The organism is Streptomyces sp. NPDC001406 (genome assembly GCF_042895285.1).
GTDB lineage: Bacteria > Actinomycetota > Actinomycetes > Streptomycetales > Streptomycetaceae > Streptomyces.
Genome location: NZ_JBIAWG010000017.1, coordinates 78,978 through 133,960, shown reverse-complemented (window position 1 = coordinate 133,960; position 54,983 = coordinate 78,978). Strand labels below are relative to the sequence as shown.

Genomic DNA, 54,983 nt, shown 5'->3' with positions numbered 1-54,983 from the left:
CGAAGTCCGTCGTCTTCTCCGCATAGTTGGTGTCCATGTGGAGCGGGTGGTGGTTCATGGTGAGGAGACAGAACAGGTGGTCGTCGTACTCCGTGACCGTCTTGCCCGGCCAGTGCTTGTACGTCGCCCCGACCTCGAACTCCTCGTAGGTGCGTCCGAACTGCATGGCGCTCAGGCCTCCGGGATCTCGAACTTCGACGTGCGCTGCATGCCGGCGGCGCGGCCCTTGCCGGAGATGACCAGGGCCATCTTGCGGCTGGCCTCGTCGATCATCTCGTCGCCGAGCATCGCGGAGCCCTTCTTGCCGCCCGCCTCGGACGTGTAGTAGTCGTACGCGTCCAGGATCAGCTCGGCGTGGTCGTAGTCCTCCTGGGAGGGCGAGAAGATCTCGTTGGACGCCTCGACCTGGCCCGGGTGCAGCACCCACTTGCCGTCGAAGCCGAGGGCGGCGGCGCGCTGGGCGACCTCGCGGTAGCCGTCGATGTTGCGGATCTGCAGGTAGGGGCCGTCGATCGCCTGCAGGTTGTTGGCGCGGGCGGCCATCAGGATCTTCATCAGGATGTAGTGGTAGGCGTCCGCCGGGTAGCCGGGCGGCTGCTCGCCCACGACCAGCGACTTCATGTTGATGGACGCCATGAAGTCGGCCGGGCCGAAGATGATCGTCTCGACGCGCTGGGAGGCCGTCGCGATCTCGTTGACGTTGTTCAGACCCTGCGCGTTCTCGATCTGCGCCTCGATGCCGATCTTGCCGACCTCGAAGCCCATCGTCTTCTCGATCTGCGTCAGCAGCAGGTCCAGGGCGACCACCTGCTGGGCCGTCTGCACCTTCGGCAGCATGATGCAGTCGAGGTTCTGACCCGCGCCCTCGACCACGGTCACGACGTCGCGGTACGTCCACTCGGTCGTCCAGTCGTTGACGCGCACGACCCGGGTCTTGCCGGTCCAGTCGCCCTCGTTGAGGAACTTGACGATGGTGTGCCGCGCCTCGGGCTTGGCGAGCGGTGCGCACGCGTCCTCCAGGTCCAGGAAGACCTGGTCGGCCGGGAGGCCCTGCGCCTTCTCCAGGAAGCGGGGGTTGCTTCCCGGAACCGCGAGGCACGAGCGCCGCGGACGCAGACGGTTGACGGGCGTGGTCATGCGGGGACCTCCAGGGGGTCGAGCTTGTTCGCTTTCCGGATCTCGTCGACGATGCGGCCGATGATGCCGGTGATGTCGAAGTCCTTCGGGGTGAAGACCGCGGCGACTCCGGCGGCCCGCAGCTCTTCGGCGTCGCCATTCGGGATGATGCCACCGGCGATCACCGGTATATCTGTGGCACCGGCCACACGGAGGCGTTCCAGCACGTCCGGAACGAGCTGGGCGTGCGACCCGGAGAGGATGGACAGGCCGACCGCGTGCACGTCCTCGGCGAGGGCCGCGTCCACGATCTGCTCGGGCGTCAGCCGGATGCCCTGGTAGACCACTTCGAAACCGGCGTCACGGGCCCGTACGGCGATCTGCTCGGCGCCGTTGGAGTGGCCGTCCAGGCCGGGCTTGCCGACCAGGAAGCGCAACTTGCCGGCGCCCAGGTCGCGGGCGGTGGCGTCCACCTTCGCGCGGACCTCGGCCAGTGCCGAGCCCTGCTCGACGGGGACGGCCACCGGCGCGGACGAGACGCCCGTGGGGGCGCGGAACTCGCCGAAGATCTCCCGCAGCGCGCCCGCCCACTCGCCGGTCGTGACCCCGGCGCGGGCGCACTCCAGCGTGGCCTCCATGAGGTTCTCGGTGCCCTTGGCGGCCTCCTTCAGCCGCTCCAGCGCCTTGCACGGGCGCGGGTGGTTGAAGGGCGCCTGGTAGCGCGTGTCGCGCCAGTGTCCGATGGCCTCGACGACCCGGGCCTCGACCGCCGGGTCGACCGTCTGGATCGCGGTGTCCAGGTCGGCGGTCAGCGGGTTCGGCTCGGTCGTCTCGAAGATGTTGACGCCGACGATCTTCTCCTGCCCGGATTCGATCCGGGCCCGGCGCTCGGCGTGCGAGGCGACCAGCTGCGACTTGAGGTAGCCGGACTCGACGGCGGCCATCGCGCCGCCCATCTCCTGGATCCGGTCGATCTCCGCGAGGGAGTCCTCGACCAGCTGGGCCACCTTCGCCTCGATGACGTGCGAGCCCTCGAAGATGTCCTCGTACTCCAGCAGATCGCTCTCGTGCGCCAGCACCTGCTGGATGCGCAGCGACCACTGCTGGTCCCAGGGGCGGGGCAGGCCCAGGGCCTCGTTCCAGGCCGGGAGCTGGACGGCACGCGCGCGTGCGTCCTTGGAGAGGGTCACGGCCAGCATTTCGAGCACGATCCGCTGGACGTTGTTCTCCGGCTGCGCCTCGGTCAGCCCGAGCGAGTTGACCTGGACGCCGTACCGGAACCGGCGCTGCTTGGGGTTCTCGATGCCGTACCGCTCGTGCGTGACCTTGTCCCAGATGCGGCCGAAGGCGCGCATCTTGCACATCTCCTCGACGAAGCGGACGCCCGCGTTCACGAAGAAGGAGATGCGCGCGACCACGTCGCCCATGCGCTCCTGCGGCACTTGGCCGGAGTCGCGCACGGCGTCGAGGACGGCGATCGCGGTGGACATCGCGTACGCGATCTCCTGCACCGGCGTGGCCCCGGCCTCCTGCAGGTGGTAGCTGCAGATGTTGATCGGGTTCCACTTCGGGATGTGGGAGACCGTGTACGCGATCATGTCCGTCGTCAGCCGGAGCGAGGGCCCCGGCGGGAACACGTGCGTGCCCCGGGACAGGTACTCCTTGACGATGTCGTTCTGGGTCGTCCCCTGGAGCTTGGTGATGTCCGCGCCCTGCTCCTCCGCGACGACCTGGTAGAGCGCCAGCAGCCACATGGCGGTGGCGTTGATGGTCATCGAGGTGTTCATCTGCTCCAGGGGGATGTCCTGGAACAGCCGGCGCATGTCACCGAGGTGCGAGACCGGGACCCCGACCCGGCCGACCTCGCCGCGGGCGAGGATGTGGTCGGGGTCGTAGCCGGTCTGCGTCGGCAGGTCGAACGCCACCGACAGGCCGGTCTGGCCCTTGGCGAGGTTGCGCCGGTACAGCTCGTTGGACGCCTCGGCGGTGGAGTGGCCGGCATACGTGCGCATGAGCCACGGCCGGTCCTTCTCCCGCTTCGCCTCGGCAGGCTGACGCTCAGTCATCTGTGACCTCGGGTTGCTCGGGGGGCGCTCAGATGTTGCGGAAGCGGTTGATGGCGTCGATGTGCTTGGCACGCATCTCCTCGTCGCGCACGCCCTGGCCCTCCTCGGGGGCCAGGCACAGCACGCCGACCTTGCCCTGGTGGAGGTTGCGGTGCACGTCGTACGCGGCCTGGCCGGTGTCCTCCAGGGAGTACACCTTCGACAGCGTCGGGTGGATCTTGCCCTTCGCGATGAGCCGGTTGGCCTCCCAGGCCTCGCGGTAGTTGGCGAAGTGCGAGCCGATGATCCGCTTCAGGGACATCCACAGGTAGCGGTTGTCGTACTCGTGGTTGTAGCCCGAGGTGGAGGCGCAGGTGACGATCGTGCCGCCCTTGCGGGTGACGTAGACCGAGGCGCCGAAGGTCTCGCGGCCCGGGTGCTCGAAGACGATGTCGACGTCCTCGCCGCCGGTCAGCTCGCGGATGCGCTTGCCGAGGCGCTTCCACTCCTTCGGGTCCTGGGTGTTCTCGTCCTTCCAGAACCTGTAGCCCTCGGCGTTGCGGTCGATGATCGCCTCGGCGCCCATCGAGCGGCAGATGTCCGCCTTCTGGTCGCTGGAGACGACACAGATCGGGTTGGCGCCGCCGGCCAGCGCGAACTGGGTGGCGTACGAGCCGAGGCCGCCGCTCGCGCCCCAGATCAGGACGTTGTCGCCCTGCTTCATGCCGGCGCCGTTGCGGGAGACCAGCTGGCGGTAGGCGGTCGAGTTGACCAGGCCCGGGGCCGCGGCCTCCTCCCAGCTGAGGTGGCCGGGCTTCGGCATCAGCTGGTTGGACTTGACCAGGGCGATCTCGGCGAGGCCGCCGAAGTTGGTCTCGAAGCCCCAGATGCGCTGCTCGGGGTCGAGCATCGTGTCGTTGTGGCCGTCGCTGGACTCCAGCTCGACGGACAGACAGTGGGCGACGACCTCGTCACCGGGCTTCCAGGCGTTGACGCCCGGGCCGGTGCGCAGGACGACGCCCGCGAGGTCGGAGCCGATGATGTGGTACGGCAGGTCGTGGCGCTTGGTGAGCTCGCTGAGCTTGCCGTAGCGCTCCAGGAAGCCGAAGGTCGGCAGCGGCTCGAAGATCGAGGTCCACACCGAGTTGTAGTTGACCGAGGAGGCCATGACGGCCACCAGGGCCTCGCCCGGGCCGAGCTCGGGCACGGCGACCTCGTCGAGGTGGAGCGACTTGCGCGGGTCCTTGTCGCGGGTCTGAAGACCCGCGAACATCTCCGTCTCGTCCTTGTGCACGGTGATCGCACGGTACGACTCGGGGAGTTGCAGAGCGGCGAAGTCGGCCGGTGTGGATTCCGGCGACTGGATCGCGTCCAGGATGTCCTTCATGGTCACGGTGTTGCCTCCGGCGGTGAGCGCCCTGAGGGAGGGGCGCTGAGGGTTCGTCGGTGCTGCTGAGGGTTTTGGTGGTGAAGTGCCGTCGGTTCGGCGGGGTGGTGCTTCGGCAGCGCTTTGTGGCGCGGGAGGTTGCCTGTGACGCAGGCGTCCGGGCGCGCAGGCCATTGGCTTGCTGGGACAGCCGGCGCACGAATGGTCTCTGCGCGCCGGCCGCCCGGACTCCTTCAACGTATGACACCGCGTGTCATCCGGCAAGGCACTGAGTGCCAGAACTTGACCTCAGATGAAATCTTTACGTAACAAATGAGCGATGATCGATCGAACGGCTCTTGAAATCCGCTCGAAAAGCTCCCCTGACATGCCAAAACGGCCACCCCGAGGGGTGGCCGTCATCACAGCGGCGAGGAGGCCTCAGCGGTCCCTGAGCGCCTCCTCGATGGTCCGCATGACCTCGTCGAGGGGCGCGTCGGTACGGGCGACGGTGACCAGGACCTCGCCCTGGGCGGCGACCGCCGCCGGGACGGCCGCAGGCCTGGGCACCGAGGTGCGCCCGGCTTCGATCCCGGTGCCGAACGTCTTCCGTACGATCGCGAAGGCGTGGTCGAGCTGTGCCTCGACGTCCCCCTGGCCGCCCGCCCGCAGCCAGCGCCGCAGGACGTGGTTGTGGGCGGTGACGACGGCGGACGCGGCGACCTCGGCGAGCAGCGGGTCGTCGTTGGCGTCGTCGTCGTGCGCGTGCTCGTCGAAGTGGCCGAGGAGGTAGCGGGTGAAGAGGCGCTCGTAGCGGGCCACCGACGCGATCTCGGCCTCGCGCAGGGTGGGCACCTCGCGCGTGAGCTTGTAGCGGGCGACCGAGATCTCCGGCCGGCCCGCGTACATCTTCATGACTTCCTTGATCCCGCGGCACACCGTGTCGAGCGGATGCTCGTGCGCGGGGGCGGCGTTGAGCACCGCCTCGGCGCGGATCAAGGTGTCGTCGTGGTCCGGGAAGATCGCCTCTTCCTTGGAGCGGAAGTGGCGGAAGAACGTGCGGCGCGCGACCCCGGCCGCGGCCGCGATCTCGTCGACGGTGGTCGCCTCGTACCCCTTGGTCGCGAACAGCTCCATCGCCGCGGCCGCCAGTTCTCGGCGCATCTTGAGCCGCTGGGCGGCCGCGCGACTGCCTGCGGCACTTTCCGGCGCGTCGGGCGTAGCTGGTGTACGTGAGGACTTGGCGGGCTGGGACATGACCCGAACGTACTGCATGTGCGCAGCTCGATGCGCATGCCCCGGGTTTCCCCCGCCCGCGAGGGGCGGGGGGCCGCCAGTGGGGCCGAGCAGCCCGCCCCACTCCCTCTCGTCGTCGAACCAGTCGCCTGGGCGCCTAGGGGGCGTCCCGTGGATCCCGCCGGGGTCGCGGGGCCTGGCACTCACTCCCCCAGAGGGGGCACCCCCAGCGGCGTTGTCGTCACTCGCAGGCTCCCCCAAGTTCTCGACTGCGCTCGAACAAGGGGGACCCCCATCGCGTCGACTCCCTCCTCCGCCTTGCAGCTGCACGCTCCCCCGAGCTCTCGACTGCGCTCGAGCAGAGGGGACCCCCATGGCCCCGCTCGGGTCCGCTGAGAGAGACTGCTCCTCGGAGTCAGCCGGATCCACGGGACGTCCCCTAGCGGCGGGCATATTCGCGGAAGCCGCGGCCGGTCTTGCGGCCGAGGCAGCCCGCGGCCACCAGGTGCTCCAGGAGCGGCGCCGGAGCGAGGCCCGGCTCGCGGAACTCGCGGTGCAGGACCTTCTCGATCGCCAGGGAGACATCGAGCCCGACCACGTCCAGGAGCTCGAACGGGCCCATCGGGTAGCCGCCGCCCAGCTTCATCGCCGCGTCGATGTCGTCAAGCGACGCATAGTGCTCCTGCACCATCTTGATCGCGTTGTTGAGGTACGGGAAGAGCAGCGCGTTGACGATGAATCCGGCCCGGTCACCACAGTCGACGGCGTGCTTCTTGATCCTGCCGCAGACCTCGCGGACCGTTGCGTGGACGTCGTCGGTCGTCAGCACCGTACGGACGACCTCGACGAGCTTCATGGCCGGTGCCGGGTTGAAGAAGTGCATGCCGATCACGTCCTGCGGACGCGAGGTGGCGCGCGCGCAGGCCACGACGGGCAGCGAGGACGTGGTGGTCGCCAGGACCGCGCCCGGCTTGCAGACCTTGTCCAGCGTCGCGAACAGCTGCTGCTTGATCTCCAGGTCCTCGGCGACGGCCTCGACGGCCAGGTCGACCTCGGCGAAGGCCTCGTAGGAACCCGCCGGCGTGATCAGGTCCAGGGTCTTCGCGGCGGCCTCGGCGGTCATACGCCCCTTGTCGACGCTGCGCGCCAGAGACTTGCCGATGCGGGCCTTCGCGGCCTGCGCCTTCTCGTCGCTGCGCGCGGCGAGGACCACCTGGTAGCCGGCCTTGGCGAAGACCTCGGCGATGCCGGAGGCCATGGTGCCGGAACCCGCGACACCGACCGAGTGGACGGAACGGCCCTGCGTGAGGGTGCCGCCCTCCAGCGGGGTCAGCGCGTCCCGCACGACCGTGGCGCTGCCCGGCGCCTCGTAGGTGTAGAAGCCGCGGCCGGACTTGCGGCCGGTCAGGCCCGCCTCGCTGAGCTGCTTGAGGATCGGGGCGGGGGCGTGCAGCCGGTCGCGGGACTCGGCGTACATGGCCTCCAGGACGGTTCGGGCGGTGTCGATGCCGATCAGGTCGAGCAGGGCCAGCGGGCCCATCGGCAGACCGCAGCCGAGCCGCATCGCGGCGTCGATGTCCTCGCGGGAGGCGTACTTCGCCTCGTACATCGCGGCGGCCTGGTTGAGGTAGCCGAACAGCAGCCCGTCCGCGACGAACCCGGGGCGGTCACCGACGGCGACCGGCTCCTTGCCGAGCTCGATGGCGAGGTCCGTGACCGCGGCGACGGCCTGCGGCGCGGTCAGCACGCAGGAGACGACCTCGACCAGGCGCATCGCCGGGGCCGGGTTGAAGAAGTGCAGGCCGAGCACGCGCTCGGGGCGCGCGGAGTCGGCGGCGAGCCGGGTCACCGAGAGGGCGTTGGTGCCGGTCGCGAGGATGGTCTCCGGGCGGACGATGCCGTCCAGTTCACGGAAGATCTGGTGCTTGGTCTCGTACGACTCCGGGGCCACCTCGATGACGAGGTCGGCGTCGGCGGCGGCGCGCAGGTCGGTGGAGGTGCGGACGCGGGCGAGCAGTTCCGTGCGCTCCTGCTCGGTCAGCCGCTCGCGCTCCACGGCGCGGGTGGTGGAGGACTCCAGGGCGGCGAGCGACTGGGCGGCTGCGGCCTCGCTGATGTCGATGCCGATGACCTGGCGGCCGGCCTTCGCGAGGACTTCGGTGATGCCGGTGCCCATGGTGCCGAGGCCGACGACGGCAATGGTGTTGAGCGGGGACAGAGGGGTGTCGGACAGGGGAGTGGCCATCGCGGGACTCCTGGAGATGAGGGTGACGACTGATGAACGCGCCCAGGTGCGCCGAAGGGGCGCACCGGGTGCGGAGAGGAGTGCGGGTGTAACCGGGCTGCAAGCGCACACGCCCGGTGCCGTCCGCCACGGGCGCGCACACGCCCGGGGAGCGGCTGAGAACCGACCGGCTCTGTCCCGAAGCCGAGTCGTACTGGTGGTACGTGAGGTACCGAACCGACCTGCACTCACGACGGCTGCGTCACCAAACCGTCGTAAGCAGATGTGCGAGTGGGTGTCTCGCTCGTATGAGCTTAACCGGTGGGTAACGAGCGCGCCAGCCCCCGAGTTTGTGATGTAGGTCCCCACCGCCGCACGACCCGCCTAATGTGGGCTTCGTGGACGAAGAGTTGCGATCGCTCACGGAGCGTCTACGGCAGGAGTCGCGCGGCACGGCGGCGTACGAGCGTCTGCTGGCGACGGGGGACCACGACGAACTGGCCGATGTGCTCACCGCGCCCGGACAGCCGCTGTGGGCGCGGGAGCTGGCCGCGTTCCGGCTGGGGGTGGTGGGCGACCGGCGCGCCTTCGAGTCCCTCGTGCTGCTGCTCAACCACCGCGATCCGCCGCGCTGCGCCTCCGCCGCCTACGCCCTCGCCCGGCTCGACGACCCCCGCACGGCCCGCGCGGCCGCCGCCCTGGCCACCAACGAACTGCGCGTCGCCTACGCCCTGCATCCCGTACGGCTCCTGGTCGAGCTGCGCGCCCCCGAGGCCGTGCCCGCGCTGATCACCACCCTGGAGCGCCGGCTGCGTCCGCACGACCCCTATCGCCGGGTGGCCCTCGCCTGCGTGGAGGGCCTCGGCACGCTCGGCGACGCCCGCGCGAGACGCGTCCTCAGCGAGGCACTGGCCCACCCGACCCTCGCCGAGGCAGCCGTACACGCACTGGCCCGAATCCCGAAGCCGAGGTGACCTGCGGTCAGCGGGGCAGCTCCGTCCCATACCGCACCTCGGGCACGGCGACGCCGTCCACCTCGAAGGGCTCCTCGGTGCCGTCGGCGCGGAATCCCGCTCGCTCGTAGAAGCGCCGGGCGCGCTTGTTCTCCTTGAGGACCCACAGATACATACGGGTGTGCACGGGCGCGCACCGCCGCACCGAGCTCTCCAGCAGCGCCCGTCCGACACCGCTCCCCAGGTGCGCGGAGTCGACGTAGATCGCGTACAACTCACCGTCCCCGGTACGCCTTTCACCGTCCCGGTACGGCCCGTACGCCGCCCAGCCGACGACCTCGCCGCCCCGCTCGGCGACCAGGTTCACCACCCCGTCCCCCGTGTGCCGGGAGAAGCGGGCGCGCCGCCGCTCGGCGTCCTCCGCCACGCTGAGCCCGTCGAGGTAGGACTGCGGCATGAGCCCTTGGTAGGCGCTCTGCCAGCCACGGATGCGTATCTCGGAGACGCGGTCGCAGTCGGCGAGGGTCATGACGCGGATGAGAGGAGGCGTGCCGTCCATGGCCGCACTCTAAGGAGCCGTTGGCGCGGTGGCCCGTGATTATTCGTCCACGATCGCGAACGCCTCGATCTCCATCAGGAACTGTGGCCCCACCAGCGCGGCCACCTGTACGGCCGACGCCGCCGGGAGTCGGTGGTCGGGTATGTGTGCGGCGCGAGCGGTGCGGATCGCCGGCATGTAGGCCATGTCCGTGACGAAGTAGGTGAGTTTGACGACGTTCTCGAAGGTCGCCCCGGCGGCGGCCAGGCAGCGGCTCAGGTTCTCGAACACCTGGTGTGCCTGGGCCACCGGATCGCCCTCGCCGACGAGCCCGCCCTCCTCGTCCAGGGCGAGCTGGCCGGAGACGGCGACGAAACGGCCGGTGCCCAGCACGACATGGCTGTACTGGGCCGCGGGCGCGACGCCTTCGGGGGCGGGAATCCTGGTCGGCTCACTCATGGATCCATGGTGGACCAGGGGTCTGACAACGCCCCCGGCGGGCCTTCCGTTCGAGTTGATCACCTGTGTTGCAACGGTCCCTGGAATCAGTGCCGGACGCCGAGCAGGCCGTGCAAGGTCGAGCCGCCGGAGGAGATGGAGGCCGTCTTGGTGGTCAGCGGCATCGGGTCCGGTGTCCTGCGGCACACCGCGTCGGCCTCGCCGGTGCCGCGTGGGACCTTGCCGTTGGTCAGATATGTGGCCAGGTGCTTGTCCAGGCAGTTGTTCCCGCTCAGGGTGACGCCGTGGTTCCCGCCGCCGTCCTCGACCACCAGACTTGAGCCGACCAGCAGACGGTGGGTCGTGACACCGCCCTCGTACGGGGTGGCCGCGTCGTTCGTCGCCTGGAAGAGCAGCGCCGGCGGGAGCTGGGCGTTGGCGATGTTCACCGGCTTCAACGAGGCGGTCGGCCAGAACGCGCACGGTGCGTTGTACCAGGCGTTGTTCCAGGTCATGAAGGGCGCCTTCGCGTACGCCGCCCAGCCGTCCCCGCGCCACCGGTCCCAGGTGCGCGGCCAGGAGGCGTCACGGCACTGGACCGCGGCGTAGACGCTGTAGTTGTTCTCGCCCACGGAGTCGACGGCGGCGAGCTTGCCGTACAACGCGACCAGCAGGTCCGGGTTCTTGTGGTTCACGTACGCCGCGAACGCGTCGGCCAGATAGGGCCAGTAGCCGTTGTAGTAGCCGCCGGGCATGAACGTGTCCTCCAGCTCGGAGGCCCCGACCTTGCCGCCGGCCGGCTTCTTGGCGAGCGCCGCCCGCATCGCGTACCACTTGGCCTCGACCTTCGCCGGATCGGTGCCGAGCCGGTACGTCGAGTCGTACTTGGCGATCCAGGCCATGAGAGCGCGGTGACGGTCGTTGAAGGCGTGGTCCTGGGCGAGGTTGTCGTCGTACCAGACGCCCTTCGGGTTCACGATCGAGTCCAGCACCAGGCGGCGCACCCGCTCCGGGAACAACTTGGCGTAGACGGCGCCGAGGTAGGTGCCGTACGAGTAGCCGAGGTAGTTGATCTTCTTTGCGCCGAGCGCCTGCCGGATCGAGTCCAGGTCCCGCGCGGAGCTGACGGTGTCGATGAAGGGCAGGACGCTCGCGTACTTCTTGGCGCAGGCGGCGGCGAACCCCGTCGCGCGCGTGAGGGCCGCCCGTTCGAGGGCGGCCGTGCCGGGGACGGAGTCCGGGCGCACCGGTTTGAAGTACCCCGGCTCGCAGTTCAGGGCGGGGGTGCTCGCTCCGACGCCGCGCGGGTCGAAGCCGATGACGTCGTACTGCGCGGCCACCGTCTTGGGCAGTGCGGACGCCACGAACCCGGCGAGCATCAGCCCGCTGGCCCCCGGGCCGCCGGGGTTGACCAGCAGCGGACCCTGGTAGGTCTTGGCGGTGTGCGGGATGCGCGAGACGGCGAGCGTGATCTGCCGTCCGGACGGGTGCGTGTGGTCGAGCGGCACCTTCACGGAGGCGCACTGGAGCGTCGGATAGTCGGCGGTGCCGCATTTCTTCCAGGTGAGTTTCGCGGCCGGGGCCGCCTGCGCGGGGACGGCCGTGAACGAACCGGCCAGCACGACCGCGGCAGCGCACAGCACGGCTGCGCGTGTTCCCATGGGTCCTCCCGGGACGCAGGGTGTGCGGACCGCGAGGGCCACGGTCCTCGCCGCATCGTCCCGGAGTGGGAGCCCGGAAGAACATGTTATGGCAATAATTGACCCAATTGGGTTGGATGTTGCCCTCGAACGCTCTCAGATCAGAGTGAGTTGGGTCGGTTCGGACATTCCGGCCCCGGGGGGTGTGGGTTGTGCGGGCTCCGCGGGTCCGGCCGGCTCGGGCGGGCGGATCCGGTGTGGCATCCCCGCGCGCGTGGGGCCGATGCCGTACTCCTGTGCCAGTTCATGGACCTGACGGGTGATCCGGCGCTGGTACCACTTCGGCGCGTAGGCGCCCTCCGCGTACAGCCGCTCGTAGCGGCGCACCAGGTGCGGATGGTGCGCCGACAGCCAGGACATGAACCACTCACGGGCCCCCGGCCGCAGATGCAGCACCAGCGGGGTCACGGAGGTGGCCCCGCCGGCCGCGATCGCCCGCACCGTGGCGCGCAGTTGGGCCGGGTCGTCGCTCAGGAACGGAACCACCGGCGCCATCAGCACACCGCAGCCGAGGCCGTGCTCGCCGAGCGTCCGCACGACCTCCAGACGCCGCTCGGGCGCGGGCGTGCCCGGTTCGACCGTGCGCCACAGGGCGGGGTCGGTGAAGCCGACGGAGACCGAGATGCCGACGTCCGTGACCTCGGCCGCCTGCTTCAGCAGGTCGAGGTCGCGCAGGATCAGGGTGCCCTTCGTCAGGATGGAGAAGGGGTTCGCGTGGTCGCGCAGGGCGGAGATGATGCCCGGCATCAGGCGGTAGCGGCCCTCCGCGCGCTGGTAGCAGTCGACGTTCGTGCCCATCGCGATGTGCTCGCCCTGCCAGCGGCGCGAGCCGAGCTGGCGGCGCAGCAGCTCCGGCGCGTTCACCTTGACCACGATCTGGGTGTCGAAGCCGATCCCGGTGTCGAGGTCCAGATAGCTGTGCGTCTTGCGCGCGAAGCAGTACACGCACGCGTGCGTGCAGCCCCGGTACGGATTGACCGTCCACTCGAACGGCATGCGCGAGGCGCCCGGCACCCGGTTGAGGATCGAGCGGGCCCGGATCTCATGGAAGGTGATCCCGCGGAACTCGGGCGTGTCGAAGGTGCGGGTGGTCACCGCGTCCGCGCCGAACAGCGCGGCGTCGGCGGCCCGGCCGTGTTCGGACTCCACTGTGAGGTTCTCCCAGCGCATGACACCTCCTCGGTAGTGCTGCGCACAGAATAGAACACCTGTTCGCATGATCGTGCAAGGGTGTTTTCCGATCGCTTCGGACAGCCGGAGGCACCCCGATTTGGGCGGCCGGGGACCGGGGTGGTTGGCTTTGCCCAACCCCGAGAACTCAGGTCCTGGAGGAAGTCAATGGCGCAGGTCGAGGCCACTACGGAGCGGGTCGTCGCGGCGAACGCGGAGAAGGTGTTCGACGCCCTCGCCGATTACAGCGGCACGCGCGAGCGGCTGCTGCCCGAGCACTTCAGCGAGTACGAGGTGCGCGAGGGCGGCGACGGCGAGGGCACCGTCGTCCACTGGAAGCTCCAGGCCACCAGCAAGCGCGTCCGCGACTGCCTCCTGGAGGTCAGCGAGCCGACCGACGGCGAGCTGGTCGAGAAGGACCGCAACTCCTCCATGGTCACCACCTGGCGCGTCACCCCCGCCGGTGAGGACAGGTGCAGGGTCGTCGTGACCAGCACCTGGAAGGGTGCCGGCGGCATCGGCGGCTTCTTCGAGCGGACGTTCGCGCCCAAGGGTCTCGGCCGGATCTACGACGCGGTCCTCGCCAAGCTCGCCACCGAGGTCGAGAAGTAGCCCAAAAGGCAGACAGGGAAGGCGGGTTGATCCCTCACCGGTTCGAGTGGATCTCCGATTCGCCGCCCTGAGTGGCCGTAACTCGTCGTGCTTGCTCGCAGTTGTCGATTTACGCGTGGATTTACGCGGAATTCGTGCGGCAGCGCGACGAGGGGAGCGGTACGTGGGCGGGACGCTGGTGCAGGACGAACCGGCCGTGGCACCTTCGGACGACCCCGTCCCGCTCCCCGGACCGGCGGCCAAACTCGGCCATCGCCGCGTCCGGTTGGTGTTCTGCGGGCTGATGCTCGCCCTTCTCCTGGCGGCGCTCGACCAGATGATCGTCGCCACCGCGCTGCCCAGGATCGTCGGTGAACTGCACGGCCTGGACCGGATGTCCTGGGCGATCACCGCGTATCTGCTCACCGCGACCGTGGGCCTGCCCGTCTACGGCAAGCTGGGCGACCTCCTCGGCCGCAAGGGCGTCTTCCAGTTCGCGATCGCCGTGTTCGTGATCGGCTCGGCGCTCGCCGGCCGGGCCCGGAGCATGGACCAGCTGATCGCCTTCCGCGCGGTCCAGGGCATCGGTGCGGGCGGCCTGCTGATCGGCGTGCAGGCGATCATCGCGGACATCGTGCCGCCCCGGCAGCGCGGCCGCTACATGGGCCTCATCGGCGCGGCCTTCGGCCTCGCCTCCGTCGCCGGCCCGCTGCTCGGCGGCTACTTCACCGACCATCTCTCCTGGCGCTGGTGCTTCTACGTCAACGTGCCCTTCGGCCTGCTCACCCTGGCCGTCGTCACCGTGGTGCTCAAGCTTCCCAAGCCGCAGGTCCGGGCGCGCCTCGACGTCGTCGGCGCGCTGCTGCTCGCCGCGGTCTCCACCTGCCTGGTCCTGCTGACCAGTTGGGGCGGCACCGAGTACGCCTGGGACTCGCGGCAGATCCTCGGCCTCGGCGCGGGCGCGCTGGCCGCCGCCGTCCTCTTCCTCGTGGCCGAGCTGCGCGCCGCCGAACCCCTCATCCCCCTCAGGCTGTTCAAGGACTCCGTCTTCAACGTCACCGGTCTGGCCGGCCTGGTGACCGGCGTCGCGCTGTTCGGGGCCGCCAGCTATCTGCCCACCTTCCTGCAGATGGTCGACGGCGCCTCGGCCACCGAGTCGGGCCTGCTGATGCTGCCCATGATGGCCGGTATCGTCGGCGCCTCGATCCTCGCCGGACAGCTCATCAGCCACACCGGCCGCTACAAGCTCTTCCCGGTCCTCGGCGGCCTGCTCTCGGTCGCCGGCATGTGGCTCCTGTCCCGGCTCGGCGTCGACACGCCCCGGCTGCACTACAGCATCTGGATGGCCGTCCTCGGCGCCGGCATCGGCATGGTGATGCCCGTGCTGGTCCTCGCCGTGCAGAACTCCGTGCGCCCCGCCGACCTCGGCACCGCCACCAGCGCCAACAACTACTTCCGGCAGATCGGCGGCAGCGTCGGCGCCGCCCTCTTCGGGACCCTCTTCGCCGACCGGCTCGCCGCCGCCCTGCACCGGCGTCTGCCCGCACACGCGGGCGCCCGGCTCCCCGACCCGGAGTCCCTCACCCCGCAGCTCGTGCACGCGCTGCCCCCGGAGCTGCGCGACGCCTACGTCCGCGCCTACGCCGACGCCATGCCCCGGATCTTCCTCTACCTCGTCCCGGTGCTCGGCCTCGGCCTGCTCATCGCCTTCTTCCTCAAGGAGAAACCGCTGGTGTCCCACAACGCCCCCGCCACCCACCAGCAGGCCGCACCGGTGAACGCCCCGATCCCGCAGGCACGTTCGCCCTACGCCGCCGGAGTCCCCGTCTGCGGCACGGTGCAGCACTCCGACGGGACCGTGGTGCCCCGGGCCGCGCTCACCCTCATCGACGTGGCGGGACAGCAGATCGGGCGCGGCGCGAGCGGGGAGGACGGACGGTATGCGCTGTCCACGCCCGGCTCGGGGGCGTACGTCCTGATCGCCGCGGCGGGCGGCCACCAGCCGCAGGCGGTGTCCGTGACCGTCGGCGAGCGGCCCGTCGAACTCGACGTCGTCCTCGGCGGCGCCGGACGCCTCGCGGGCACCGTGCTGACCGCGGACGGCACTCCGGTGCGGGACGCCGCCGTCACGCTCACCAACGTCCACGGCGAGGTCGTCGCGAGCACCCGCACCGGGCGCGAGGGCGGATACGTCATCGGCGAGCTGGTGGCCGGGGAGTACACCCTCGCCGCCAGCGCGCCCGCCTTCCGTCCCGCCGCGCTCCCCGTCAGCGTGCAGGCCTCCCGGGAGACCCGGCAGGACGTGGAGCTCGCGGGCGGTGCCCTGCTGCGCGGCACCGTGCGGGCCGGCGACGGACGGCCCGTCGAGGACGCGCGCGTGACCCTGCTGGACGCGGCCGGGAACGTCGTGGACACGCTCACCACCGGTGCCGACGGAACGTTCCGGTTCGTCGACCTCTCCTCCGGCGAATACACCGTCATCGCGGCCGGTTACCCGCCGGTTGCCACCGTGCTCCAGGTGGCCGGCGGTGGCCGCACGGAGCGAGATCTCCAGCTGGGACACGAGGACTGACGCACCATCGGGCGCGCCCCGGGCGATCAAGTGAAACCAATTCCAGGATTGCCACACATCGCGACGAGCCGTCCCCGTACGGTAGTGGCGGGCGGCACAGATCTATGCGGAGCCGTGGGGAGAGAGGGCCTTGGCCATGGACCGTGGCACCGAGAGGGACACACCTCCCAGCCGCGGAGCTGGGGACGGCGCGGCGGGCACCGTCGCGGCCGGGCGCATCCCGCTGGCCGTGGTCGTCGTCGACCGCGACGGGCTGGTCTCCCACTGGAGCAGCGGCGCCCGGCGGCTGTTCGGCGTGACCAGGGAGGACGCCGTGGGGCGTCCCGCCGGCGATCTCCTGCCGGTCTCCGGCGCACTGCCCGACGGCATTCAGGCCGAACCGCTGCTGGACTCCTCCGGACCCTACGAGGCCTACGACGGGTTGGGACCCGATCTGGAGGCCTCGCTCGGCGGCCGTACCGGCTACGCGACGGCGGGCCGGGCCCGGATCTCCCAGCGGGACGGCGAACGGTCCGCGCGGGACGACCCCGGTTCCGGGCACGACGACCGGCGGCTCGACGTGCTGTGGTGGGCCTACCCGCTGGTCGGGCCGGGGCCCGCACGGCTCCTGGTGCTCGCCGCCGACGCGGCGCGCCTGCGTGCCGAGCGCGGCTACGACGCGGAGACCGCCGAACGGATCTCACCCGGTTTCGCCCGTTACACCGAGCTCCCCGCGTTCGACGAACTCGCCCGGCGGCTGCCCGAGATCCTGCCCAACATGGGCCCCGGTCTGAGCGGCCGCATCGTCTCCCAGGTGCTCGAACTCGGCTACCCGGTCATGGAGTTCAGCCAGTGCGACCGGGTGCCGGTGACACCCGACTGGGGCGTGCCCCGACGCGCCGGACGCAGCCGTGCCGAGTCCGTGCCGCGCGAGGGGACGACGGTCGTCGTCCCGGCCGGCGCCGAGCACGAGCTGGAGTACGCCGCCGTGCGCGAGCGGCTGGAGTTCCTCAACGAGGTGAGCTCCGGCATCGGCTCCTCCCTCGACCTGGGCGAGACCATTCGCGAGGTCACCAGCGCCGCCGTGCCCCGCTTCGCCGACTTCGCCGGCACCCATCTGCGCTCGGCGGTCCTGGCGGGCGAGGGCTTCCCGGACGGCCCGCCCGACGTGACCACCGTGATGCACCGGGTCTGGGTCGAGCACAACGACGAGCCCGGCCGCTGGGACGACACCGTGCCGGTCGGCGAGACCTTCGCCTTCCCCGAGCACACCCCGTTCTACAAGTGCATGGTCACCGGCGAACCGGTCCTCATCGAGAGGGTCACCGAGGAGCTGGGCAACCGCATTTCCGGCGAGTTCGAGAAGCGCGACCTCAGGCCGCTGATCAACGGACGCTCCCTCCTGATCGTCCCGCTCAAGGCGCGCAACGTCGTCCTCGGCTTCATGGTGCTGATGCGCCGGCCCGACCGTGCGGCCTTCGACGACATGGACCGGACCACCGGCGCCGAACTCGCCGCCCGGGCAGGCCTCGTGCTCGACAACGCCCGCATGTACACGTACCAGGAGAACGTCGCCGACATCCTCCAGGACAGCATGCTGCCGCAGGTCACCCCGCGCATGGCCGGCTGCGACGTGGCCACCCGCTATCTGCCCGGCACCCGGCTCGGCAGGATCGGCGGCGACTGGTTCGACACCATCAAACTGCCCGCCTCGCGCACCGCTCTCGTGGTCGGTGACGTCATGGGGCACGGCCTCAACTCGGCCGCGATGATGGGCCAGTTGCGGACGGCCGTACAGACCATGGCCGCCATGGAGACCCCGCCCGCCCAACTGCTGCGCAATCTCGACGACCTGGCCCGACGGCTCGGCGAGAACTACCTCGCCACCTGTCTGTACGCCGTGTACGACCCGATCCGCGGTGAGCTGCAGCTCTCCAATGCCGGGCACATCCCGCCCGTCCTGGTACGCGCCGTGGACGGCAGCAGCGAACTGCTGGACCTGCCCACCGGCGCCCCCATAGGAGTGGGCGGCGTCCCCTTCGAGGCCGTCGTCGTGCCGGTCTCGCCCGGGGACCGGCTGGTGCTGTGCACCGACGGCCTGGTGGAGGTGCGCGGAGCCGACATCGGCGAGGGTCTCGCCGCTCTCTGCGAGTCGGCCGCACACCCTGCGGCCTCGATGGACGACGCCTGCGACACGATCATCCGGGCACTGAACACGCACGGCGGCCGCAAGGACGACGTCGCGTTGCTCATGGCCCGGCTCAACGGCATCCCGGCCGAAGACGTCGCCGAGTGGCACCTGTCCGGCGACCCGCGCGAGGTGGCACGTGCCCGGCGGCTGGTCCGCGCCCACCTGCTGGAGTGGGGCCTCGACGACGCGGTGGACACGGCGGAGTTGCTGGTCAGCGAGGTCGTCAGCAATGCCGTACGGCATGCGGGCGGTGCCCGGATCGGGCTGCGGCTGGTCCGCACCGACGCCTTGCTGTTCGAGGTCACGGACGACGAACCGGAGCTGCCCACCCTGCTCGGCACGGGCGTGTACGACGAGTCGGGCCGCGGTCTGCGCGTGGTCAGCCGCCTGGCCCGCGAGTGGGGCGCCAGTGCTGCCGGGCACCGCAAGACCGTGTGGTTCGAGCAGGCCCTGACACCGCCTCGGCGCAGGACCTGAGGGCGCGCGCCCAAACAGAGTGCGCCCCTGGGCGTGCGCGGGCCGGAAGTTCCGGTGGAGGTTGACGCTTCCCTCTTGCCGTGCGCCCGCTCGCCGCGATACTCCGATCACGGAACCGACCGGTGGGGAGCGGACATGAATATTTCGGCGGACTACCGCAATTCCTGGGAGAGTTACTGGCGGGAGACTTCCGACAGGCCGGGTGAGGCGATCTGGGACTCCGACCCCTCACTGACGGCGGTGCCGCACAGTGAACTGCTCCTGCAATATGCGGACGACGCGCGCGCCATCGTCGACCTCGGCTGCGGCAACGGCACCCAGACGCGGTATCTGGCCACCCGGTTCGCGAAGGCCGTCGGCGTCGATCTCTCGCACGCCGCCATCGACCACGCCCGGCGTGCGGCGGGCGACGAGACCGTCGAGTTCGAGCAACTCGACCTGACCGAGACCGAGGCGGTGCGCGCGCTGCACGCCCGTCTCGGCGACAGCAACGTGTACATGCGCGCCGTCATCCATCAGAGCGAGCCGTCGGCCCGGCCCCTGGTGGCCGACGCGGTCGCCGAGATCATCGGTGCCCGGGGGCGGGCGTTCGTCGTCGAACTCACGTCGGCCTCCCGGCAGGTGCTGCAGCGCGCGGCGGCCGATCCCGCGGGGCCGCCGCCCAAGCTGCGCCGGGTGTTCCAGCACGGGCTCAAGCCCGCCGACGCGTCGGACGAGGAGATTCCGAAGCTGCTGGGGGAAGCGGGACTCGACATCCTCGCGAGCGGCGAAACGGCCCTGCCCCAGACCGAGTACATGGCGGACGGCACCCGGATCGACCTGCCCGCACGCTGGTTCGTCCTGGCCGGCCGCGGCAGCGTGGCGTAGCGGCGCACGACCCTGTGGTGCGGGGCACTCCGCGACGGCGGTCCCGGGGGCGCCGCCGCGAACGTGCCTGGGGGTGTCGTTTGGATCAGGCCGGCCGTGACCAAGGGTGCGGTCTGGCCGACCCCGAGCGGGGTCATGGGGTGCCCCCTGGTCGAGCGAAGCCGAGAGCTTGGGGGAGTGCGTGCCAGGGCCCGCGACGCCGGGATGATCCAAACGACACCCGCTGGTCCCCGGCCCTGCCGTGGGAGCGGGTCCCGCCTGCTGGTCTGCCCCGCCCTTCGCGCGTAACGTGACGGAGCATGAAGATCCTCATCAGTGCGGACATGGAGGGCGCCACGGGTGTCACCTGGCCGGCGGACGTACTGCCGGGGACACCGCAGTGGGAGCGGTGCCGGGCGATGTTCACCTCGGACGTCGACGCCGCGGTGCGCGGGTTCTACGACGGCGGCGCGGACGAGGTGATCGTCAACGAGGCGCACTGGTCCATGCGCAACCTGCTCCTGGAGCGGCTGGACGAGCGGGTGCGGATGCTCACCGGGCGGCACAAGTCGCTGTCCATGGTGGAGGGCGTGCAGCACGGGGACGTGGACGGCATCGCGTTCGTCGGCTACCACGCGGGCGCCGGCACGGAGGGCGTCCTCGCGCACACCTACCTGGCGAACTCCATCACCGGGGTGTGGCTCAATGACGTACGGGCCAGTGAGGGGCTCCTGAACGCGCATGTCGTCGCCGAGTACGGGGTGCCCGTCGTGCTCGTCACCGGCGACGACGTGGCCTGCGAGGACGCGCTCGACTACGCCCCGGAGGCGCTCAAGGTCGCGGTCAAGGACCATGTGTCGCGGTATGCGGCCGTGTGCCGCACCCCGGCCAGGACCGCCGCCGACATCCGCGCCGCGGCCAAGGAGGCGGCCGCGCTGGCGGTGCGTCACGAGCCCGTGCGGGGCGGGCCGTTCACCATCGCCCTGGAATTCGACGCCGAGCACCTGGCACAGGCCGCGACCGTCGTACCGGGCGTCGCACGGGTCGGGGAGCGGAAAGTGGCGTACACCAGCGGCACCATGTACGAGGGGATCCGGACGTTCAAGGCGGTCACCACGATCGTCTCGGCCGCGGTGGAGGAGCAGTATGGCTGACGCGCAGGCGCTGGACGAGGTCGTCCGGTTCACCTCGGAACTGATCCGGATCGACACGACCAACCGGGGCGGCGGGGACTGCCGCGAGCGGCCGGCCGCCGAGTACGCCGCCGAGCAGCTGGCCGGGGCCGGGCTGGAGCCCTCGATGCTGGAGCGCACCGCCGGGCGGACCAACGTCGTCGCCCGGGTCGAGGGCACCGACCCGTCCGCCGACGCGCTGCTCGTGCACGGACACCTCGACGTGGTGCCCGCGCGGGCCGAGGAGTGGAGCGTGCACCCGTTCTCCGGGGAGATCCGCGACGGGGTCGTGTGGGGCCGGGGCGCGGTCGACATGAAGAACATGGACGCGATGATCCTCGCGGTCGTACGGGCCTGGGCCAGGGAAGGCGTACGGCCCCGGCGCGACATCGTGGTCGCGTTCACCGCCGACGAGGAGGCCAGCGCCGAGGACGGCTCCGGGTTCCTCGCCGACCGGCACGGCGCGCTGTTCGAGGGCTGTACGGAGGGCGTCAGCGAGTCGGGCGCGTACACCTTCCACGACGGGACCGGACGGCAGATCTACCCCATCGCCGCGGGCGAGCGCGGCACCGGCTGGCTGAAGCTCACCGCCCGCGGGCGGGCCGGGCACGGCTCCAAGGTCAACCGGGAGAACGCGGTGACCCGGCTCGCCGCCGCGATCACCCGGATCGGCGCGCACGAGTGGCCGCTCAGGCTCACCCCGACCGTGCGGGCCTCCCTCACCGAACTCGCGGCCCTGTACGGCATCGAGGCGGACCTGAGCGACGTGGACCGGCTCCTGGACAAGCTCGGCCCGGCCGCGAAGCTCGTCGAGGCCACCGTCCGCAACAGCGCCAACCCGACGATGCTGGAGGCCGGTTACAAGGTCAACGTCATCCCCGGGGAGGCGGTCGCGTATGTGGACGGGCGGTATCTGCCCGGCGGCGAGGACGAGTTCCATGCGACGCTCGACCGGCTGACCGGACCCGACGTGGAGTGGGAGTTCCACCACCGGGAGGTCGCCCTGCAGGCCCCGGTCGACTCGGCGACGTACGCGAAGATGCGTGCCGCCGTGCAGGAGTTCGCGCCCGAGGGGCACGTGGTGCCGTTCTGCATGTCGGGCGGCACGGACGCCAAGCAGTTCTCACGGCTGGGCATCACCGGGTACGGCTTCACACCGCTGAGGCTCCCCGAGGGCTTCGACTACCAGGCGATGTTCCACGGGGTCGACGAACGCGTCCCCGTCGAGGCGCTGCACTTCGGCGTCCGGGTCCTCGACCGCTTCCTGCGGACGGCCTAGAGGCGGTGGAAGACGACGTGCGGACCCTGGCGTACGGTTCCTGGCCCTCGCCCGTCGACGCGGCCCTGGCCGCCGCGCACGACGGATCCCCCGAGTGGGTCGACTTCGTCGGGGACGAGATGTGGTGGACCGAGCCGCGGCCCGAGGAGAACGGCCGCCGGACGCTGGTGCGCAGGCGGGCGGACGGCCGGGAGGAGTCCGTCCTGGCCGCTCCGTGGAACGTGCGCAGCCGGGTCGTCGAGTACGGCGGACGGCCGTGGGCCGGGGCAATGCGGGGCGAGGCGCCGTTCGTGGTGTTCACGCACTTCGCGGACCAGCGGCTGTACGCGTACGAGCCCGGCGGCGAGCCCCGCCCGCTGACCCCCGTCTCCTCGGTGGGCGGTGGACTGCGCTGGGCGGAGCCGCAGTTGGACCTGGGGCGCGGCGAAGTGTGGTGCGTGCTCGAGGAGTTCACGGGGGAGGGTCCCGGCGACGTGCGCCGGGTCCTGGCCGCGGTGCCGCTGGACGGATCGGCGGCCGCGGACCGGGGCGCCGTACGTGAACTCACCGAGGAGTGCCACCGGTTCGTCACCGGCCCCCGGATCTCGCCCGACGGGCGGCGCGCCGCATGGCTCGCGTGGGACCATCCGCGGATGCCGTGGGACGGCACGGAGCTGGTCCTGGCCGAGATCGGCGACGACGGCACGCTGCGCGGGGCGCGGACGGTGGCCGGGGGACCCGAGGAGGCCGTCGCCCAGGTCGAGTGGTCGGCGGACGGCCGTCTGCTCTACGCGAGCGACCGCGGCGGCTGGTGGAATCTCTACCGCGACGGCGAACCTCTGTGCCCGCGCGAGGAGGAGTTCGGCGGACCGCTGTGGAAGCTCGGCCACCGCTGGTTCGCCCCGCTGCGCAGCGGGCTGATCGCCGTCGTGCACGGCCGCGGCACCACCACCCTCGGGATACTGGACCCGGAGACCGGCGAGGTCGTCGACGCGGCCGGGCCGTGGACCGAGTTCGCGCCCACGCTCGCGGTGCACGGGGAGCGGGTGGTCGGCGTCGGCGCCAGCCCGCGCAGCGCCTACGAGGTCGTGGAGCTGGACATACGGACCGGCCGGGCCCGGGTGGCCGGTGCCCCGCACCAGGACCCGGTGGACCCCGCCTTCTACCCCGAACCGCAGATCCGCACCTTCACCGGACCCGAGGGACGCGAGGTGCACGCCCACATCTACCCGCCCCACCATCCCGGCTGCGTCGCACCAGCCGGGGAGCTCCCGCCGTACGTCGTCTGGGCGCACGGCGGACCCACCGGCCGGGCACCGCTGGTGCTCGACCTGGACATCGCCTACTTCACCTCGCGCGGCATCGGGGTCGCCGAGGTGAACTACGGCGGCTCGACCGGGTACGGCCGCGCGTACCGCGAGCGGCTGCGCGAGCAGTGGGGCGTCGTGGACGTGGAGGACTGCGCGGCGGTGGCGCTGGCCCTCGCCGACGAGGGCACCGCCGACCGGGCCCGGCTCGCGATCCGGGGCGGCAGCGCCGGCGGCTGGACCACCGCGGTCTCCCTGACCGCAACCGACGTCTACGCCTGCGGCACGATCCGCTATCCCGTGCTGGACCTCGCGTCCTGGGGCTCCGGGGAGACCCATGACTTCGAGTCCCGGTATCTGGAGAGCCTGGTCGGGCCGCTTGCCGAGGTCCCGGGCCGGTATGCGCAGCGCTCGCCCGTCGAGCACGCCGACCGGCTCACCGCGCCCTTCCTGCTGCTCCAGGGCCTGGACGACGTCATCTGCCCGCCCGCGCAGTGCGAGCGCTTCCTCGCCCGTGTCGAGGGGCGGCGGGTGCCGCACGCGTACATCGCCTTCGAGGGGGAGGGGCACGGGTTCCGGCGGGCCGACACCCTGGTGCGCGCGCTGGAGGCGGAGCTCTCCCTGTACGCTCAGGTGTTCGGGCTGAACCCGCCCGGAGTACCGAAGCTGGAGCTGGCCAAGTGAAACACCTCCGACGGCCGTCCCGGCTGGCCCCGGGCGCCCGCGTGGCCGTGGTCGCTCCCAGCGGACCGGTCGCCGAGGAGCGCCTGCAGGCCGGTCTCGACCTGCTGCGCGGGTGGGACCTGGAACCGGTTCTCGCCCCCCACGTCCTGGACGTGCACGCGGACCTCGGCCACCTGGCGGGCGCCGACGCCGACCGCGCCGCCGACCTGGAGCGCGCCTGGTGCGACCCGTCCGTGGACGCCGTGTTCTGCGCCCGCGGCGGCTACGGCGCACAGCGCATGGTCGACCTCCTCGACTGGGAGGCGATGCGCGCCGCCGGGCCCAAGGTGTTCGTGGGTTTCAGCGACATCACCGTCCTGCACCAGGCCTTCGCCACCCGGCTGGGCCTGGTCACCCTGCACGGCCCGGCGGCCGCCGGTGTCGACTTCATCAAGAACGAGCGGGCGCGCGAGCATCTGCGGGCCACGCTCTTCGCCCCGGAGACGGTCCGCACCCTCACCTCCCGCGGCACGGCCCTCGTACCGGGGCGGGCCCGGGGGGTCACGCTCGGCGGCTGTCTGAGCATGCTCGCCAGTGACCTCGGCACACCCCACGCACACCCGGGTGCCCGGGGCGGGCTGCTGATGATCGAGGACGTCGGCGAACAGCCGTATCGCATCGACCGGCTGCTGACCCAACTGCTGCGCACCGGCTGGCTGGACGGTGTCGCGGGGATCGGGCTCGGGTCCTGGAGCGGGTGCGGACCCTACGAGCGGGTGCGGGCCGTTCTTGCCGACCGGCTCGGCGGCCTCGGGGTGCCCGTGCTGGAGGAGTTCGGATTCGGCCACTGCGAAGGGGCGTCGACGATCCCGTTCGGGGCGGCGGCCGAACTCGACGCGGACGGGGGCACGTTGACGCTGGACGAGCCCGCCCTGCGCTGACCCTCACCCGGAAGGTCGCGTCCGGCGGCGGGGTCCTCGGCCAGGCCGTAGGGTGGCGAGATGCCGCACACCGCATCCCGCTATCTCGCCGAAGGCCCCCGCGTCGGCATACGCCACTTCACCTACGACGACGGTCCGGAGTTCGCGGCCCGGGCCCGGGAGAGCAAGGACCTGCACCACCCGTGGCTGTTCCCGCCGGCCACGCAGGAGGCGTACGCCGCCTACGCGGGGCGGCTGATCGAGGACCCGACCAAGGCCGGCTTCCTGGTCTGCGAGAAGGACAGCGGGGCCATCGCCGGGTTCATCAACATCAACAACATCGTCGGGGGCGGCTTCCAGTGCGGGGCCCTCGGCTACGGCGCCTTCACGCACGCGGCCGGGCGCGGGCTGATGCGCGAGGGCCTGAACCTGGTGATCGGCCATGCCTTCGGACCGATGCGGCTGCACCGGCTGGAGATCAACGCACAGCCCGGCAATGCCGCCTCCATCGCCCTCGCCCGCGGCGCCGGCTTCCGGCACGAGGGCTTCTCGCCGGACATGATCTACATCGACGGCGCCTGGCGGGACCACGAGCGGTGGGCGATCACCGCCGAGATGCGGGCTTCCGGTTGATCTTCATGGTGTCGAGGTCGGTGACCGTCGACTTCAGACCCGTGTAGCCGTGGCCGAGGCCACGCAGCGTGGCCTCGGCGCGGTCCTCGGCGATCGCCCCCGCCATCTCCTCGCCGTCGGCCGCGTCCGACACCACCACGTACCGCATCGAGAAGTGCTTCAGCGGCGACGCCTCGTACGACAGCGTGCCCTCCTCGGTGAACCGCATGCTGGTCAGCCCGTGCTCGGCCGCCTCGGCCAGCAGCCGCTCCCGGCTCTCGTCGCTCAGCCCGTCCCAGGTGCCCCGCACGATGACCCGGTAGGTGTGCTGCTCGCTCATTGCGCCGTTCCGTCCCTTGCCGATACCGGTGGACGACCGACTGTACGTCGGCGGGACGAACCCGCACACGGAATTTCACGGCGCCCGACGCCCCCTGCGACCCGGGCTCGTGGCGGCCTTCGACCTGGCCTCGTGGCGGCCTTTGCGGAATCCTGACCGGTACGTCCCCTGGCCGGTTCTGCGGGCGGCGGGTTCCATGGTGATCGTGACGACGATCCGACGTGACGTACTGACGCTGCCCGCCGCGGAGTTGGGGACGGACAACCCGCTGCCCCCGTTGCGGCCGCTCGACGAGGTCCATCGCATCGAGGACCGCGACCGGGGGGACCTGCCGCGGGACATGGCCCGGCAGCTCGGTTACGAGCCGTTGCGCAGTCTGCTGCCCGTGCGCGTCCGGGACGGGTACGGCAGAGTGCGCGAGCCCCGTGCCGTCGACGCGCTCGTGATCGAGAACGACCGGCTGCGCGCCACGGTCCTGCCCGGCCTCGGCGGCCGCGTCGTGTCCCTGGTCGAGCTGCCGTCCGGCCGTGAACTCCTCTACCGCAACCCGGTGTTCCAGCCCGCCAACTTCGCCCTCAACGGCGCCTGGTACTCCGGCGGCATCGAGTGGAACACCGGCGCCACCGGCCACACCACCCTCTCCTGCGCACCCCTGCACGCCGCCCGCGTCCCCGCCCCCGACGGCGGGGAGATGCTGCGCCTGTGGGAGTGGGAGCGACTGCGCGACCTGCCCTTCCAGGTCGACCTGTGGCTGCCCGACGGCTCCGACTTCCTGTACGTCGGCGTCCGGATCCGCAACCCCCACGAGCGGCCCGTGCCCGCCTACTGGTGGTCCAACATCGCCGTGCCCGAGGAGCGTCGGGTGCTCGCCCCGGCCGAGGAGGCTTGGCATTTCGGCTATGAGCGGCGGCTCCACCGGGTGCCCGTCCCGTCGTACGACGGCATCGACCGCACGTACCCGCTCAACAGTCCTTACGCCGCAGACTACTTCTACGAGGTGCCGGACGGGCGGCGGCGCTGGATCGCCGCGCTCGACGCGGACGGGCACGGGCTGGTGCAGACCTCGACCGACGTGCTGCGCGGCCGCAAGCTGTTCGTGTGGGGCTCGGGGCCCGGCGGCCGGCGCTGGCAGGAGTGGCTCACCGAACCCGGTACCGGCGGCTACTGCGAGATCCAGGCCGGGCTCGCCCGCACCCAGCTGGAGCATGTGCGGCTGGAGGCGGAGAGCGAGGTGTCCTGGCTGGAGGCGTACGGGCCGTTCGACGCACCGCCGCCGGGGGAGTGGCCCTCGGTGCTGCGCACGGCGGAGGCTCGGCTGGAGGCGGCCCTGCCGCGGGCGGACGTGGATGCCGCATACGCGGCCTGGAAGCCGTGCGCCGACACCGAACCGGGCGAGCGGCTCGCCACCGGCTCCGGCTGGGGCGCGCTCGAGGTGCTGCGCGGCGATCTGAAGCTGCCCGGCACTCCGTTCGACGAGGCCACGCTGGGCGATGCCCAGACGCCCTGGCTGGAGCTGCTGCGCTCCGGGTCCCTGCCCGAACCGCGCAGGGTGCGGCCGCCCGGCCAGACACTCGTCGCCCCGCACTGGCGGGACATGCTGGAGACCGCGCCCGCCACCCCGCTCACCGAGTACCACCTCGGTGTCGCCCAGTGGCACTCCGGCGACCGGGCGCAGGCGGTGCGCAGCTGGGAGCGTGCCCTGCCGCTCGCGCCCTCGCTGTGGCCGCTGCTGCGCTGTCTGGCCGTGGCCGACCAGGATTCCGGCCACCATGAGCGGGCCGCCGACCGGTACGCCGAGGCATTCGACGACCTGTGCCAGGAGCGGCGCGACGACGGCGATCTGTGGACGGCCGCCACCGCCGCGCTCGGCCGCGAGACCCTGCACGCACTGCTCAGGGTCCGGCGAGCGGCCGAGGCGCGTGCCGTGTGGGAGCGGCTGCTCCCGGCCGTCCGTGAGCGGGGCCGGTTCCGGCTCCTGGAGGCCGAGCTGCTGCTCGTGGAGGGCCGGCGCGAGGAGGCCAGAGCCGTCTTCGAGGACGGCTTCGAGGTGGCCGACCTGCGGGAGGGGGACGAGACGATCGGCCGGCTGTGGGCCCGCCTCGGCGACGATCCGCTGCCCGGCCGCCACGACTTCCGTATGCGCCCTGACACGCCCTGACCCGGCCGGTGGCGCCGGTGGGGATCAGCCCCCGTGCTCCACGTACTCGAAGATCGCCCCGTCGGGATGCATCGCGATCAGATTGCGGCCCGCCGGCGTCGCGACCGGCCCCGCGACGATACGGGCGCCCAGCTCGGTCAGTGTCCGATGGGCGTCCTCGACGTCCTTGACGGCTATCGTCGCCGCCACCTTGCGCAGCACGTCCAGCTCGGCCTCGGGGCCGCTCATCAGCAAAAAGGAACCGACCGCGGCGACCTGGACGCCACCGCGCCCGAACCGGAGAGCTCTGCTGCCCGCGAGGCGTTCGTAGAAGGGGACCGCGGCTTCGAGGTCGTCGACGCAGATGCGCAGCGAGGCGCCCAGAATCTCCATGCGCACGAGCCTAGTTCCGGCGGCCCGGGGAGGAGATCGCTTCGGCGGATCGACCGCGCGACTACCGCGCGACGGCGGCGCGCCCGGCGGCCGCGTTACGGGCCCCGCGGGCAGGGGTACCCGGAGCGGCATGGAGCCCTTGGATCACCTTGAACACCTGGACAAAGAGCTGGTGGACGAGCTGGCGCAGGTGGCACGGGAGACCGTGCGCGACGAGCTGCGCGAGCAGACGCGCAAGCAGCGCCGTACGGCCATGCTGTACGGCGCGTCCGGCGCCGTCGCCCTGTATGCGGGCGGTGCCCTCGCCCTCGCCCTCGGGCTGGCCCTGGCGACCGGCCTGCCGGGCTGGGCGGCGGCTCTGATCACCGCGGCGATCCTCGGTGTGATCGCCTACGCGCTGCGCGGCATGGCCAGGGCGAGCCACCCGCACGCGACGTCCTACCCACCCATGCCGTCGGAGCCGCCGCGCTGGCCCGGCACCGACCCCGAGGCGCCGCACCACCGGGCGTGAGACCGGCAGGGTGCCTCGCCCGCACCACCCGGGGCCCTGATGTGCGCACGTTTGGGCGCCCCGGTCAGGGGGACGCGGTATGCCTCGGACGAGCCACACCGCCGGAGGCATACTGTGAGTCGACCCCGCATCGTGATCGTCGGCGCAGGTTTCGCCGGGTACCGCACGGCCCGCATCCTCTCCCGGCTGACCAGGCAGCGGGCCGATGTCACCCTGCTGAACCCGACCGACTACTTCCTGTATCTCCCGCTGCTGCCCCAGGTCGCCGCGGGCATCCTGGAGCCACGCCGGGTCACCGTCTCCCTCCGCGGCACCCTGCGCGAGGTGCGCCCGGTGCTGGGCGAGGCGGACCACGTCGACCTCGACGGGCGCACCGTGCACTACACGGACTCGGAGGGCGGCGTCGGCACCCTGGCCTACGACCGGCTCGTGCTTGCCGTCGGCAGCGTCAACAAGCTGTTGCCGGTCCCCGGCGTCGCCGAGCACGCGCACGGCTTCCGCGGCCTGCCCGAGGCGCTTTACCTGCGTGACCACGTGACCCGGCAGCTGGAGCTCGCCGCCACCTCCGACGACCCCAAGAGCGCCGCGGCCCGGTGCACCTTCGTGGTGGTCGGCGCCGGCTACACCGGAACCGAGGTGGCCGCGCAGATGCAGCTGCTCACCATGGATCTGGCGCGCAGGCATGCGCTGCCGGCCGGGGTGCGGCCGCGCTGGCTGCTCCTGGACGTCGCGCCGCATGTGCTGCCCGGGATGGACGAGCGGCTCTCGATCTCCGCCGGCCGCGTGCTGCGGCGGCGGGGCGTCGAGGTCCGCACGGGCACCTCCGTGAAGGAGGCCACCCATGACGGAGTCCTGCTCAGCGACGGCGAGTTCGTCGAGACGCGGTCCCTGGTCTGGTGCGTGGGCGTGCGGCCCGATCCGCTCGTCGAGGCCACCGGAAGGCCGCTGGAGCGGGGCCGGCTCATCGTCGACCCCTACCTGCAAGTGCCCGGCGGGGCAGGGGTGTTCGCCTGCGGGGACGCGGCCGCCGTGCCCGATCTGACCAACCCCGGGACATTCACGTCGATGACGGCACAGCACGCCTGGCGGCAGGGAAAGGTCGCCGCGAACAATGTGGCCGCATCGCTCGGCATCGGTGAAAGCCGCCCGTACCGCCATCGCGACCTGGGCTTCGTGGTGGATCTGGGCGGCACCGAGGCCGCTGCCGACCCGCTCGGCGTGCCCCTGTCCGGTCTGCCGGCCGCCGCGGTCACCCGCGGCTACCACCTCGCGGCGCTGCCCGCCGGCCCCAACCGCGTCCGCGTCGCCGCCGACTGGCTCCTGGACGCCGTACTGCCGCCCCAGGGAACCCAGTTGGGGCTCGTCCGGTCCTGGTCCGTGCCCCTCGACACAGCCTCTCCGGAACTGGCCCGGGTACCCGGCGGTCCGGAGCACCACCTCGCCCCCGGCCCAGTGAAGCGCGCCGACATCCCCGCGGAAGGAGACTCATGAACACCGCCGAACTCGCCGAACTGGCCGAAGTCGCCCAGCAGTTGCGGGTGGACAGTGTGCGGGCCGCCGCTGCCGCGAGGTCCGGGCACCCGACGTCGTCCATGTCCGCCGCCGACCTGATGGCGGTGCTGCTCGCCCGCCATCTGCGCTACGACTTCGACCGCCCGTCCCACCCGGGCAACGACCGCCTCGTGCTGTCCAAGGGGCATGCCTCGCCGCTGCTGTACTCCATGTACAAGGCGGCCGGCGTCGTCGACGACGCCGAACTGCTCACCTTCCGCAGGCTCGGCAGCCGGCTTGAGGGGCATCCGACGTCACGGCGGCTGCCATGGGTGGAGACGGCCACCGGCTCGCTCGGCCAGGGCCTGCCGGTCGGCGTCGGTATCGCGCTGGCCGGCAAGCGGCTGGACCGCACCGAATACCGCGTCTGGGTGCTGTGCGGTGACAGCGAGCTGGCCGAGGGCTCCATCTGGGAGGCCGCCGAGCAGGCGTCGTACGAGCACCTGGACAACCTGATCGCGATCGTGGACGTGAACCGGCTCGGCCAGCGCGGCCCCACCCGGCACGGCCACGACCTGGACGCCTACGCACGGCGCTTCCAGGGCTTCGGCTGGCACACCGTAAAGATCGACGGCCACGACCTGGAGGCGGTCGACCGCGCCTACCGCGAGGCCGAGTCCACGAGCGGGCAGCCCACCGTGATCCTCGCCCGCACCCTCAAGGGCAAGGGCGTCGCCTCCGTCGAGGACCGCGAGGGCCTGCACGGCAAGCCGCTGCCCGACCCGGAGGAGGCGGTCGCCGAGCTGGGCGGTCCGCGCGATCTCCACGTCCGGGTGCAGGAGCCGCCCGGCGCCCGGATGCTGCACTCCGTCGGCACCGAGGCGCTCGAACTCCCGCGCTACGACAGGGGCGACAAGGTCGCCACCCGGGACGCCTTCGGCAAGGCGCTCGCCGCGCTCGGCACCGCCCGCGGCGACGTCGTCGCCCTGGACGGCGAGGTCGGCGACTCCACCCGTACCGAGTACTTCGCCAAGGAGCACCCCGACCGTTTCTTCGAGTGCTACATCGCCGAACAGCAGCTGGTCGCCTGCGCCGTCGGCATCGCCGCGCGCGGCTGGGTTCCGTTCGCCTCGACCTTCGCCGCCTTCTTCACGCGCGCGTACGATTTCGTGCGCATGGCCTCGATCAGCGGCGCCGGCATCAACCTGGTCGGCTCGCACGCGGGCGTGGCGATCGGTCAGGACGGGCCCTCCCAGATGGGCCTGGAGGACCTGGCGATGTTCCGGGCGGTGTACGGCTCGACCGTGCTCTACCCGTGCGACGGCAACCAGACCGCGAAGCTCGTGGGCGCCATGGCGGGCCTGGACGGCGTCCGCTATCTGCGCACCACGCGCGGCGAGAGCCCGGTCGTCTACCACCCGGACGAGGAGTTCCCGGTCGGCGGCAGCAAGGTGCTGCGCTCCTCCGAAGAGGACCGGCTGACCGTGGTCGCGGCCGGGGTCACCGTCCACGAGGCGCTGGCCGCGGCCGACTTGCTGGAGACCGAGGACATCCGGATCAGGGTCGTCGATCTGTACTCCGTCAAGCCGGTCGACCGGCACACGCTGCGGCAGGCGGCGGAGGAGACTGGCTGTCTGCTCACCGTCGAGGACCACCACGAGGAGGGCGGCCTCGGGGACGCCGTCCTCGACGCGTTCTCCGACGGCAGGCCCGTGCCGCGCCTGGTCCGCCTCGCGGTCCGTACGATGCCGGGCTCGGCCGCGCCGGACCAGCAGCTGCACGCGGCGGGCATCGACGCCGAGGCGATCGCGGCGGCCGGCCGGCTGCTGGTGGACGAGGCGGTTGTACGCTGAGCGACGACGACGAGCGGAGGGTGCGGGCGGGCCGCCGTACGGTGCCCGTCCACCGCCCCGGCAAGGTCCTCTTTCCCGGCGGCGGGGGCGCGAAGGAGTACACCAAGGGCGACATCGTCGAGTACCACCGGGCCGTCGCCCGGTTCATGCTGCCGCATCTGCGCGGCCGCCCCCTGATGCTGGAGCGGTACCCGCACGGCCTCGACGGCCCGCGGTTCATGCAGAAGCACGTTCCCGACAGCTACCCGGAGTGGATCACCCGCGCCCAGGTGGCCAAGGAGGGCGGCACGGTCACACACCTCGTCTGCGACGACACCGCCACCCTCGTCTTCCTCGCCGACCAGGCCTGTCCCACCCTCCACCGCTGGCTCTCCCGCACCGGCCGCCCGCACCGGCCGGACCGGATGGTCTTTGACCTAGACCCCGCCGCCGACGACTTCGGCGCGGTGCGCGAGGCGGCCCGGTGGCTCGGCGAACTGCTCGACGAGCTGAAGCTCCCCTCGGCTCTCATGACGACTGGATCGCGCGGACTGCACGTCGTCGTGCCGGTCGACGGACGTCACGACTTCGACGAGGTGCGCGCTTTCGCCGGAGAGGTCGCCGAGCTGCTCGGCGCCGAGCACCCCGACCGGCTCACCACCGCGGCCCGCAAGAAGGACCGCGGAGACCGGCTCTACCTCGACGTGCAGCGCAATGCCTACGCACAGACCGCCGTCGCCCCCTTCGGCATCCGCGCCCGGCCCGGCGCCCCCGTCGCGGTGCCAGTCTCCTGGGATCAGCTCGACGACCCGGACCTCGGCCCACGCCGCTGGACCGTCGAGGACGCCGCCGACCAGGCACGGACCGACCCCTGGGCGGGCGTGCTGAGGCGGGGACGCGCGCTGGGACCGGCGCGGCGCCGGCTTCGGGCACTGCGCGATTGATAGCGCTCGTCAAGGTTTGGTCCACGCTTCGGTGGCCACCCGGTGCAGGAGGTGGTCACAACGAACACAAGAGACACACAACATTCCAAGCCGTCACGGAACGTACACGAGTCCCAGGAGTCGCGCAAAGTCACCGACACGCACCGTAAGGACAACCGGCCGAGCCCCGTCGAGGTGCTCCGCCAGGCGCGCGGCCAGCTCGCCGAGCTGACGGGTATGGCCACCGAGTCCGTGTCGTCCTTCGAGCAGACGGACGACGGCTGGTCGCTGGAGGTGGAGGTTCTCGAACTCGCCCGCGTGCCCGACACGGTGAGCCTGATGGCGAGCTACCAGGTCGACCTCGACCCCGGCGGTCAGCTCACCGGATATCGCAGGATCCGCCGCTACGAGCGGGGGCGATCCGACGCACATAGGCCGGGCGGCCGCTAGTCAGGCCGCCCGCGACGGATATTTCCCAGCAAGAGAAGGAGCGGCCGGCATGACAGTCGTTCCAGCACAGCAGACCGGCGGTAGAGGCGGAAGCAGCCTCTACGACGTACTGGAGCTCATCCTCGACCGAGGACTCGTCATCGACGCGTTCGTGCGGGTCTCCCTGGTCGGTATCGAGATCCTGAAGATCGACGTACGGGTCGTCGTGGCCAGCGTCGACACCTACCTGCGCTTCGCCGAGGCGTGCAACAGGCTCGACCTGGAGGCAGGCCCGCGCAAGAGTCCCGGCCTGCCCGACCTGGTCGGCGAGATCACCGAGTCGGGCGCGCGCGGCAAGTCCAAGGGCGCGCTGTCCGGTGCCGCCGAGACCATTTCCGACGCCTTCAAGCAGGCGCGTGACGAAGGCTCCGCCAGTGAGACCGAGCGGCGGCCGAGGCCCCGCAAGACCACCGTGCGCAGGAAGGAGGAGCAGGAGTGAGCACCTACGTCTACGGCATCACGGCCGTCACGCACCCTTCCCTCCCCGAGGGCATGGGCGGCGTCGGCGACCCACCGAGGCCGGTGCGCATCCTGCGGGAGGGCGAGCTGGCCGCCGTCGTCAGCGACGCCCCCGAAGGGCTGCGCCCCAAACGCAAGGAGCTGCTCGCCCACCAGAACGTGCTCGCCGAGACCGGCGCGGCCGCCTGCGTGCTCCCCATGCGGTTCGGCAGCGTCGCCACCGACGACGACAGCGTCACCGGTGTGCTCGCCGAACGCGCCGATCACTACGCGGAACGCTTGCGGGCCCTGGACGGGAAGGTCGAGTACAACATCAAGGCCACGCACATCGAGGACGCCGTGCTGCACCTTGTGATGTCCGAGAACCCGGAGCTGCGCGCGCTGGCCGAGTCCAACCGGCAGGCGGGCGGCGGCAGCTACGAGCAGCGGCTGCAGCTCGGTGAGCTGGTCGTGGCCGCGGTGCAGGCGCAGGAGGCCCAGGACGCGGCGGAGCTGCGGCAGGCCCTGGAGACGGAGGCGGACGCCGTGAGCGCCGGCCCCGAGTCCACCGGCTGGCTGGCCAACGTGTCGCTCCTGGTGGACGGCGACTCCGCCGAGAGGCTCCTGGCGGCCGTCCAGCGGTTCCGCGCCGCCCACCCGCACCTCGACGTGCGCGCCAACGGGCCGCTGCCGCCCTACAGCTTCGTCGAGCCGGGCCCGTCCCAGCCGGCGGGCACCACGGCGGCCGGCGACGGCGCGGAGACGGGATCGGGGTAGTGCCATGGGACTGATCTCAGAGGTGCTGCTGCTGCCGTTCGCGCCCGCGCGCGGTACCGGGTGGGTGATCCGGCAGGTCGTGGACGAGGCGGAGCGGGTGTACTACGACCCCGCCACGGTCCGGGCCGAACTCGCCGCACTCGAACAGCGGTTGGAGGCGGGCGAGATCGACGAGGAGGAGTTCGACCGGCTTGAGGACGAGCTCCTCGACCGGCTGGAGATCGCCCTGCGCCGCGGCGCGGGGACCGACAATGGGACATTCACATGAATCGCATGGGGCTGGGCCTCGCCCTAGGGGCCGGATACGTCCTCGGACGGACGAAGAAGATGAAGATGGCACTCGCGCTCGGCTCGCTGGTGGCCGGGAAGCGGCTGCACCTGAGCCCGCGGATGGTCACGGACCTGGTGTCCCAGCAGCTGCGGGACAACCCGCAGTTCAAGGAGATCGGGGAGCAACTGCGCGAGGACCTGCGGGGCGTCGGCCAGGCCGCCTCCGGCGCCGTGGTCGAGCGGCAGATGGAGGCCCTGGCCGACCGTCTGCACGGGCGCACCGCCGAGGTGCGCGATCAGCTCGAGGGGCTCGGTGACATCGGCCCGGAGAAGGGCTCGGAGGAATCCGAGGACGGCCAGGACGAGGAGGAGACCACCGAAGAGGCCGAGGGCAGGGAAGAGACCGACGAAGCCGCCGAAGGCGAAGGTGCCGGATCCCGGACGTCCGGGAAGGACACGGCGCAGACGGCGGCCAGGAAGGCCCCCGGCAGGGACACCGCCGCCGCCAAGCGGGCGGCGAAGAAGGCACCGGCGAAGCGGGCCGCCCAGAAGGCCCCCTCGAAGAAGACCGCAGCGAAGGAGACGACGGACAGGAAGAAGACGTCCACGGGCGGGAGCGCCGGTCGGGGCGCCCGGGCCCGGCTTCCGAAGGGAGGCGGCGAGTCATGACCGAGACCCTCGGATCCGCGCCGTCCGCGAACGGCAAGGCCAAGGACAACCCGCTCGGCCGGCTGGCGGAGAGCGAGGCGGCCGACCGGCTGAAGGCCGAGGTGCAGGAGTACCTCGCCGCTCAGGCCCAGCGCATGCTGGTCGGCGTCGGCCGCAAGCTGGGCGAGACCACCGGCAAGCTCAACGACATCGCGGAGGGCAACAGCCCCGGCTTCGGCCGGCTCGCCCTCGACGCCGGCCGCAAGCTCGCCGAGGGCAAGGGCCCGATGCGCTCCGCTCTGGAGCTCGGTGTCTCGCACGCGAAGGACAACGTGGTCGGCGCCCTGAAGAACCTCGGCGGCGGCAAGGGCAAGCGCAAAGGCCGCGCGGGTCACAAACCGACGGTCATCATCGAGTACATCGATGTCGGCGTACCGCTGCGCACCGCCTACGACCAGTGGACCCAGTACCAGGACTTCAGTAACTTCGCGAAGGGCGTGAAGAGCGCGAGCCGCGCCGACGACACGAACTCCGACTGGCAGCTCAAGGTCTTCTGGTCCAACCGCAGTTGGAAGGCGCGCACCACCGAACAGATACCCGACTACCGCATCCAGTGGACGTCGGAGGGTGCCAAGGGCACCACGAAGGGCGTGGTCTCCTTCCACGAGCTAGAGGAGAACCTCACCCGGGTCCTGCTGGTCATGGAGTACTACCCCAGCGGGCTGTTCGAGAAGACCGGCAACATCTGGCGGGCGCAGGGCCGCCGGGCCAGGCTCGACCTCAAGAACTTCGCCCGCTTCATCACCCTCAAGGGCGAGGCCGAGGACGGCTGGCGCGGTGAGATCCGCGACGGCGAGGTGGTCGGCAGCCACGAGGACGCGGTCGCCGAGGAGGAGGAAGGGGCCGACGAGGAGCAGCAACCGGAGGACGAGGCGGAGGAGTACGAGGCCGAGGGCGACGAGGAGCCCGAGGAGTACGAATCCGAGAACGAGGAGGAGGCGGAGGACGAGGCGGAGGCGGAGGACGAGGCGGAGGACGAAGGCGAATCCGAGTACGAGGACGAGTACGACGAGGACGACGAGACCGAGACCGAAGAGGAACCCGAAGAGGCGTCCGAAGAGGCGTCCGAAGACGAGTACGCCAAGAGCGGGAGCCGTCGATGACGACGTCCGCCAGGCTCCCGGAGCCGTACGGCCAGGGCGGCAGCGCCAACCTGGCCGACATCCTGGAGCGCGTGCTCGACAAGGGCATCGTCATCGCCGGCGACATCCGGATCAATCTGCTCGACATCGAACTGCTCACCATCAAGCTGCGGCTCGTCATCGCCTCCGTCGACAAGGCGAAGGAGATGGGCATCGACTGGTGGGAGAGCGACCCGGCCCTGTCGACGCGCGCCCGCCGCGACGAACTCGTACAGGAGAACGCTGAGTTGCGCGAGCGGCTGGCCCAGCTGGAGCCCGGCCGCGGGCAGGAGGAGGCCTCATGAGCGGGATGGCCGGTCTGCGGTACGTCTACGCGGTCTGCCGCCCCTTCGACGCGGCCTTGCAATCCCAGCTGACGGGGGTGGCAGGCGCCCCGCCGGGGCTACTGAGACACCACGACCTGATCGCGGTCGTCAGCACGGTCCCGGAGCGGGACTTCGCGGAGAAGCCGCTTCGCACCCATCTGGAGGACCTGGACTGGCTGACCGCGACCGCACGCGCCCACCAGGGCGTGATCGACGCGCTCACCACCGTCACCACGCCACTGCCGCTCCGGCTGGCCACCGTCTTCCGCGACGACAGCGGCGTACGCGTGATGATGGAGGCGCGCGAGGAGGACTTCCGGCGCACCCTCGACCGGCTGGAGGGCCGGGTGGAGTGGGGTGTCAAGGTGTATCTGGAGCCGGAGCCGTCCGAGGAGCCCGCCGCCCGGCCTGCCCGGCAGGCCGTCAGCGGCCGGGACTATCTGCGACAGCGTCGGCTGCGCACCCGATCGCAGGAGGACAGGCTCCAAAAAGCCGGGGAATTCGCGAGCCGGCTGCATGAAACGCTTTCCGGGTACGCGGAGGATTCCCGGCTGCACGCCCCGCAGAACTCGACGCTTTCCGGTGTCCGGGGAGACAATCTCCTCAACGGGGCCTATCTCGTGCCGCGCACGCAGTCCGAGGAATTCGTGGAACTGGTCGACCGCACGAAGGACGAAGCACCCGGAATACGGGTGGAACTCACCGGCCCCTGGGCGGCGTACTCGTTCACAGGTGATCCGTCGGATCCGGCGGAGGAGGAACGGTGACCGCCGTCGAACGCCGTGAGGTCGCACTGGTGGACCTGCTCGACCGGCTGCTCGCCGGGGGCGTCGTCATCACCGGGGACATCACGCTGCGCATTGCCGACGTGGACCTCGTCCGGATCGACCTCAACGCGCTGATCAGCTCGGTGAGCGAGCAGGTGCCCGCCCCGTGGCCGGAGGTGACGTCGTGACGGAGCGCCGGAACCGGATGGACCTGGATCCCGACACGGTTGAACGCGACCTCGTCAAACTCGTCCTGACCGTTGTGGAGCTGCTGCGCCAGCTGATGGAACGGCAGGCACTGCGCCGCTTCGACACCGGCGAGCTGACAGAGGAACAGGAGGAGCGGATCGGGCTCACCCTGATGCTCCTGGAGGACCGCATGGCCGAACTGCGCGACCGCTACGGACTGCGGCCCGAGGACCTGAACCTGGACCTCGGGCCGCTCGGACCGCTGCTTCCGCGGCGGTGAAGTCACCACCGGTACCAGCGGCCCCTGCCCCCTGTGGCGCTCGTGCCGCGTACCAGGAATCCCAGAAGCCACAGCACGAGAACTACGAGAGCGATCCACCAGAGCAGTTTCACCGCGAAGCCAGCACCGAAGAGAATCAGCACGAGAAGCAGTACCAGCAGGATGGGAACCATAATGTGTACCTCCTGCTCTCCAAGTTGCCCGTAATACGGAAATCAGGCCTCCTTACGGCAGAGAATCTCTCCGTGCAGTACGGCGAACCAGCCCTCCTCCCGCTTTCCCCATTCCCGCCAGGCCTCCGATACGGCCCGCAGCTGCCCGGCGGTCGCATGACCGCCCTCGGTCGCGCGGTCCGCGTACGCGGAGGCGACGGTGCGGTCCGCCCACAGACCGCTCCACCACGCGCGCTCCTGTGGCGTGGCGAACGTCCAGGTGCCGGAGGTGGCCGTGATGTCCGTCAGCCCGGCCGCCAGCGCCCAGGACTTCAGCCGCCGGCCGGCGTCCGGCTCACCGCCGTTGGCGCGGGCGACCCGGCGGTACAGGTCCAGCCAGTCGTCCAGCCCCGGCACCTGCGGGTACCAGGTCATCGCCGCGTAGTCCGAGTCCCGTACGGCGATGAACCCGCCGGGTCTGGTGACCCGGCGCATCTCGCGCAGCGCCTGCACCGGGTCACCGACGTGCTGCAGCACCTGGTGCGCATGGACCACGCAGAACGTGTCGTCCGGGTGGTCCAGGGCGTGTACGTCGGCGACCGCGAAGTCCACGTTCGCCAGGCCTCGTCCGGCGGCCGTGGCCCGCGCCCGGTCGAGGATTCCGGGCGCGTGGTCGACGCCGGTGACATGCCCGTCGGGGACCAGCGCCGCCAGGTCGGCGGTGATGGTCCCGGGGCCGCAGCCGATGTCCAGGATCTTCATATGGGGCTTGAGCGAACCCAGCAGATAGGCCGCCGAGTTGGCGGCGGTCCGCCAGGTGTGCGAACGCAGCACCGACTCGTGGTGCCCGTGGGTGTAGACGGCGGTCTCCTGCGGCTTCGGCATGGCGCAACCCCTTCTCTTCGTACCGGCGCACGGGGCGGCAGGCCCCGTCCTGCGGTACGCACCACGGTAAGGGCGCGTGCCGAATGATGAGACCTATGTTTCGCAATATGGACTGATGGCTGATCAGGTCCAGGGCCACCCCGGGTGCACCGGGCGGTACACGGTCAGCCCCACGGGCAGCTTCTCCACCGCCACCTCGCCCGTCACCGCGGTGACTTCACCGTCGTACGCGAGGGGTGTGCCTGGTGCGACACCGGCGATGCGCAGCCGTCGCAGCTTGACCGCCCGGTGGGTCGAGGAGCTGGTCAGCGGGCCCGCAACGGCGGCCGCCAGCAGCCGTAGCGCGGGCCGGCGTCCGCCGTGCACCACACGCACGTCCAGCAGGCCGTCCGCCAGATCCACGCGCCGCCCGGGCGTGAGACCTACGCGGTGGTAGGTGCAGTTGCCGACGAACAGCAGCCACAACGGCCTGTTCCGGCCGCCGAGTTCGACCGCCAGCGGATGCCGGTCGGCGCGCAGCACGCGCAGCGCGCCGAGCACCCCGGCGGGCCAGCCGCCGATGCGGTGCGACCACTTGTCCCGCTCGCGCACCAGCTCCGGATAGACGCCCAGACTGAGGGTGTTGAGGAAGATGCCCTCCTGGTGCCCGGAGACGAACCGGCCCACGTCCACCCGCACGGCCTCGCCATGGCTCACCGCCCGCCCCACGTCCCGTACGTCCTCCACGCCGAGGTCGTACGCGAAGTGGTTGAGGGTGCCGCCGGGCAGCACCGCGAGCGGCAGGCCGTGGCGCAGGGCGGCCGCCGCGGCCGCGTTCACCGTGCCGTCGCCGCCGCACACCCCGAGGGCCCGGGCCCGCTCGGCCGACTTCTCCAACTCGGTGCTCATGTCCTCCGGTTCGCACTCGACGACCTCCGCCCTCGGCAGCGTGTCCCGCAGCGCGCGCACCCGGTCGGCGGTGCCCGAGGCCCGGTTGGCGACGACCACCAGGCCGTCGCCGTCGGGCAGCGCCGGGGCGTCCGCGCGCGGCCGGGCCGGCGGGGTGAGCTGGGCGCGCGTCGGCACCAGGCCCCGTACGGCGAACGCGGCGCCCGCGCCGAGGGCGGCTCCCGCGAGGACGTCGCTGGGGAAGTGGACGCCGGTGTAGATACGGGACATGGCGACCGAGAACGCCACCGGCGCGATCACCGCGCCCCAGGCCGGGGACTCCAGGGCCACTCCGGTCGCGAAGGCGGCCGCCGACGCCGAGTGCCCGGACGGGAACGACGTGGTGATCGGCTGCCGCTTCAGCTGCCGCACCAGCGGGACCGGGTCCAGGACGGGCCGGGGGCGGCGCACCGAACGCTTGCCGAGGGTGTTGATGGCCAGCGAGGCCAGGCCCAGGGAGGCGATGCCGCGGACGGCCGCCCGGCGGGCGCGCGGTGTGCGGACCGCCGACATCGCCGCCGCGGTCGCGAACCACAGCACCCCGTGGTTCGCGCTCCGGCTCAGCCGCGGCAGCACGGGCGCGGCACCGGGCCAGTGCCGCTCGGCGGCGCTCTCGAAGAGACGGGAGTCGAGGCCGAGCAGCAGGTCGCGCAGGATGTGCCGGCCGGGCTTCGGGACAGTGAGATCGACGTCTGGGCTCATGCAGGGGCGGGTACCCTGAAGTCGCCGTTTCCGTGCGCGGGCGGTGCGAACGAGTGAGAGGAAGCCCGAATGCGCCTGCTCCTCGTCCGCCACGGCCAGACCCCGACCAACGTCGACTTCCTGCTGGACACCGCCGTACCCGGGCCCGGTCTGACCGCGCTCGGGGAGCGGCAGGCCGCCGCTCTGCCGCGGGCGCTCGTGGACGAGGGCATCGAGGCCGTCTACGCCTCCACCCTGATCCGTACGCAGCTGACGGCGGCCCCGCTGGCGGCCGCCCGCCGCCTCGACGTGCTCGTCCGGGACGGCATCCGCGAGGTGTCCGCCGGGGACCTGGAGATGCTTCCCGGCGACTCGGAGCGCGGCCGGTTCTACATGGAGACCGTGTTCGCGTGGGCGGCCGGCGACACCGGGCTGCGGATGCCGGGCGGGGAGAGCGGCGCGGAGGTGCTGGGGCGCTACGACGCCGTGATCGCCGAGGCCGCGGGGAGCGGCGCCTCGACCGTGGCCATGGTCAGCCACGGCGCGGCGATCCGGATGTGGACGGCCGCCCGCGCCGACAACGTCGACATCCCCTTCGCCGCGGACCGCCCGCTGGAGAACACCGGTGTGGTGGTCCTGGAGGGCTCCCCGTCCGACGGCTGGAAGGCACTGTCCTGGGCGGGAGCGGTCGTGGTGCCGGCGGGGGAGGGCGGCCCGACGGGGCGGCCGCAGCCGCTGGGCCGGACCGGCCTCGGCGCCCTTCGGCCGCACCGGCCCAGGCCAGGGGACGCGGCCGGATAACGGTTTGCGCAGGTGGGGGGTGCCCCGCAGAATGCGTCCCCATGGGACATCTGGAAGCCGCGCACCTCGAGTACTACCTCCCCGACGGGAGGGCCCTGCTCGGCGATGTGTCCTTCCGGGTGGGCGAGGGCGCCGCCGTCGCCCTGGTCGGCCCCAACGGCGCGGGCAAGACCACCCTGCTCCGGCTGATCTCCGGCGAGTTGAAGCCGCACGGCGGCACGGTCACGGTGAGTGGCGGCCTGGGCGTGATGCGTCAGTTCGTCGGGTCCGTACGGGACGAGACGACCGTGCGCGACCTGCTCGTGTCCGTCGCACCGCCCCGTATCCGCGAGGCAGCGCGGGCCGTCGACAAGGCCGAGCACGCGATCATGACCGTCGACGACGAGGCAGCCCAGCTGCAGTACGCGCAGGCCCTCGCCGACTGGGCCGAGGTGCGCGGCTACGAGGCCGAGACGCTGTGGGACATGTGCACCACGGCCGCGCTCGGCGTGCCCTACGAGCGGGCGCAGTGGCGGCGGGTGCGCACCCTGTCCGGCGGCGAGCAGAAGCGGCTGGTCCTGGAGTCCCTGTTCCGCGGCACCGACGAGGTGCTGCTGCTCGACGAGCCGGACAACTACCTCGACGTGCCCGGCAAGCGATGGCTGGAGGAGCGCCTGAAGGAGACCCGCAAGACGGTCCTCTTCGTCTCCCACGACCGTGAACTCCTCGCCCGCGCCGCCGAGAAGATCGTCTCCGTCGAACCGGGTCCGGCCGGCGCCGACGCCTGGGTGCACGGCGGCGGCTTCGCCACCTATCACGAGGCCCGGCGTGAACGCTTCGCCCGCTTCGAGGAGTTGCGCAGGCGCTGGGACGAGAAGCACGCCCAGCTGAAGAAGCTCGTGCTGAACCTACGTCAGGCCGCGTCCATCAGCCATGAGCTGGCCTCCCGCTACCAGGCCGCCCAGACCCGGCTGCGCAAGTTCGAGGAGGCCGGGCCGCCGCCCGAGCCGCCGCGCGAGCAGGACATCACCATGCGCCTGAAGGGCGGCCGCACCGGCGTACGGGCCGTCACCTGCAAGGGACTTGAGCTGACCGGCCTGATGAAACCCTTCGACCTGGAGGTCTTCTACGGCGAGCGGGTCGCCGTCCTCGGCTCCAACGGCTCCGGCAAATCGCACTTCCTGCGCCTGCTCGCGGGCGAGGACGTGGCGCACACGGGGGAGTGGAAGCTCGGCGCCCGGGTCGTCCCCGGCCACTTCGCGCAGACGCACGCCCATCCCGAACTGGAGGGCCGCACCCTCCTGGACATCCTGTGGAAGGAACACTCCCAGGACCGGGGCGCGGCCATGTCCCGGCTGCGCCGCTACGAGCTGACGGGGCAGGCCGAGCAGCCCTTCGACCGCCTCTCCGGCGGCCAGCAGGCGCGGTTCCAGATCCTGCTGCTGGAACTCCAGGGCGTCACCGCGCTGCTCCTCGACGAGCCCACCGACAACCTCGACCTGGAGTCCGCCGAGGCTCTCCAGGAGGGTCTTGAGGCCTTCGACGGAACGGTCCTGGCGGTCACCCACGACCGCTGGTTCGCGCGCTCGTTCGACCGCTATCTGGTCTTCGGCAGCGACGGCCGGGTACGGGAGACACCGGAGCCGGTGTGGGACGAGCGCCGGGTGGAGCGGGTCCGGTAGCCACGGAGGCCGGGGGGCCGGAATGTTCGTACAGTGGAGGCAGAAAAGCGACCACGACGAGCGGGGCACCATCATGACCGGAGTCGACCCGGACCGTCTGGACGACCAGCAGCTCATGAAGGAGCTGGAGACGATCCACCGTACGCGCCACGACACCCTGCTGTACGGCTCGAACGACGCACTGCGGACCCACAACGAGCGCATGGCGCAACTGGAGGGCGAGTATCTGCGCCGCAATCCGCGCCGCCCGGTCATCGCAGGCCGCACCCGCGAGGGAGCCCGCGAGCGCGGCTGCGGCGGAGCGGCGGTTCCCGGCGCCTGAGGCGCTCTCGCCGGAGGCTCAGACCGCGGCGAACGCGGCGAGGAACGCCTCGCAGAATGCCTTCAGATCACCCGGCCTGCGGCTGGTGACCAGCGTGTTGGGTCCGTCCTCGCAGACCATGACCCGCTCGTCCACCCAGGTGCCGCCCGCGTTGCGGATGTCCGTGCGCACACTCGGCCAGGAGGTCAGCGTCCGCCCGCGCACGACATCGGCCTCCACCAGGGTCCACGGGGCGTGACAGATCGCGGCGACCGGACGTCCCAGGTCGAAGAACTCCTTCACGAACGCCACTGCCTTGCCGTCCATCCGCAGGAAGTCCGGATTGGCCACCCCGCCCGGCAGGACGAGCGCGCCGAACGAGTCCGCGGAGGTCTCGGCCACCACCTCGTCCACGGGGAACCGGTCCGCCCGGTCGAGGTGGTCGAAGGCCTGGATCTCACCGTGCCGCGTCGACACGAGCACCGGCTCGTGACCCGCGTCCAGGACCGCCTTCCAGGGATCGGTCAGCTCCACCTGCTCGACGCCCTCGGGCGCCGTGAGAAATGCGATGCGCATGTCGATCGCTTTCCTTCCCGGCTCACGTACGGCCCGCCAGTGCCTCGGCCAGTTGTTGGACGTTGGCGTAGCGCGCGCCGCGTGGCAGCCGTCGGACCGCCTGGATCAGCGCGTCGGGGGCCTGCCCCCGGTGCAGGGCGCCGGCCAGCTCGCCCGGTGCCGCGGGGAAGTCGCCGCGCCCCAGATGCCGGGCCAGGTCCAGCCGTACCGTCGCCAGGGGCGGCCGTTCGCTCTTGCCCGGCACCACCGGACCGCGCCAGATCTCGGGGTCGTCCTCGGCGGGGGGCTCCGGGTCCTGCCACTCCTCGGTGCGGGTGGGGTGCCCCGACCTGAGCAGGTCCTGGAGCTCGCGCTTCATCTCGTCGTCCCGGTGAGCGCTCAGCCGGGCGCTGCCTCGCTGCATGGCTCCCTCCAGGGATACAGGGGGTGCGTGTTCAGGGAGTGTGCTCCGCGTACCCGAACACCGGGCGCCGACACCCCACGCAACGGGTGTTTGCCCCCGGAGGCGACGGGCAGGCGCACAGTCAGTGCTTCGGACAGGAGGCACGTCCGTGGGAGCGGCGAACCAGTCGCCACGGGTGTGTCCGTCCGGGGCCGCTCAGGCGCTCCCACGGTGACCGTCCGACCCAGCAGTCCAGGGGAGTTGCGACGCACCATGCCGAATCGAGCGAGCACGAAGCAGCACCCGCACGACGACGCACCCGACACCGCCCAGGCGTTCCGCGAACTCGCCGCGCTCCCCTCGGGGCCGCGGCGCGACCGGCTTCGCCACGAGATCGTCGAGGCCTGGCTGCCCATGGCCGACCGGATCGCGGGACGGTTCCGCAGCCGCGGCGAGAGCTTCGAGGATCTGCGCCAGGTCGCCGCCCTCGGTCTCGTCAAGGCCGTGGACCGGTTCGACCCCGGGCGCGGCAAGGCCTTCGAGAGCTACGCCGTGCCCACCGTCACCGGTGAGATCAAGCGCCACTTCCGCGACCACATGTGGACCCTGCACGTGCCGCGCCGGGTCCAGGACCTGCGCAACCGGGTCCGCTTCGCCTGCCGGGACCTCTCGCAGACCGGCGCGGGCCCGCGACCCGCCGTCGCTCAGATCGCCGAGTACGCCCACCTGAGCGAGGAGGACGTCCGGGTCGGACTGGAGGCGCTGGACAGCTTCACCGCGCTGTCCCTGGACGCGGAGCTGCCCGGCAACGGGGAGGGGTACTCGCTGGCCGACGCGCTCGGTTCGGCCGACCCCGCGATCGACACGGTCGTGGACCGGGAGGCCGTCAGGCCCCGGCTGGCCGCCCTGCCCGAGCGCGAGCGGGCCATCCTCTACATGCGGTTCTTCGGGGACATGACACAGGGCAGGATCGCCGAGCAGCTGGGCATCTCGCAGATGCACGTGTCCCGGCTGATCAGCCGGTGCTGCGAGCGGCTGCGCGACCAGGTGATGCGGGACGTGGACGTCACCCGATAGGCCGGTCGGGTTCCCGCGAATGGGGTCCGGCCGCGCGCGAGGTGCGGCCCGGCGGGCTGTGATGGCTGCGGGAGGCACGACCTAGGTGCCCCCGCAGCCGTCCGTCTGAGGAGCCCGTCCCATGCGACGCACCGCTCGTGCCCTGTCCGCGACCGCCCTGGCCGCGGCCGCCCTCGGCATCGTGATACCGGCCGCCCGGGCCGACCCCGCCGCGGAGGTCAGCCCGGGCAGCGTCCGGCCCGGTGGCAGCGTCACCGTCTCCGTCACCTGCGATGCGGTCGAGGGGACCGCCCCGGAGACGATCGACGCCTCCTCACGGGCCTTCGAGGGGGGAACGGTGCGGCTGCGCCGGGTCACCGCCGCGGACGGCCGTACGGCCGGGACCGCCGGGACCGCCGGGACCGCCGGGACCATCGGGACCGCCTATCGGGGCACCGCCCGGATTGCCTCCGGTGAGGACACCCAGAGCGATGCGGATGCGGCCGCGCAGGACGCCGCGCGGACGGCGGTCGACGGCACGTGCCCCGCCGCGGCCGGTGCGCAGGGGCAGTCCTGGAGCGCCGAGTTCTCGATGCCCCGCGCCGACACCGAAACCGATGTCGCCGCCGACGCCGATGGCGACGCCGCCGGCACCGTCGTCGGCCCGGGCACGGTCAAGGGTGCCGATTCCGGCTCGGACATCGGCGTCGACGCCGATGGCACCGGGCCGTGCGATGAAGCGAAGGCCTGCGGTGCGTCGCAGTCGTGCGGGGACGACCAGGGGCGGGAGTGCGCGCAGTCCCAGCCCGCGCAGGACGGCCGGGAGACGTCCACGGACGCCCGGGAGACGTCGGGCGATGGTCGGGAGGCGTCAGGTGACGGCCGGGAGACGTCGGGCGACGGCCGTGAGTCGTCGGGTGACGGCCGGGAATCCTCCGGGGACGGCTGGAAGCCCTCCGGGGACGGGCGGGAATGCGGGGAGTCCGGGGGTGCATCCTGTAGCGACGGCGGCCGTACGTGCTCCGCGCCCCGGGGCGACTCCACCTGCGGCCCGGCCGTCGTCCAGCACGGTGTGGACGCTGGGGAGGGCGGCGCCTTCACCGGGTCCGTACCGGCGCTGGTCGTCGGCGGACTGCTGATCGCGGGCGCGCTCGGTGCGGCCGTGCACCGACTGGTATGGCACCGGGAGCAGGCCGGGGACGGCTGACACCGGCCGAGGGAGCAGCCGACGACAGAGCACGGACCGTACGGACGGCACACGGCACCACGGACTGCGCGGAGGCGGACATGCGGCGGACGCACCTCGAAGGCCACGGCCCCGTCCGCTACGGGCCGCCCCTGCCCGACGACGGACTGCCCGTCCTACCGGAGCTCTCCGCCGTGCTCGCGGCGGCGGCGAGCCGTCCCGGGGAGGAGCCGGTCGGCGGTGGCCCCGGGCTCCGGGAGGCGGCCGGCGGCTACTGGGCGCGGCGCGGACTGCCCGCCGCAACGGACCGCGTGGCGGCCGGTCCCGGAGCGCCGTCGCTGCTGCTCGCCCTGACCGCCGCGCTCGGCGGTGACGTCCTCGTGCCCAGGCCCTGCGCGGCCTGGTGGGCACCGTACGCGCGCCTGCTGGGCAGACCGGTCTTCCACGTCGCCACACCGGCCGAGTGCGGCGGCGTACCGGACCCGTACGCCCTGCTGGAGACCGTGCGCCGGGTCCGCGCCGAGGGCGGCGACCCACGGCTGCTCGTGCTCTCCGTCGCCGACGACCCGACCGCCACCGTCGCACCGCCCGAGCTGCTGCACGAGACCGTCGAGGCAGCCGAGGGCGAGGGACTGCACCTGGTCAGCGACGAGACCTGGCGCGACACCCTGCACGACCCGCACGACACCGTGCTGCTCAGCCCCGCCGAGATGCTCCCCGACCGGGTCACCGTCGTCACCGACCTGGCCGGCGCCCTGCTGCCGCCGGGCTGGCCCGCGGCCGTCGCCCGCTTCCCCGAGGGAGACACCGGGGAGGCGCTGCACGCGCGCGTGCTGGACGTGCTCACCGCACTGGGGGCGCGCGTCGCCGGACCGGTCGCGGCCGCCGCCGGGTACGCGCTCGGCGAACCCGAGCCGGTCACCGTACGCCGCGCCACCGCCGTACGCCTGCACGCGCGCGTGGCCGCCGCCGTGCACGCCATGGTCGTCGCCGCGGGCGCCCTGTCCCGGCCGCCGCAGGCCGGCCGCCACCTGTACGTCGATCTCGGTGAGCTGCGCTCCGCGCTCGGCGCGCACGACATCGGCGACGCACAGGAGTTGGAGGACTTCCTCACCGCCGGGCTCGGCATGCCCGCGCCCGGCGGCCACCGCTTCGGCGACGACCTGGGGGCGCTGCGCGTGCGGCTGTCCACGGGGCCGCTGCTCGGCGGTACGGACGAGGAACGCACGGAATGCCTCATGTCACCCTCACCGTTGGAACTGCCACACGTGCAACGCGCGTTGATCTCCTTGAGGTCGGTCTTCGACGATCTCCGCGACGACGCTCAGCGATGGGAGCCTCCTCGATGACGCAGCAGACGCAGCCGCTCGGGTCCACCACCACGACGACGACCAGGGAAGCCGACGCTCCGCCGGCCCCGGCGGCACCGCCCGCCCCCACCTCCTTCGCGCCTCCGTTCCCGCCCCTCGCCGACCCCCGGCCCCTGGGCGAACTCCGGTTCTGGCCGCGGACCTTCCACGACCGGCTCACCGCCCCCCTGCCCGGCCTCAAGGCCATTGCCCGCTTCGCCCGCGAGGGTTCCGTAAGGCCCGGACCCGACGGCCTCGCCGACATCCCGCACCTCCCCTTCGAACCCGGCCCGCTGCCCCGCACCGACGCCCGCACGACCGCCGTCACCTGGGCGGGCCACGCCAGTTGGGTCCTGCGAATAGGCGGGCTCACCGTCCTCACCGACCCGGTCTGGTCGCGCCGGATCCTCGGCACCCCGGCCCGGGTCACCCCCGTCGGGGTCGCCTGGGAGGCGCTGCCGCGCGTCGACGCCGTGGTGATCAGTCACAACCACTACGACCACCTGGACGCCCCGACCCTGCGCCGGCTCCCGCGCGACACACCGGTGTTCGTCCCGGCCGGCCTCGGCAACTGGTTCCGCCGCCGCCGGTTCACCGTCGTCACCGAGCTCGACTGGTGGGAGGCGGCCGAACTGTCCGGCGTCCGCTTCGACTTCGTGCCCGCCCACCACTGGTCCAAGCGCACCCTCACCGACACCTGTCACAGCCTGTGGGGCGGCTGGGTGCTCACCGCCCCGGACGGACAGCGCGTCTACTTCGCCGGCGACACGGGATACGGCCACTGGTTCTCCCGCATCGGCCGCCGCTACCCGGGCATAGACCTCGCGCTGCTCCCCATCGGCGCCTACGACCCGCGCTGGTGGCTGAGCGACGTCCACTGCGACCCGGAGGAGGCCGTCCGCGCCGCCCGCGACCTCGGCGCGCGCCGCATGGCGCCCATGCACTGGGGCACGTTCGTGCTCTCCGCCGAGCCGGTCCTGGAGCCGCTCACCCGGGTGCAGGCCGCGTGGGCGACGGCGGGACTGGACCGCGGGGACCTGTGGGACCTGCCGGTGGGAGGCTCACGGGTACTGGACTAGGACCTGTCCGGCGGAGGGTGGTCCCGTCCTGCCGGCGGGGCGCGCTCACCCCGACCGCTGGACCGGCGCAGCCTTCCGCAGGCGCCGCCAGGCGCTGGGCGTCACGCTGATGAGCAGCGTCAGCGCAACGGCCGCGACCACGCCCTGCCACGGTTCCGGGAAGAGCGAACCGCCGAGGATCCCGATCAGCTGGTAGGTCACCGCCCAGGCCAGACAGGCCGGCAGGTTGCCGCGGGCGAAGCGGCGCAGCGGCCAGTCGGCCAGCAGACAGGCCAGCATCACCGGGATACGGCCCGCCGGCACCAGCCGGGACAGCACGAGCACCGCCACACCGTGCTCCGCCAGCTTCCCCTGCGCCTGCGTCAGCCGGTCCTCGGGCGCCCGCGCGCGGATCGCGGCCAGCCACCGCGACCCGTTCCTCGAGCCCATCCCGCGCCGCCCCAGCAGATACAGCGCCGCGTCCCCCAGGAACGCGGCCAGCGACGCCGTCACGAACACCAGCGCCAGCGAGAAGGGCGCGGTCTGATGGAACGCCACCACCGCCGCCGAACTCACCAGCGCCCCGGTCGGCACCACCGGTACCAGCGCCCCGATCAGCACCAGCAGGAACAGCGACGGATAGCCGATCGCCTGCTGGGTGGACTCCGGTGGCACGGCCGCCCGTGCGGCGTCGGCGAGCCAGTTCACCGCGCGACCTCCAGCCGCACGCCCTCCCCGTGCCCGAGTTTGTGCACCGTCACCTGAGGCGCGTACTCGGCGGCCAGGCGCACGAATTCATCACCCGGCGCATGGAATTCATGGGGGCGCACGGCATCCATGCCGATGGGCCAGTATGTGCCGTAGTGCACCGGCACCGCGCTGCGCGGCGCGAGCCGGGCCAGCGCCTGGGCGGCCCGTCCCGCGTCCAGATGCCCCGGGCCGAGGTACGGCCCCCAGCCGCCGACCGGCAGCAGCGCCACGTCCACCGGCCCGACCTCCTCGGCCATGGAGTCGAACAGGCCGGTGTCCCCGGCGAAGTAGGTCCGTGCCTCGCCCTCGACGACGTACCCGAGGGCGGGGGAGCGGTGCGGGCCGATCGGCAGCCGTCGCCCGTCGTGACGTGCCGACACCGCCCTGACGACCAGGTCACCGATCACGGTCTCGTCCCCGGGGGCCACCTCGGCGATGCACAGATGGGCGAGCCGGCGCAGCCCCGGTACCGCCCGTGGTGCGCCCCGGGGCACGAGCAGGCGCGTGCCCGGGGCGAGCCGGGCCAGCGAGGGCAGGTGCAGATGGTCGGCGTGCAGATGCGAGACGAGTGCCACGTCCGCCCGGCGGGCGTCGGGGGCGGGCAGCGCACCCCGGCGGCGGCGCAGGTGCGCGAGTCTGCCGACGAACAGAGGATCGGTGAGTACACGTATGTTCGAGTCGACTACCGTGCAGGTGGCGTGACCCCACCAGGTGATCTCCACCGGCACCCTCTTCGCCTCCTTCGCGCGACTCCCCGAAGCCTACGGGCAGGAGTAGGGTCGGCGGCGAAACCCGGAGGTGAGGGGGCCACCATGGGACCGGTTCGGGTCACGGCGATCGCCAGTCTGACGCCGCTGGAGGAGCTGGAGGCGGATCCCTTCCTCGTGGATTCCCGCAGTCAGCACGCGATGTGTGCCCGCTGGGCCGCCGAGCGTGGCTATGTCGTGGCGCGGGAGCTGCTGGTGCGGGGTCTGCGCCCCGACCACTGCGTGCTGTGGGACGGGGTCCTGCCCGGGGTGGACCTGTTCGTCGCGCCCAGCCGGCGAGTGCTGGAGAGCGCCCTGTCCTCCGCCGACGAGTTCACCGCGGAGTGCGCCCGGCGCGGGGTGCGGGTCGAGACGGTCGGCTGCGCGGAACCGCTGTACGACGCCCAGATGAAGGCCCGCGTCCACCGGCGCCTGTCGATGCCGACCGCGGGGTACGACGGCCGCTAGAAGCCGGGATGATCCGAACGACCCCCCCCGGGTCCTGCCGTGGAAGTCCCTGATGTCCGGCCCGCCCCCTGTGACAAGGTGGAGCCAGGCCCGCGCCGGTGACGGGCCGGGACGTGAGGTGTGCGGGGCGTGCGTGGCGGGCGTTGGCGGCGGATCGCCAGTCAGATCGGGCGGAGCGTCACGGTGTGGGCGGTCTCCACCCTCACCATGCTCGTGCTCGCCGGAATCCTGCCCGACTTCCAGCTCCAGTCGGCCGACGGCGACAGCGCCACCCGCATCGCCGTCACCGCAGCCCTCGGCGCCGGCGCCTTCGGCATCCTGTCGGCCGTGGTCTGGCCGCTCCTGGTACGGCTGCTGCTGCTCGTGCCCGCCCTCGTCCTCGGCCTGCTGGTCTTCTTCCTCAATGGCTCCCTGCTGCTCGTCGCGCTGCGCATCAACCCCTCCGGCAGCAGCGAGGCCGCCCCCGAGACCGCCGTCATCGTGGCCGCCGTGATGTCCGCCGTCGCCTCCGCCACCGGCGCCGCCCTCGCCGTACGCGACGACGACGCCTACCGGCGCAGGCTCTACCGGCTCGCCGACCGCCGCCGCAGCTCCCACCCGCCCTGCCCGGCCACCCCCGGCACCGTCCTCGTCCAGCTCGACGGCGTCGGCCACGACGTCCTCACCGACGCCGTCCGCAAGGGGCTCATGCCCACCGTCGCCCGCTGGACCGGCGCCGCCGACGGCCGGCGGCCCACCCACCGGCTCACCCCCTGGCGCACCGACTGGTCCAGCCAGACCGGCGCCAGCCAGCTCGGCATCCTGCACGGCTCCAACTTCGACGTCCCCGCGTTCCGCTGGTACGAGAAGGACAGCCACGAGGTGATGGTCTGCAACCGCCCGACCAGCGCCGCCGAGCTCCAGCGCCGCGCCGTCGAGCGCACCCGCGACGGCGGACTGCTCTCCGCGGACGGTGCCAGCCGCGGCAACCTGTTCAGCGGCGGCGCCGGCGAACAGGCCCTGGTCCTGTCCATCGCCACCCGCCGACGCGGCCGCGAGAACCGCTCCCGGGCCGGCTACTTCGCCTACTTCTCCGACCCGGCCAACGCCGTCCGCACCGCGCTCTCCTTCGCCGCGGAGGTCTGCCGGGAGATCGGCCAGTCCACCCGGGCCCGGGCACGGGGGCAGCGCCCACGCGTCAAGCGCGGCGGGCTCTACCCCTTCGTCCGCGCCTTCGCGACCGTCGTCGAACGGGACGTGGTCGTTGCCGCGGTGATGGGCGACCTGCTCGCCGGCCGCACCGCCGTCTACGCCGACCTCGTCGCCTACGACGAGGTCGCCCACCACTCCGGGCCGCGCAGCCGCGACGCCGACAAGGTGCTGCAGCGCCTGGACCGGTGCCTCGCCCTCATCGAGAAGGTCGCCGAACACGCCCCGCGCCCCTATCGGATCGTCGTGCTCTCCGACCACGGCCAGAGCCCCGGCGAGACCTTCCACGCCCGCTACGGCCTCACCCTCGGTGACCTGGTCCGCGCCGGCAGCGGACTGCCCGTACCGCGCAGGGCCGAGCGCACCCACAGTGGCGCCGAGGCACGAGCCGCCGTACGGGCCGCCCTGCGCAGGCCCGTCGAGGAGCGCGGCGAACGCCACCACCCCGCCGGCCGCCGCTCGGAACCGATCGTGCTCGCCTCCGGCAACCTCGGTCTGGTCTCCTTCCCGGACGTGCCGCACCGCATGACCAAGGAGGAGATCGACGCCCGTCACCCCGCCCTGCTCACCACCCTCGCCAACCACCCCGGCATCGGCTTCCTGCTGGTGCGCAGCGAGCGGCACGGCGGGCTCGTCCTCGGTGCGAACGGCGCGGAGATCCCGCTGGACCGGCTCGACGGTCACCCCGGCCCGCTGTCCTGCTTCGGCCCCGGCGCCGCCGACGCCGTCCGCCGCACGCACTCCTTTCCGCACACCGCCGACATCATGGTCAACTCCTGGTACGACCCCGCCGACGGCGAAGTCCTCGCCTTCGAGGAGCAGATCGGCTCCCACGGCGGACTCGGCGGCGCCCAGGCGAAACCGTTCCTGCTGTCGCCCCTCGCCCTGTCCGCGCCCGCCGACGACGGGCAGGAGCCGGCCGGCGCCGAGCAGGTGCACCACGTGCTGCGCCGCTGGTTGCGCGAGGAGAACGGCCCCCAGGTGCCGCTCACCCCGGAGGCCGAGGAGGAGCGGGCCGCCTGAAAATCGGCTGCGGCCGAGGGGACACGCGCCCACACTGTTCGAGTCGCCCACCCTCGAACCTCCCCAAGGAGCCTTGGTCTTGCAGGCTGCCGTCACGGTCACCCCTGCCCGTCTCCCCGAGCTGCTGCTCGGCCTCGCCACCGTCCGCCCCGTCTTCATCTGGGGCGCCCCCGGCATCGGAAAGTCCTCCCTGGTCCGGGAGTTCGCCGCCTCGCTGGGCCTGGAGTGCGTGAGTCTGCTCGGCACCCAGCTCGCCCCCGAGGACCTGATGGGCGTCCCGCAGATCCGTGAGGGACGGTCGGTGTTCTGCCCGCCGGAGGCGATCGCCCGCGACGAGCCGTACTGCCTGTTCCTGGACGAGCTGAACGCGGCCACCCCGGACGTGCAGAAGGCGTTCTACTCGCTGATCCTGGACCGCCGTATCGGCGCCTACGAGCTGCCCAAGGGCTCGATCGTCGTCGGCGCCGGCAACCGGGCCACCGACAACGCCCTCGCCCGCCCCATCGCCTCCGCCCTCGTCAACCGCCTCGCCCACGTCCACCTGGAGGCCTCCGCCCGGGACTGGCTCGCCTGGGCCGCGGGCAACGGCATCCACCCCTGGATCGTGGACCACGTCACCGACCGGCCCGACCATCTGTGGTCCAAACCGCCGAAGACCGAGGAGCCGTTCTCCACCCCGCGCTCCTGGCACATGCTCTCCGACGCGCTGCACTCCTTCGGCCGGGACCTCGACGAGGAGACCCTCAAGGTCCTCGCCCACGGCACCCTGACGCCCGCCCACGCGACCGCCTTCTGCGGCTACGTCAAGATCGTCCGCAGCCGCTTCGGCATCGAGGCGATCCTCAAGGGCGACGCCCGCTGGCCGCACCGCGTCGAGGACCGCGACCTGCTGTACCACCTCGCGGAGTCGTTCCGCGGCCGCCTGGTCAAGGAACTGCCCGTCAGCAAGGAGCACATGTCGGCGAACGGGCGCCAGACCGCGTACCGCGCCAAGTCCCTGCTCGTGCAGCTCGCCGAGATCTCCGTCGAGGTCGCGCAGAGCGTCATGGCCGCCGACGCCGACGGCAACCCCGTCCTGCCCGCCTGGTTCCTGATCGAGGCGGCCCGGGACATGCCCCGGCTGGTGGAGGCGCGCCGGTGAGCCGGGCCCGCGCGGCGAAGCAGCAGAAGAAGAAGGACCCGGCCGCTGAGGAGTTCGCGGCGGGTGTGGCGCTGCTGCGGGCCAACCCGGCGCTGCGCGCGGTGGAGTTCAGCGTCTGCCGCCATCCGGACTGCGGTCTCGCGCCGCGCGAGGGACTCGTGCGTGCCGACGCCGACGGTGATCGCGTGCTGCCCGCCTGGTTCCTGATCGAGGCGGCCCGGGACATGCCCCGGCTGGTGGAGGCGCGCCGGTGAGCCGGGCCCGCGCGGCGAAGCAGCAGAAGAAG

General features: G+C 72.0%; 55 protein-coding genes (1 of these 55 only partly in view). 36 read left to right on the top strand and 19 right to left on the bottom strand.

Features of this window, described 5'->3' with window-relative positions; genetic code table 11:
* From ACFY1J_RS35395 to ACFY1J_RS35370, 6 genes are all read right to left on the bottom strand, one after another.
* On the bottom strand, window positions 1-166 hold the 5' portion of the coding sequence (locus ACFY1J_RS35395; protein ID WP_145884642.1) for a MaoC family dehydratase. 347 nt of this gene lie to the left of the window's left edge; only the first 166 of its 513 coding nucleotides appear in the window; the start codon lies at window positions 164-166; its stop codon lies beyond the left edge, outside the window.
* Window positions 167-171: 5 nt separating this feature from the next.
* The gene (locus ACFY1J_RS35390) at window positions 172-1,137 is read right to left on the bottom strand and encodes a CoA ester lyase (protein ID WP_099932428.1); all 966 of its coding nucleotides are present in this window, start codon (window positions 1,135-1,137) and stop codon (window positions 172-174) included.
* Window positions 1,134-3,182 (bottom strand): protein meaA, encoded by a 2,049-nt coding sequence (locus ACFY1J_RS35385; protein WP_390707092.1) that lies wholly within the window; start codon window positions 3,180-3,182, stop codon window positions 1,134-1,136. The genes ACFY1J_RS35390 and ACFY1J_RS35385 overlap by 4 nt, the downstream gene beginning before the upstream one ends.
* Before the next feature lie 28 nt (window positions 3,183-3,210).
* Entirely contained in the window at window positions 3,211-4,548 is a 1,338-nt protein-coding gene (gene ccrA, locus ACFY1J_RS35380) for a crotonyl-CoA carboxylase/reductase (RefSeq protein ID WP_390732653.1), read from the bottom strand.
* A gap of 420 nt (window positions 4,549-4,968) precedes the next feature.
* Window positions 4,969-5,802 (bottom strand): TetR family transcriptional regulator, encoded by an 834-nt coding sequence (locus ACFY1J_RS35375; RefSeq protein WP_390732622.1) that lies wholly within the window; start codon window positions 5,800-5,802, stop codon window positions 4,969-4,971.
* Window positions 5,803-6,202: 400 nt separating this feature from the next.
* Window positions 6,203-8,008, bottom strand: coding sequence for a 3-hydroxyacyl-CoA dehydrogenase family protein (locus ACFY1J_RS35370; RefSeq protein ID WP_390732621.1), 1,806 nt, complete (start codon window positions 8,006-8,008; stop codon window positions 6,203-6,205).
* A gap of 377 nt (window positions 8,009-8,385) precedes the next feature.
* Here ACFY1J_RS35370 and ACFY1J_RS35365 point away from each other — a divergent pair, with 377 nt between their 5' ends.
* Window positions 8,386-8,961: an adenylosuccinate lyase gene (locus ACFY1J_RS35365; RefSeq protein WP_390707089.1), complete on the top strand. Its 576-nt coding sequence runs from the start codon at window positions 8,386-8,388 to the stop codon at window positions 8,959-8,961.
* A 7-nt stretch (window positions 8,962-8,968) separates the two neighbouring features.
* Here ACFY1J_RS35365 and ACFY1J_RS35360 read toward each other — a convergent pair whose 3' ends face one another.
* The 4 genes from ACFY1J_RS35360 to ACFY1J_RS35345 all read right to left on the bottom strand — a co-directional run bounded on the left by ACFY1J_RS35360 (window position 8,969) and on the right by ACFY1J_RS35345 (window position 12,786).
* Window positions 8,969-9,499, bottom strand: a complete 531-nt coding sequence (locus tag ACFY1J_RS35360; RefSeq protein WP_390732620.1) for a GNAT family N-acetyltransferase — start codon at window positions 9,497-9,499, stop codon at window positions 8,969-8,971.
* 39 nt (window positions 9,500-9,538) lie between these two features.
* A complete protein-coding gene (locus ACFY1J_RS35355) occupies window positions 9,539-9,937 on the bottom strand; it encodes a RidA family protein (protein WP_390732619.1) in 399 nt (132 codons plus the stop codon).
* An 86-nt stretch (window positions 9,938-10,023) separates the two neighbouring features.
* Complete coding sequence (locus ACFY1J_RS35350) at window positions 10,024-11,577, bottom strand: alpha/beta hydrolase (RefSeq protein WP_390707086.1); 1,554 nt, start codon at window positions 11,575-11,577, stop codon at window positions 10,024-10,026.
* 135 nt (window positions 11,578-11,712) lie between these two features.
* A complete protein-coding gene (locus ACFY1J_RS35345; protein ID WP_390707085.1) occupies window positions 11,713-12,786 on the bottom strand; it encodes an Rv2578c family radical SAM protein in 1,074 nt (357 codons plus the stop codon).
* Between the two features lie 168 nt (window positions 12,787-12,954).
* Here ACFY1J_RS35345 and ACFY1J_RS35340 point away from each other — a divergent pair, with 168 nt between their 5' ends.
* The 9 genes from ACFY1J_RS35340 (at window position 12,955) to ACFY1J_RS35300 (ending at window position 25,395) form a co-directional block, all read left to right on the top strand.
* Window positions 12,955-13,398, top strand: coding sequence for an SRPBCC family protein (locus tag ACFY1J_RS35340; RefSeq protein WP_390707084.1), 444 nt, complete (start codon window positions 12,955-12,957; stop codon window positions 13,396-13,398).
* A gap of 163 nt (window positions 13,399-13,561) precedes the next feature.
* Window positions 13,562-15,949, top strand: coding sequence for an MFS transporter (locus ACFY1J_RS35335; protein WP_390707083.1), 2,388 nt, complete (start codon window positions 13,562-13,564; stop codon window positions 15,947-15,949).
* A 136-nt stretch (window positions 15,950-16,085) separates the two neighbouring features.
* Window positions 16,086-18,596, top strand: coding sequence for a SpoIIE family protein phosphatase (locus ACFY1J_RS35330; RefSeq protein ID WP_390707082.1), 2,511 nt, complete (start codon window positions 16,086-16,088; stop codon window positions 18,594-18,596).
* Between the two features lie 135 nt (window positions 18,597-18,731).
* Window positions 18,732-19,463 carry a class I SAM-dependent methyltransferase gene (locus ACFY1J_RS35325; RefSeq protein ID WP_390707081.1) on the top strand — a complete coding sequence of 244 codons (732 nt, stop codon included), beginning with the start codon at window positions 18,732-18,734 and terminating at the stop codon, window positions 19,461-19,463.
* A gap of 299 nt (window positions 19,464-19,762) precedes the next feature.
* A complete protein-coding gene (locus ACFY1J_RS35320; RefSeq protein ID WP_390707080.1) occupies window positions 19,763-20,596 on the top strand; it encodes a M55 family metallopeptidase in 834 nt (277 codons plus the stop codon).
* Entirely contained in the window at window positions 20,589-21,893 is a 1,305-nt protein-coding gene (locus tag ACFY1J_RS35315; protein ID WP_390707079.1) for a M20/M25/M40 family metallo-hydrolase, read from the top strand. The genes ACFY1J_RS35320 and ACFY1J_RS35315 overlap by 8 nt, the downstream gene beginning before the upstream one ends.
* A gap of 17 nt (window positions 21,894-21,910) precedes the next feature.
* The gene (locus ACFY1J_RS35310; protein WP_390707593.1) at window positions 21,911-23,863 is read left to right on the top strand and encodes a prolyl oligopeptidase family serine peptidase; all 1,953 of its coding nucleotides are present in this window, start codon (window positions 21,911-21,913) and stop codon (window positions 23,861-23,863) included.
* Window positions 23,860-24,783: an LD-carboxypeptidase gene (locus tag ACFY1J_RS35305; RefSeq protein WP_390707078.1), complete on the top strand. Its 924-nt coding sequence runs from the start codon at window positions 23,860-23,862 to the stop codon at window positions 24,781-24,783. Before ACFY1J_RS35310 ends, ACFY1J_RS35305 begins: the two co-directional genes overlap by 4 nt.
* Before the next feature lie 60 nt (window positions 24,784-24,843).
* The gene (locus ACFY1J_RS35300; RefSeq protein ID WP_390707077.1) at window positions 24,844-25,395 is read left to right on the top strand and encodes a GNAT family N-acetyltransferase; all 552 of its coding nucleotides are present in this window, start codon (window positions 24,844-24,846) and stop codon (window positions 25,393-25,395) included.
* Here ACFY1J_RS35300 and ACFY1J_RS35295 read toward each other — a convergent pair.
* Window positions 25,367-25,714 carry a DUF6204 family protein gene (locus tag ACFY1J_RS35295; protein ID WP_390707076.1) on the bottom strand — a complete coding sequence of 116 codons (348 nt, stop codon included), beginning with the start codon at window positions 25,712-25,714 and terminating at the stop codon, window positions 25,367-25,369. The two genes, ACFY1J_RS35300 and ACFY1J_RS35295, sit on opposite strands and share 29 nt — an antisense overlap.
* A gap of 196 nt (window positions 25,715-25,910) precedes the next feature.
* On the opposite strand from ACFY1J_RS35295, the gene ACFY1J_RS35290 reads away from it, so the two are divergent.
* A complete protein-coding gene (locus ACFY1J_RS35290) occupies window positions 25,911-27,872 on the top strand; it encodes a DUF5107 domain-containing protein (RefSeq protein WP_390707075.1) in 1,962 nt (653 codons plus the stop codon).
* Window positions 27,873-27,896: 24 nt separating this feature from the next.
* Here ACFY1J_RS35290 and ACFY1J_RS35285 read toward each other — a convergent pair whose 3' ends face one another.
* Window positions 27,897-28,244, bottom strand: a complete 348-nt coding sequence (locus tag ACFY1J_RS35285) for a VOC family protein (RefSeq protein WP_390707074.1) — start codon at window positions 28,242-28,244, stop codon at window positions 27,897-27,899.
* Between the two features lie 130 nt (window positions 28,245-28,374).
* Between ACFY1J_RS35285 and ACFY1J_RS35280 the strand changes: the two genes are divergently transcribed.
* The 14 genes from ACFY1J_RS35280 to ACFY1J_RS35215 all read left to right on the top strand — a co-directional run bounded on the left by ACFY1J_RS35280 (window position 28,375) and on the right by ACFY1J_RS35215 (window position 38,366).
* The gene (locus ACFY1J_RS35280; protein WP_390707073.1) at window positions 28,375-28,755 is read left to right on the top strand and encodes a phage holin family protein; all 381 of its coding nucleotides are present in this window, start codon (window positions 28,375-28,377) and stop codon (window positions 28,753-28,755) included.
* 114 nt (window positions 28,756-28,869) lie between these two features.
* Window positions 28,870-30,246: an NAD(P)/FAD-dependent oxidoreductase gene (locus ACFY1J_RS35275; protein WP_390707072.1), complete on the top strand. Its 1,377-nt coding sequence runs from the start codon at window positions 28,870-28,872 to the stop codon at window positions 30,244-30,246.
* Window positions 30,243-32,099: a transketolase gene (locus ACFY1J_RS35270; protein ID WP_390732618.1), complete on the top strand. Its 1,857-nt coding sequence runs from the start codon at window positions 30,243-30,245 to the stop codon at window positions 32,097-32,099. Before ACFY1J_RS35275 ends, ACFY1J_RS35270 begins: the two co-directional genes overlap by 4 nt.
* Before the next feature lie 20 nt (window positions 32,100-32,119).
* Window positions 32,120-33,022, top strand: coding sequence for a non-homologous end-joining DNA ligase (ligD, locus tag ACFY1J_RS35265; protein WP_390732617.1), 903 nt, complete (start codon window positions 32,120-32,122; stop codon window positions 33,020-33,022).
* A gap of 51 nt (window positions 33,023-33,073) precedes the next feature.
* Window positions 33,074-33,451: a gas vesicle protein gene (locus ACFY1J_RS35260; RefSeq protein ID WP_390707070.1), complete on the top strand. Its 378-nt coding sequence runs from the start codon at window positions 33,074-33,076 to the stop codon at window positions 33,449-33,451.
* Window positions 33,452-33,500: 49 nt separating this feature from the next.
* Entirely contained in the window at window positions 33,501-33,929 is a 429-nt protein-coding gene (locus tag ACFY1J_RS35255; RefSeq protein ID WP_390707069.1) for a gas vesicle structural protein GvpA, read from the top strand.
* Window positions 33,926-34,705 (top strand): GvpL/GvpF family gas vesicle protein, encoded by a 780-nt coding sequence (locus ACFY1J_RS35250; protein WP_390707068.1) that lies wholly within the window; start codon window positions 33,926-33,928, stop codon window positions 34,703-34,705. The genes ACFY1J_RS35255 and ACFY1J_RS35250 overlap by 4 nt, the downstream gene beginning before the upstream one ends.
* A gap of 4 nt (window positions 34,706-34,709) precedes the next feature.
* Complete coding sequence (locus tag ACFY1J_RS35245; protein WP_390707067.1) at window positions 34,710-34,973, top strand: gas vesicle protein GvpG; 264 nt, start codon at window positions 34,710-34,712, stop codon at window positions 34,971-34,973.
* Window positions 34,970-35,644, top strand: coding sequence for a DNA primase (locus ACFY1J_RS35240; RefSeq protein ID WP_390707066.1), 675 nt, complete (start codon window positions 34,970-34,972; stop codon window positions 35,642-35,644). Before ACFY1J_RS35245 ends, ACFY1J_RS35240 begins: the two co-directional genes overlap by 4 nt.
* Window positions 35,641-36,786, top strand: a complete 1,146-nt coding sequence (locus ACFY1J_RS35235) for an SRPBCC family protein (RefSeq protein ID WP_390732616.1) — start codon at window positions 35,641-35,643, stop codon at window positions 36,784-36,786. Before ACFY1J_RS35240 ends, ACFY1J_RS35235 begins: the two co-directional genes overlap by 4 nt.
* Window positions 36,783-37,109 (top strand): gas vesicle protein, encoded by a 327-nt coding sequence (locus tag ACFY1J_RS35230; RefSeq protein WP_390707064.1) that lies wholly within the window; start codon window positions 36,783-36,785, stop codon window positions 37,107-37,109. Before ACFY1J_RS35235 ends, ACFY1J_RS35230 begins: the two co-directional genes overlap by 4 nt.
* A gap of 5 nt (window positions 37,110-37,114) precedes the next feature.
* Window positions 37,115-37,897, top strand: coding sequence for a GvpL/GvpF family gas vesicle protein (locus ACFY1J_RS35225; protein ID WP_390707591.1), 783 nt, complete (start codon window positions 37,115-37,117; stop codon window positions 37,895-37,897).
* On the top strand, window positions 37,894-38,085 hold the full coding sequence (locus ACFY1J_RS35220; RefSeq protein WP_390707063.1) for a gas vesicle protein: 192 nt from the start codon (window positions 37,894-37,896) through the stop codon (window positions 38,083-38,085). The genes ACFY1J_RS35225 and ACFY1J_RS35220 overlap by 4 nt, the downstream gene beginning before the upstream one ends.
* The gene (locus tag ACFY1J_RS35215; RefSeq protein WP_390707062.1) at window positions 38,082-38,366 is read left to right on the top strand and encodes a gas vesicle protein K; all 285 of its coding nucleotides are present in this window, start codon (window positions 38,082-38,084) and stop codon (window positions 38,364-38,366) included. Before ACFY1J_RS35220 ends, ACFY1J_RS35215 begins: the two co-directional genes overlap by 4 nt.
* A 2-nt stretch (window positions 38,367-38,368) precedes the next feature.
* Here ACFY1J_RS35215 and ACFY1J_RS35210 read toward each other — a convergent pair whose 3' ends face one another.
* From ACFY1J_RS35210 to ACFY1J_RS35200, 3 genes are all read right to left on the bottom strand, one after another.
* A complete protein-coding gene (locus ACFY1J_RS35210; RefSeq protein WP_390707061.1) occupies window positions 38,369-38,539 on the bottom strand; it encodes a hydrophobic protein in 171 nt (56 codons plus the stop codon).
* Between the two features lie 42 nt (window positions 38,540-38,581).
* Window positions 38,582-39,403: a class I SAM-dependent methyltransferase gene (locus tag ACFY1J_RS35205; protein WP_390707060.1), complete on the bottom strand. Its 822-nt coding sequence runs from the start codon at window positions 39,401-39,403 to the stop codon at window positions 38,582-38,584.
* A 123-nt stretch (window positions 39,404-39,526) separates the two neighbouring features.
* On the bottom strand, window positions 39,527-41,032 hold the full coding sequence (locus ACFY1J_RS35200) for a bifunctional phosphatase PAP2/diacylglycerol kinase family protein (RefSeq protein ID WP_390707059.1): 1,506 nt from the start codon (window positions 41,030-41,032) through the stop codon (window positions 39,527-39,529).
* A 69-nt stretch (window positions 41,033-41,101) separates the two neighbouring features.
* On the opposite strand from ACFY1J_RS35200, the gene ACFY1J_RS35195 reads away from it, so the two are divergent.
* Genes ACFY1J_RS35195 through ACFY1J_RS35185 form a run of 3 tightly spaced genes read left to right on the top strand, consistent with a single transcriptional unit; the run spans window position 41,102 to window position 43,795 of the window.
* Window positions 41,102-41,812 (top strand): histidine phosphatase family protein, encoded by a 711-nt coding sequence (locus ACFY1J_RS35195; protein ID WP_390707058.1) that lies wholly within the window; start codon window positions 41,102-41,104, stop codon window positions 41,810-41,812.
* Window positions 41,813-41,853: 41 nt separating this feature from the next.
* On the top strand, window positions 41,854-43,473 hold the full coding sequence (locus ACFY1J_RS35190) for an ABC-F family ATP-binding cassette domain-containing protein (RefSeq protein WP_390707057.1): 1,620 nt from the start codon (window positions 41,854-41,856) through the stop codon (window positions 43,471-43,473).
* Window positions 43,474-43,495: 22 nt separating this feature from the next.
* A complete protein-coding gene (locus ACFY1J_RS35185) occupies window positions 43,496-43,795 on the top strand; it encodes a DUF6158 family protein (RefSeq protein ID WP_390707056.1) in 300 nt (99 codons plus the stop codon).
* Between the two features lie 18 nt (window positions 43,796-43,813).
* Here ACFY1J_RS35185 and ACFY1J_RS35180 read toward each other — a convergent pair whose 3' ends face one another.
* Both ACFY1J_RS35180 and ACFY1J_RS35175 read right to left on the bottom strand, forming a co-directional pair.
* Entirely contained in the window at window positions 43,814-44,350 is a 537-nt protein-coding gene (locus ACFY1J_RS35180) for a type 1 glutamine amidotransferase domain-containing protein (protein WP_390707055.1), read from the bottom strand.
* 22 nt (window positions 44,351-44,372) lie between these two features.
* Window positions 44,373-44,753 carry a DUF2795 domain-containing protein gene (locus ACFY1J_RS35175; protein WP_390707054.1) on the bottom strand — a complete coding sequence of 127 codons (381 nt, stop codon included), beginning with the start codon at window positions 44,751-44,753 and terminating at the stop codon, window positions 44,373-44,375.
* 252 nt (window positions 44,754-45,005) lie between these two features.
* Between ACFY1J_RS35175 and ACFY1J_RS35170 the strand changes: the two genes are divergently transcribed.
* The 4 genes from ACFY1J_RS35170 (at window position 45,006) to ACFY1J_RS35155 (ending at window position 49,402) form a co-directional block, all read left to right on the top strand.
* Entirely contained in the window at window positions 45,006-45,809 is an 804-nt protein-coding gene (locus ACFY1J_RS35170) for an RNA polymerase sigma factor SigF (protein ID WP_390707053.1), read from the top strand.
* A 121-nt stretch (window positions 45,810-45,930) separates the two neighbouring features.
* Entirely contained in the window at window positions 45,931-46,995 is a 1,065-nt protein-coding gene (locus ACFY1J_RS35165; protein WP_390707052.1) for a hypothetical protein, read from the top strand.
* A gap of 80 nt (window positions 46,996-47,075) precedes the next feature.
* Entirely contained in the window at window positions 47,076-48,323 is a 1,248-nt protein-coding gene (locus ACFY1J_RS35160) for an aminotransferase class I/II-fold pyridoxal phosphate-dependent enzyme (RefSeq protein ID WP_390707051.1), read from the top strand.
* Window positions 48,320-49,402, top strand: a complete 1,083-nt coding sequence (locus tag ACFY1J_RS35155; protein WP_390707050.1) for an MBL fold metallo-hydrolase — start codon at window positions 48,320-48,322, stop codon at window positions 49,400-49,402. Before ACFY1J_RS35160 ends, ACFY1J_RS35155 begins: the two co-directional genes overlap by 4 nt.
* Window positions 49,403-49,447: 45 nt before the next feature.
* On the opposite strand, the gene ACFY1J_RS35150 is transcribed toward ACFY1J_RS35155, so the two are convergent.
* Window positions 49,448-50,089 carry a DedA family protein gene (locus ACFY1J_RS35150; protein WP_390707049.1) on the bottom strand — a complete coding sequence of 214 codons (642 nt, stop codon included), beginning with the start codon at window positions 50,087-50,089 and terminating at the stop codon, window positions 49,448-49,450.
* Window positions 50,086-50,859, bottom strand: a complete 774-nt coding sequence (locus ACFY1J_RS35145; protein ID WP_390732615.1) for an MBL fold metallo-hydrolase — start codon at window positions 50,857-50,859, stop codon at window positions 50,086-50,088. Before ACFY1J_RS35145 ends, ACFY1J_RS35150 begins: the two co-directional genes overlap by 4 nt.
* 84 nt (window positions 50,860-50,943) lie before the next feature.
* On the opposite strand from ACFY1J_RS35145, the gene ACFY1J_RS35140 reads away from it, so the two are divergent.
* From ACFY1J_RS35140 to ACFY1J_RS35125, 4 genes are all read left to right on the top strand, one after another.
* Window positions 50,944-51,345, top strand: coding sequence for a hypothetical protein (locus tag ACFY1J_RS35140; RefSeq protein ID WP_390707047.1), 402 nt, complete (start codon window positions 50,944-50,946; stop codon window positions 51,343-51,345).
* 120 nt (window positions 51,346-51,465) lie between these two features.
* Complete coding sequence (locus ACFY1J_RS35135; protein WP_390707046.1) at window positions 51,466-53,556, top strand: phage holin family protein; 2,091 nt, start codon at window positions 51,466-51,468, stop codon at window positions 53,554-53,556.
* Window positions 53,557-53,635: 79 nt separating this feature from the next.
* Window positions 53,636-54,697, top strand: coding sequence for an ATP-binding protein (locus ACFY1J_RS35130; RefSeq protein ID WP_390732614.1), 1,062 nt, complete (start codon window positions 53,636-53,638; stop codon window positions 54,695-54,697).
* Entirely contained in the window at window positions 54,694-54,951 is a 258-nt protein-coding gene (locus ACFY1J_RS35125) for a hypothetical protein (RefSeq protein ID WP_390707614.1), read from the top strand. The genes ACFY1J_RS35130 and ACFY1J_RS35125 overlap by 4 nt, the downstream gene beginning before the upstream one ends.
* Window positions 54,952-54,983: the final 32 nt, after the last annotated feature.

Excerpts from the sequence above, each read along its gene's own strand:
- ACFY1J_RS35390 (WP_099932428.1), bottom strand. The coding sequence starts at position 1,137 with ATGACCACGCCCGTCAACCGTCTGCGTCCGCGGCGCTCGTGCCTCGCG.
- ACFY1J_RS35385 (WP_390707092.1), bottom strand. The coding sequence starts at position 3,182 with ATGACTGAGCGTCAGCCTGCCGAGGCGAAGCGGGAGAAGGACCGGCCG.
- ccrA (WP_390732653.1), bottom strand. The coding sequence starts at position 4,548 with ATGAAGGACATCCTGGACGCGATCCAGTCGCCGGAATCCACACCGGCC.
- ACFY1J_RS35375 (WP_390732622.1), bottom strand. The coding sequence starts at position 5,802 with ATGCAGTACGTTCGGGTCATGTCCCAGCCCGCCAAGTCCTCACGTACA.
- ACFY1J_RS35370 (WP_390732621.1), bottom strand. The coding sequence starts at position 8,008 with ATGGCCACTCCCCTGTCCGACACCCCTCTGTCCCCGCTCAACACCATT.
- ACFY1J_RS35360 (WP_390732620.1), bottom strand. The coding sequence starts at position 9,499 with ATGGACGGCACGCCTCCTCTCATCCGCGTCATGACCCTCGCCGACTGC.
- ACFY1J_RS35355 (WP_390732619.1), bottom strand. The coding sequence starts at position 9,937 with ATGAGTGAGCCGACCAGGATTCCCGCCCCCGAAGGCGTCGCGCCCGCG.
- ACFY1J_RS35350 (WP_390707086.1), bottom strand. The coding sequence starts at position 11,577 with ATGGGAACACGCGCAGCCGTGCTGTGCGCTGCCGCGGTCGTGCTGGCC.
- ACFY1J_RS35345 (WP_390707085.1), bottom strand. The coding sequence starts at position 12,786 with ATGCGCTGGGAGAACCTCACAGTGGAGTCCGAACACGGCCGGGCCGCC.
- ACFY1J_RS35340 (WP_390707084.1), top strand. The coding sequence starts at position 12,955 with ATGGCGCAGGTCGAGGCCACTACGGAGCGGGTCGTCGCGGCGAACGCG.
- ACFY1J_RS35330 (WP_390707082.1), top strand. The coding sequence starts at position 16,086 with ATGGACCGTGGCACCGAGAGGGACACACCTCCCAGCCGCGGAGCTGGG.
- ACFY1J_RS35325 (WP_390707081.1), top strand. The coding sequence starts at position 18,732 with ATGAATATTTCGGCGGACTACCGCAATTCCTGGGAGAGTTACTGGCGG.
- ACFY1J_RS35320 (WP_390707080.1), top strand. The coding sequence starts at position 19,763 with ATGAAGATCCTCATCAGTGCGGACATGGAGGGCGCCACGGGTGTCACC.
- ACFY1J_RS35315 (WP_390707079.1), top strand. The coding sequence starts at position 20,589 with ATGGCTGACGCGCAGGCGCTGGACGAGGTCGTCCGGTTCACCTCGGAA.
- ACFY1J_RS35300 (WP_390707077.1), top strand. The coding sequence starts at position 24,844 with ATGCCGCACACCGCATCCCGCTATCTCGCCGAAGGCCCCCGCGTCGGC.
- ACFY1J_RS35295 (WP_390707076.1), bottom strand. The coding sequence starts at position 25,714 with ATGAGCGAGCAGCACACCTACCGGGTCATCGTGCGGGGCACCTGGGAC.
- ACFY1J_RS35290 (WP_390707075.1), top strand. The coding sequence starts at position 25,911 with ATGGTGATCGTGACGACGATCCGACGTGACGTACTGACGCTGCCCGCC.
- ACFY1J_RS35285 (WP_390707074.1), bottom strand. The coding sequence starts at position 28,244 with ATGGAGATTCTGGGCGCCTCGCTGCGCATCTGCGTCGACGACCTCGAA.
- ACFY1J_RS35280 (WP_390707073.1), top strand. The coding sequence starts at position 28,375 with ATGGAGCCCTTGGATCACCTTGAACACCTGGACAAAGAGCTGGTGGAC.
- ACFY1J_RS35270 (WP_390732618.1), top strand. The coding sequence starts at position 30,243 with ATGAACACCGCCGAACTCGCCGAACTGGCCGAAGTCGCCCAGCAGTTG.
- ACFY1J_RS35255 (WP_390707069.1), top strand. The coding sequence starts at position 33,501 with ATGACAGTCGTTCCAGCACAGCAGACCGGCGGTAGAGGCGGAAGCAGC.
- ACFY1J_RS35245 (WP_390707067.1), top strand. The coding sequence starts at position 34,710 with ATGGGACTGATCTCAGAGGTGCTGCTGCTGCCGTTCGCGCCCGCGCGC.
- ACFY1J_RS35240 (WP_390707066.1), top strand. The coding sequence starts at position 34,970 with ATGAATCGCATGGGGCTGGGCCTCGCCCTAGGGGCCGGATACGTCCTC.
- ACFY1J_RS35235 (WP_390732616.1), top strand. The coding sequence starts at position 35,641 with ATGACCGAGACCCTCGGATCCGCGCCGTCCGCGAACGGCAAGGCCAAG.
- ACFY1J_RS35230 (WP_390707064.1), top strand. The coding sequence starts at position 36,783 with ATGACGACGTCCGCCAGGCTCCCGGAGCCGTACGGCCAGGGCGGCAGC.
- ACFY1J_RS35225 (WP_390707591.1), top strand. The coding sequence starts at position 37,115 with ATGGCCGGTCTGCGGTACGTCTACGCGGTCTGCCGCCCCTTCGACGCG.
- ACFY1J_RS35210 (WP_390707061.1), bottom strand. The coding sequence starts at position 38,539 with ATGGTTCCCATCCTGCTGGTACTGCTTCTCGTGCTGATTCTCTTCGGT.
- ACFY1J_RS35205 (WP_390707060.1), bottom strand. The coding sequence starts at position 39,403 with ATGCCGAAGCCGCAGGAGACCGCCGTCTACACCCACGGGCACCACGAG.
- ACFY1J_RS35200 (WP_390707059.1), bottom strand. The coding sequence starts at position 41,032 with ATGAGCCCAGACGTCGATCTCACTGTCCCGAAGCCCGGCCGGCACATC.
- ACFY1J_RS35195 (WP_390707058.1), top strand. The coding sequence starts at position 41,102 with ATGCGCCTGCTCCTCGTCCGCCACGGCCAGACCCCGACCAACGTCGAC.
- ACFY1J_RS35190 (WP_390707057.1), top strand. The coding sequence starts at position 41,854 with ATGGGACATCTGGAAGCCGCGCACCTCGAGTACTACCTCCCCGACGGG.
- ACFY1J_RS35185 (WP_390707056.1), top strand. The coding sequence starts at position 43,496 with ATGTTCGTACAGTGGAGGCAGAAAAGCGACCACGACGAGCGGGGCACC.
- ACFY1J_RS35180 (WP_390707055.1), bottom strand. The coding sequence starts at position 44,350 with ATGCGCATCGCATTTCTCACGGCGCCCGAGGGCGTCGAGCAGGTGGAG.
- ACFY1J_RS35175 (WP_390707054.1), bottom strand. The coding sequence starts at position 44,753 with ATGCAGCGAGGCAGCGCCCGGCTGAGCGCTCACCGGGACGACGAGATG.
- ACFY1J_RS35170 (WP_390707053.1), top strand. The coding sequence starts at position 45,006 with ATGCCGAATCGAGCGAGCACGAAGCAGCACCCGCACGACGACGCACCC.
- ACFY1J_RS35165 (WP_390707052.1), top strand. The coding sequence starts at position 45,931 with ATGCGACGCACCGCTCGTGCCCTGTCCGCGACCGCCCTGGCCGCGGCC.
- ACFY1J_RS35160 (WP_390707051.1), top strand. The coding sequence starts at position 47,076 with ATGCGGCGGACGCACCTCGAAGGCCACGGCCCCGTCCGCTACGGGCCG.
- ACFY1J_RS35155 (WP_390707050.1), top strand. The coding sequence starts at position 48,320 with ATGACGCAGCAGACGCAGCCGCTCGGGTCCACCACCACGACGACGACC.
- ACFY1J_RS35140 (WP_390707047.1), top strand. The coding sequence starts at position 50,944 with ATGGGACCGGTTCGGGTCACGGCGATCGCCAGTCTGACGCCGCTGGAG.